Source organism: Microbacterium sp. 22179 (assembly GCF_052045715.1).
GTDB lineage: Bacteria > Actinomycetota > Actinomycetes > Actinomycetales > Microbacteriaceae > Microbacterium > Microbacterium galbinum.
This window is the reverse complement of the sequence record NZ_JBQEPJ010000004.1, coordinates 276,062-331,274: the sequence shown is the minus strand read 5'-3', so window position 1 is coordinate 331,274 and position 55,213 is coordinate 276,062. Positions and strand designations below refer to the sequence as shown.

At 67.5% G+C, this 55,213-nt stretch carries 55 protein-coding genes (2 of these 55 cut by a window edge); 22 read left to right on the top strand and 33 right to left on the bottom strand.

Annotation, left to right across the window (positions count from 1 at the left end; genetic code table 11):
• Positions 1–281 carry the end of a zinc metallochaperone AztD gene (gene aztD / locus ACTJKK_RS11520; protein WP_440748088.1) on the top strand. It extends 922 nt beyond the left edge of the window, so the window shows 281 of its 1,203 coding nt (coding positions 923–1,203); the start codon falls outside the window, past its left edge; it ends in the stop codon at positions 279–281.
• Between the two features lie 117 nt (positions 282–398).
• On the opposite strand, the gene ACTJKK_RS11515 is transcribed toward aztD, so the two are convergent.
• Positions 399–1,160, bottom strand: coding sequence for an HAD-IIB family hydrolase (locus ACTJKK_RS11515; RefSeq protein ID WP_336641213.1), 762 nt, complete (start codon positions 1,158–1,160; stop codon positions 399–401).
• Positions 1,157–2,257 (bottom strand): LacI family DNA-binding transcriptional regulator, encoded by a 1,101-nt coding sequence (locus ACTJKK_RS11510; protein WP_247623777.1) that lies wholly within the window; start codon positions 2,255–2,257, stop codon positions 1,157–1,159. The genes ACTJKK_RS11515 and ACTJKK_RS11510 overlap by 4 nt, the downstream gene beginning before the upstream one ends.
• Positions 2,258–2,431: 174 nt before the next feature.
• Between ACTJKK_RS11510 and ACTJKK_RS11505 the strand changes: the two genes are divergently transcribed.
• The 3 genes from ACTJKK_RS11505 to ACTJKK_RS11495 are packed head-to-tail and all read left to right on the top strand — an operon-like array spanning position 2,432 to position 5,380.
• A complete protein-coding gene (locus ACTJKK_RS11505; protein WP_247623778.1) occupies positions 2,432–3,373 on the top strand; it encodes a carbohydrate ABC transporter permease in 942 nt (313 codons plus the stop codon).
• Complete coding sequence (locus ACTJKK_RS11500; RefSeq protein ID WP_440748087.1) at positions 3,370–4,257, top strand: carbohydrate ABC transporter permease; 888 nt, start codon at positions 3,370–3,372, stop codon at positions 4,255–4,257. Before ACTJKK_RS11505 ends, ACTJKK_RS11500 begins: the two co-directional genes overlap by 4 nt.
• A 34-nt stretch (positions 4,258–4,291) precedes the next feature.
• Positions 4,292–5,380: a glycoside hydrolase family 130 protein gene (locus ACTJKK_RS11495; protein ID WP_440748086.1), complete on the top strand. Its 1,089-nt coding sequence runs from the start codon at positions 4,292–4,294 to the stop codon at positions 5,378–5,380.
• A 227-nt stretch (positions 5,381–5,607) separates the two neighbouring features.
• Here the strand turns inward: ACTJKK_RS11495 and ACTJKK_RS11490 are convergent, their stop codons facing one another.
• From ACTJKK_RS11490 to ACTJKK_RS11445, 10 genes are all read right to left on the bottom strand, one after another.
• Entirely contained in the window at positions 5,608–10,179 is a 4,572-nt protein-coding gene (locus ACTJKK_RS11490; protein WP_440748085.1) for a galactose-binding domain-containing protein, read from the bottom strand.
• Between the two features lie 155 nt (positions 10,180–10,334).
• A complete protein-coding gene (locus ACTJKK_RS11485; protein ID WP_440748084.1) occupies positions 10,335–11,639 on the bottom strand; it encodes an ABC transporter substrate-binding protein in 1,305 nt (434 codons plus the stop codon).
• 226 nt (positions 11,640–11,865) lie between these two features.
• Positions 11,866–12,450 carry a 2'-5' RNA ligase family protein gene (locus tag ACTJKK_RS11480; protein ID WP_440748083.1) on the bottom strand — a complete coding sequence of 195 codons (585 nt, stop codon included), beginning with the start codon at positions 12,448–12,450 and terminating at the stop codon, positions 11,866–11,868.
• 109 nt (positions 12,451–12,559) lie between these two features.
• On the bottom strand, positions 12,560–14,176 hold the full coding sequence (locus tag ACTJKK_RS11475; protein WP_440748082.1) for a DHA2 family efflux MFS transporter permease subunit: 1,617 nt from the start codon (positions 14,174–14,176) through the stop codon (positions 12,560–12,562).
• A 146-nt stretch (positions 14,177–14,322) separates the two neighbouring features.
• Positions 14,323–14,496 (bottom strand): CsbD family protein, encoded by a 174-nt coding sequence (locus ACTJKK_RS11470; RefSeq protein ID WP_247623784.1) that lies wholly within the window; start codon positions 14,494–14,496, stop codon positions 14,323–14,325.
• Between the two features lie 116 nt (positions 14,497–14,612).
• On the bottom strand, positions 14,613–15,227 hold the full coding sequence (locus ACTJKK_RS11465; RefSeq protein ID WP_247623785.1) for a hypothetical protein: 615 nt from the start codon (positions 15,225–15,227) through the stop codon (positions 14,613–14,615).
• Positions 15,224–15,805 (bottom strand): DUF6286 domain-containing protein, encoded by a 582-nt coding sequence (locus ACTJKK_RS11460; protein ID WP_440748081.1) that lies wholly within the window; start codon positions 15,803–15,805, stop codon positions 15,224–15,226. Before ACTJKK_RS11460 ends, ACTJKK_RS11465 begins: the two co-directional genes overlap by 4 nt.
• Positions 15,802–16,197 carry a hypothetical protein gene (locus ACTJKK_RS11455; protein WP_247623787.1) on the bottom strand — a complete coding sequence of 132 codons (396 nt, stop codon included), beginning with the start codon at positions 16,195–16,197 and terminating at the stop codon, positions 15,802–15,804. The genes ACTJKK_RS11460 and ACTJKK_RS11455 overlap by 4 nt, the downstream gene beginning before the upstream one ends.
• Positions 16,197–16,385, bottom strand: coding sequence for a DUF2273 domain-containing protein (locus tag ACTJKK_RS11450; RefSeq protein ID WP_247633199.1), 189 nt, complete (start codon positions 16,383–16,385; stop codon positions 16,197–16,199). Before ACTJKK_RS11450 ends, ACTJKK_RS11455 begins: the two co-directional genes overlap by 1 nt.
• A complete protein-coding gene (locus tag ACTJKK_RS11445; RefSeq protein ID WP_440748080.1) occupies positions 16,382–16,909 on the bottom strand; it encodes an Asp23/Gls24 family envelope stress response protein in 528 nt (175 codons plus the stop codon). Before ACTJKK_RS11445 ends, ACTJKK_RS11450 begins: the two co-directional genes overlap by 4 nt.
• A 139-nt stretch (positions 16,910–17,048) precedes the next feature.
• Between ACTJKK_RS11445 and ACTJKK_RS11440 the strand changes: the two genes are divergently transcribed.
• The 5 genes from ACTJKK_RS11440 to ACTJKK_RS11420 all read left to right on the top strand — a co-directional run bounded on the left by ACTJKK_RS11440 (position 17,049) and on the right by ACTJKK_RS11420 (position 25,321).
• The gene (locus ACTJKK_RS11440) at positions 17,049–17,621 is read left to right on the top strand and encodes an RNA polymerase sigma factor (RefSeq protein ID WP_440748079.1); all 573 of its coding nucleotides are present in this window, start codon (positions 17,049–17,051) and stop codon (positions 17,619–17,621) included.
• Positions 17,618–18,205: an Asp23/Gls24 family envelope stress response protein gene (locus ACTJKK_RS11435; RefSeq protein WP_247623791.1), complete on the top strand. Its 588-nt coding sequence runs from the start codon at positions 17,618–17,620 to the stop codon at positions 18,203–18,205. Before ACTJKK_RS11440 ends, ACTJKK_RS11435 begins: the two co-directional genes overlap by 4 nt.
• Positions 18,202–18,525, top strand: coding sequence for a hypothetical protein (locus ACTJKK_RS11430; protein WP_440748078.1), 324 nt, complete (start codon positions 18,202–18,204; stop codon positions 18,523–18,525). Before ACTJKK_RS11435 ends, ACTJKK_RS11430 begins: the two co-directional genes overlap by 4 nt.
• 340 nt (positions 18,526–18,865) lie before the next feature.
• On the top strand, positions 18,866–19,618 hold the full coding sequence (locus ACTJKK_RS11425; protein ID WP_440748077.1) for an SDR family NAD(P)-dependent oxidoreductase: 753 nt from the start codon (positions 18,866–18,868) through the stop codon (positions 19,616–19,618).
• A gap of 222 nt (positions 19,619–19,840) precedes the next feature.
• Positions 19,841–25,321 (top strand): GH92 family glycosyl hydrolase, encoded by a 5,481-nt coding sequence (locus tag ACTJKK_RS11420; RefSeq protein ID WP_440748076.1) that lies wholly within the window; start codon positions 19,841–19,843, stop codon positions 25,319–25,321.
• Positions 25,322–25,395: 74 nt separating this feature from the next.
• Here ACTJKK_RS11420 and ACTJKK_RS11415 read toward each other — a convergent pair whose 3' ends face one another.
• The 3 genes from ACTJKK_RS11415 to ACTJKK_RS11405 form a co-directional block, all read right to left on the bottom strand.
• Positions 25,396–25,677 carry a hypothetical protein gene (locus ACTJKK_RS11415; RefSeq protein ID WP_440748075.1) on the bottom strand — a complete coding sequence of 94 codons (282 nt, stop codon included), beginning with the start codon at positions 25,675–25,677 and terminating at the stop codon, positions 25,396–25,398.
• A 1-nt stretch (position 25,678) separates the two neighbouring features.
• A complete protein-coding gene (locus ACTJKK_RS11410; protein WP_247623797.1) occupies positions 25,679–26,008 on the bottom strand; it encodes a DUF7882 family protein in 330 nt (109 codons plus the stop codon).
• 105 nt (positions 26,009–26,113) lie between these two features.
• Positions 26,114–26,554, bottom strand: coding sequence for a MarR family winged helix-turn-helix transcriptional regulator (locus ACTJKK_RS11405; protein WP_247634008.1), 441 nt, complete (start codon positions 26,552–26,554; stop codon positions 26,114–26,116).
• Between the two features lie 128 nt (positions 26,555–26,682).
• Between ACTJKK_RS11405 and ACTJKK_RS11400 the strand changes: the two genes are divergently transcribed.
• Together ACTJKK_RS11400 and ACTJKK_RS11395 are read left to right on the top strand one after the other, a co-directional pair.
• Positions 26,683–26,925, top strand: coding sequence for a hypothetical protein (locus ACTJKK_RS11400; protein WP_247633205.1), 243 nt, complete (start codon positions 26,683–26,685; stop codon positions 26,923–26,925).
• Entirely contained in the window at positions 26,925–27,491 is a 567-nt protein-coding gene (locus tag ACTJKK_RS11395) for a MarR family winged helix-turn-helix transcriptional regulator (RefSeq protein ID WP_247633206.1), read from the top strand. The genes ACTJKK_RS11400 and ACTJKK_RS11395 overlap by 1 nt, the downstream gene beginning before the upstream one ends.
• Positions 27,492–27,501: 10 nt before the next feature.
• Here the strand turns inward: ACTJKK_RS11395 and ACTJKK_RS11390 are convergent, their stop codons facing one another.
• From ACTJKK_RS11390 to ACTJKK_RS11380, 3 genes are all read right to left on the bottom strand, one after another.
• Positions 27,502–29,073, bottom strand: a complete 1,572-nt coding sequence (locus tag ACTJKK_RS11390; RefSeq protein ID WP_440748074.1) for an MFS transporter — start codon at positions 29,071–29,073, stop codon at positions 27,502–27,504.
• Between the two features lie 97 nt (positions 29,074–29,170).
• Positions 29,171–29,344: a CsbD family protein gene (locus tag ACTJKK_RS11385; protein WP_247623802.1), complete on the bottom strand. Its 174-nt coding sequence runs from the start codon at positions 29,342–29,344 to the stop codon at positions 29,171–29,173.
• A 61-nt stretch (positions 29,345–29,405) separates the two neighbouring features.
• Entirely contained in the window at positions 29,406–29,657 is a 252-nt protein-coding gene (locus ACTJKK_RS11380; protein ID WP_440748073.1) for a hypothetical protein, read from the bottom strand.
• Positions 29,658–29,748: 91 nt separating this feature from the next.
• Here ACTJKK_RS11380 and ACTJKK_RS11375 point away from each other — a divergent pair, with 91 nt between their 5' ends.
• Together ACTJKK_RS11375 and ACTJKK_RS11370 are read left to right on the top strand one after the other, a co-directional pair.
• The gene (locus ACTJKK_RS11375) at positions 29,749–31,311 is read left to right on the top strand and encodes an SDR family oxidoreductase (protein ID WP_440748072.1); all 1,563 of its coding nucleotides are present in this window, start codon (positions 29,749–29,751) and stop codon (positions 31,309–31,311) included.
• A gap of 154 nt (positions 31,312–31,465) precedes the next feature.
• Complete coding sequence (locus ACTJKK_RS11370; protein WP_440748071.1) at positions 31,466–31,738, top strand: hypothetical protein; 273 nt, start codon at positions 31,466–31,468, stop codon at positions 31,736–31,738.
• A 19-nt stretch (positions 31,739–31,757) separates the two neighbouring features.
• On the opposite strand, the gene ACTJKK_RS11365 is transcribed toward ACTJKK_RS11370, so the two are convergent.
• From ACTJKK_RS11365 to ACTJKK_RS11355, 3 genes are all read right to left on the bottom strand, one after another.
• Positions 31,758–33,695, bottom strand: coding sequence for a BCCT family transporter (locus ACTJKK_RS11365; protein ID WP_440748070.1), 1,938 nt, complete (start codon positions 33,693–33,695; stop codon positions 31,758–31,760).
• Positions 33,696–34,186: 491 nt separating this feature from the next.
• Entirely contained in the window at positions 34,187–35,881 is a 1,695-nt protein-coding gene (locus ACTJKK_RS11360; RefSeq protein ID WP_440748069.1) for an ABC1 kinase family protein, read from the bottom strand.
• 72 nt (positions 35,882–35,953) lie between these two features.
• Positions 35,954–36,583, bottom strand: a complete 630-nt coding sequence (locus ACTJKK_RS11355; protein WP_440748068.1) for a PadR family transcriptional regulator — start codon at positions 36,581–36,583, stop codon at positions 35,954–35,956.
• Positions 36,584–36,708: 125 nt separating this feature from the next.
• On the opposite strand from ACTJKK_RS11355, the gene ACTJKK_RS11350 reads away from it, so the two are divergent.
• Together ACTJKK_RS11350 and ACTJKK_RS11345 are read left to right on the top strand one after the other, a co-directional pair.
• Positions 36,709–36,960, top strand: a complete 252-nt coding sequence (locus ACTJKK_RS11350; protein WP_440748067.1) for a hypothetical protein — start codon at positions 36,709–36,711, stop codon at positions 36,958–36,960.
• Between the two features lie 234 nt (positions 36,961–37,194).
• Entirely contained in the window at positions 37,195–38,766 is a 1,572-nt protein-coding gene (locus ACTJKK_RS11345; RefSeq protein WP_440748066.1) for a glycosyltransferase family 2 protein, read from the top strand.
• 107 nt (positions 38,767–38,873) lie between these two features.
• Here ACTJKK_RS11345 and map read toward each other — a convergent pair whose 3' ends face one another.
• Positions 38,874–39,647, bottom strand: coding sequence for a type I methionyl aminopeptidase (map, locus tag ACTJKK_RS11340; RefSeq protein WP_440748065.1), 774 nt, complete (start codon positions 39,645–39,647; stop codon positions 38,874–38,876).
• A gap of 69 nt (positions 39,648–39,716) precedes the next feature.
• Here map and ACTJKK_RS11335 point away from each other — a divergent pair, with 69 nt between their 5' ends.
• Positions 39,717–39,989 carry a helix-turn-helix domain-containing protein gene (locus ACTJKK_RS11335; protein WP_440748138.1) on the top strand — a complete coding sequence of 91 codons (273 nt, stop codon included), beginning with the start codon at positions 39,717–39,719 and terminating at the stop codon, positions 39,987–39,989.
• A gap of 126 nt (positions 39,990–40,115) precedes the next feature.
• Here the strand turns inward: ACTJKK_RS11335 and ACTJKK_RS11330 are convergent, their stop codons facing one another.
• Together ACTJKK_RS11330 and ACTJKK_RS11325 are read right to left on the bottom strand one after the other, a co-directional pair.
• On the bottom strand, positions 40,116–40,553 hold the full coding sequence (locus ACTJKK_RS11330; RefSeq protein ID WP_440748064.1) for a hypothetical protein: 438 nt from the start codon (positions 40,551–40,553) through the stop codon (positions 40,116–40,118).
• A 43-nt stretch (positions 40,554–40,596) separates the two neighbouring features.
• The gene (locus ACTJKK_RS11325; protein ID WP_440748063.1) at positions 40,597–40,902 is read right to left on the bottom strand and encodes an ArsR/SmtB family transcription factor; all 306 of its coding nucleotides are present in this window, start codon (positions 40,900–40,902) and stop codon (positions 40,597–40,599) included.
• Positions 40,903–40,984: 82 nt separating this feature from the next.
• Here ACTJKK_RS11325 and ACTJKK_RS11320 point away from each other — a divergent pair, with 82 nt between their 5' ends.
• The gene (locus tag ACTJKK_RS11320; protein ID WP_440748062.1) at positions 40,985–42,283 is read left to right on the top strand and encodes an MFS transporter; all 1,299 of its coding nucleotides are present in this window, start codon (positions 40,985–40,987) and stop codon (positions 42,281–42,283) included.
• Between the two features lie 135 nt (positions 42,284–42,418).
• Here the strand turns inward: ACTJKK_RS11320 and ACTJKK_RS11315 are convergent, their stop codons facing one another.
• The 4 genes from ACTJKK_RS11315 to ACTJKK_RS11300 form a co-directional block, all read right to left on the bottom strand.
• The gene (locus tag ACTJKK_RS11315; protein ID WP_440748061.1) at positions 42,419–42,655 is read right to left on the bottom strand and encodes a hypothetical protein; all 237 of its coding nucleotides are present in this window, start codon (positions 42,653–42,655) and stop codon (positions 42,419–42,421) included.
• Positions 42,648–43,211 carry a hypothetical protein gene (locus tag ACTJKK_RS11310; protein WP_440748060.1) on the bottom strand — a complete coding sequence of 188 codons (564 nt, stop codon included), beginning with the start codon at positions 43,209–43,211 and terminating at the stop codon, positions 42,648–42,650. The genes ACTJKK_RS11315 and ACTJKK_RS11310 overlap by 8 nt, the downstream gene beginning before the upstream one ends.
• Positions 43,212–43,222: 11 nt before the next feature.
• Positions 43,223–43,546 carry a hypothetical protein gene (locus ACTJKK_RS11305; RefSeq protein ID WP_440748059.1) on the bottom strand — a complete coding sequence of 108 codons (324 nt, stop codon included), beginning with the start codon at positions 43,544–43,546 and terminating at the stop codon, positions 43,223–43,225.
• A 265-nt stretch (positions 43,547–43,811) separates the two neighbouring features.
• A complete protein-coding gene (locus ACTJKK_RS11300; protein WP_440748058.1) occupies positions 43,812–44,321 on the bottom strand; it encodes a hypothetical protein in 510 nt (169 codons plus the stop codon).
• Between the two features lie 216 nt (positions 44,322–44,537).
• On the opposite strand from ACTJKK_RS11300, the gene ACTJKK_RS11295 reads away from it, so the two are divergent.
• Genes ACTJKK_RS11295 through ACTJKK_RS11285 form a run of 3 tightly spaced genes read left to right on the top strand, consistent with a single transcriptional unit; the run spans position 44,538 to position 46,912 of the window.
• Complete coding sequence (locus ACTJKK_RS11295; protein WP_440748057.1) at positions 44,538–45,191, top strand: DUF7255 family protein; 654 nt, start codon at positions 44,538–44,540, stop codon at positions 45,189–45,191.
• A gap of 12 nt (positions 45,192–45,203) precedes the next feature.
• Entirely contained in the window at positions 45,204–45,875 is a 672-nt protein-coding gene (locus ACTJKK_RS11290) for an HNH endonuclease (protein WP_440748056.1), read from the top strand.
• A 20-nt stretch (positions 45,876–45,895) separates the two neighbouring features.
• Positions 45,896–46,912, top strand: a complete 1,017-nt coding sequence (locus ACTJKK_RS11285) for an ADP-ribosylglycohydrolase family protein (RefSeq protein WP_440748055.1) — start codon at positions 45,896–45,898, stop codon at positions 46,910–46,912.
• 223 nt (positions 46,913–47,135) lie between these two features.
• Here ACTJKK_RS11285 and ACTJKK_RS11280 read toward each other — a convergent pair whose 3' ends face one another.
• The 4 genes from ACTJKK_RS11280 to ACTJKK_RS11265 form a co-directional block, all read right to left on the bottom strand.
• The gene (locus ACTJKK_RS11280) at positions 47,136–48,413 is read right to left on the bottom strand and encodes a PP_RS20740 family protein (protein ID WP_440748054.1); all 1,278 of its coding nucleotides are present in this window, start codon (positions 48,411–48,413) and stop codon (positions 47,136–47,138) included.
• Positions 48,325–50,274, bottom strand: a complete 1,950-nt coding sequence (locus ACTJKK_RS11275) for an ATP-binding protein (RefSeq protein ID WP_440748053.1) — start codon at positions 50,272–50,274, stop codon at positions 48,325–48,327. The genes ACTJKK_RS11280 and ACTJKK_RS11275 overlap by 89 nt, the downstream gene beginning before the upstream one ends.
• Positions 50,252–51,289 carry a DNA cytosine methyltransferase gene (locus tag ACTJKK_RS11270; RefSeq protein ID WP_440748052.1) on the bottom strand — a complete coding sequence of 346 codons (1,038 nt, stop codon included), beginning with the start codon at positions 51,287–51,289 and terminating at the stop codon, positions 50,252–50,254. Before ACTJKK_RS11270 ends, ACTJKK_RS11275 begins: the two co-directional genes overlap by 23 nt.
• 377 nt (positions 51,290–51,666) lie before the next feature.
• Entirely contained in the window at positions 51,667–52,848 is a 1,182-nt protein-coding gene (locus ACTJKK_RS11265; protein WP_440748051.1) for a hypothetical protein, read from the bottom strand.
• A gap of 144 nt (positions 52,849–52,992) precedes the next feature.
• On the opposite strand from ACTJKK_RS11265, the gene ACTJKK_RS11260 reads away from it, so the two are divergent.
• Positions 52,993–54,150 (top strand): DNA cytosine methyltransferase, encoded by a 1,158-nt coding sequence (locus ACTJKK_RS11260; RefSeq protein ID WP_440748050.1) that lies wholly within the window; start codon positions 52,993–52,995, stop codon positions 54,148–54,150.
• A complete protein-coding gene (locus ACTJKK_RS11255; RefSeq protein ID WP_440748049.1) occupies positions 54,147–54,602 on the top strand; it encodes a phosphatase domain-containing protein in 456 nt (151 codons plus the stop codon). Before ACTJKK_RS11260 ends, ACTJKK_RS11255 begins: the two co-directional genes overlap by 4 nt.
• A 128-nt stretch (positions 54,603–54,730) precedes the next feature.
• On the opposite strand, the gene ACTJKK_RS11250 is transcribed toward ACTJKK_RS11255, so the two are convergent.
• On the bottom strand, positions 54,731–55,213 hold the end of the coding sequence (locus ACTJKK_RS11250) for a LamG-like jellyroll fold domain-containing protein (RefSeq protein WP_440748137.1). Its footprint extends 711 nt past the window's final position; the window shows 483 of its 1,194 coding nt (coding positions 712–1,194); its start codon lies beyond the right edge, outside the window; it ends in the stop codon at positions 54,731–54,733.

The following is a 55,213-nucleotide window of genomic DNA, read 5'->3' as shown; positions in this document are numbered from 1 at the left end:
GCCCGGGTGAGCTCGCGTACATCCTCGGATCCGACGGGTCGATCCACGTGCTCGACCCCGAGTCCGGCGAGATCACCGACACCTACCCCGTGATCGACGCGTGGGAGGGCCCCGCCGAGTGGCAGGACGCTCACCCCGCGATCGTCGTGGCCGGTGACATCGCCTACGTGACCGAGCCCGCCGCGAACAGCGTGCACGCCGTCGACCTCACCACCGGCGAGGTGCTCGCGAGCACCGAGCTCGAGGTCACGCCCAACGAGATCGCGCCGGCCGCCGGCTGATCCCGGGCGCTCTTCCCGCCCTCGGTTCGGGAGGAGAACACCGCGATGGGAGGGCGAATTCTCAGAATCCGTCCTCCCATCCGTGTGATCTCCTCCCGAACGGGTGTCGGCCCCGCCTCACAACCGCGGGAGGAGACCCTCCAGGAACTCCGCCGTCGATTCCCAGCCGGTGACCGCATGGCATTCGACTCCCATCGCGAGCACGGGGTAGTCGTTCCCGGCGGGATCGAGCCGGTCGCCGACGAACAGCATGTCGTCGAGGGGGATGCCGGTCTGCTCGACCAGCCGTCGCATGCCGTACGCCTTGTCGATGCCCCGCTCGGTGACGTCGATCGACGTCGACCCTCCCGAGCGCACCTCGAGATCCGGCAACCGAGCGGCGACGGCGGCGCTGAGCGCGTTGCGCTTCTCGCCCGTCGGATCCCAAGCCGCCTTGGCGTCGAGCGGAGCCTGCTGCCCCAACGCCGAGAAGGTGATCTGCGAGCCGCGGTCCTCGATGACGTCGCCCCAGGTCGTCTCCTCCCACAGGCCGAGCCGGCGCGCCTCTTCTTCGAACACGGCCGTCGCTGCGGCGCGACGCCCCGCAGCGAGGTCGAGCGCGTAGACGGTCTCGATCCCGTGCGGACGGATGCGGTAGTACTGGGTGCCGCAGGCCGGGAGCAGGTGGAAGTTCGCCAGCGTCTCCGGGCCGGCGGCGGGCAGCCTGTCGACGACCTGCGCCGTGAACTGCTCGAGTCGCCCGCCGGAGATGATGGCGACGGTCACGCGCTCGGCGAGCGCCACCAGGAGCGCACCCATCCGGGGGTCGATCGCGCTCTTGGACGGCGCCAGGGTGTCGTCGAGATCGAAGGCCACGAGGCGCGGAGCGGGCGCGGTCATCCCGCCGCCTCGATGATCGCCTCGCCCTGCCCCCGCACGGGCCCCGTGCTGCCCCGCACGATGAACTCCACCGGAGGCAGCTCGATCGCTCCCGGCTCGTTCCCCTCGACGATCGAGACGAGGGCGCGCGCGCAGGCGTTGCCCCACTGGAAGACGTCCTGTCGCACGGTCGTCAGCGGCGGGATGATGTACGGCGCGAGCGGGATGTCGTCGAAGCCGATGATCGAGAGATCGTGCGGCACGCGGACGCCCCGATCGATCGCGGCGGAGATGCCGGCGATCGCCATGATGTCGTTCGCGTAGATGATCGCCGTCGGCGGTTCGGGGTCGTCGAGCAGTTCGTGGGTCGCGCGCGCGCCGGCCGCACCGGTGAAGTCGGCCTCGACGACGGTGCCGGGGCGCAGCCCCAGCTGGGCGAGCTCGGAGGCCCAGGCCTCGCGACGCACGCGCGAGTGCACGTAGCGATCGGAACCCGAGACGTGCGCGATGCGCTCATGACCCAGGGCGTGCAGATGGCGGACGGCACGACGGATGCCGGCGGCGTCGTCGAGCCCGATGGGGGCCGTGCCCTCGCCGGTCCCCGAACCGAGCAGCACGCAGGGCATCCCGAGTCCGGCGAGCTCGGCCGGACGCTCGTCCTCGACGCGGAGGTCGGTGAGGAAGACGCCGTCGACCCGTGCTTCGTGGGCGAAGCGCGAGTAGGCCTCGCGTTCGGCCTCCTCGCCGTCGACGACCTGCAGCACGAGGGCGTAGCCGACGGTCGAGAGGAAGCTCTCGACCCCCGCGACGAACTGCGGGAAGAACGGGTCGGTGCTCAGAAGCTCGGGGGCGCGACGGATCACGAGACCCAGCGCCTGGGCCCGGCTGCGCGAGAGAGCGCGCGCCCGGGCATCCGGACGCCATTCGAGAGCGCGAGCGGCTTCGAGGATGCGCTCGCGCGCCTCTTCACCCACGCCGGAGCGGCCGTTGAAGACGAAGGACACGGCGCTCTTCGAGACGCCGGCCCTGGCCGCGACGTCGCCGATGGTGATCTTGCGCTGCAGCACGGGCGAGGCGGGCCGATCGGCGCCGACGCCGTCGGGGGGAGTCGCGTTCATGGTTGTAGTGTAACCGACCGTTTAGCGAGATTTAGCGCCGTCTTCCACCGGAAGTCCGGCAGGTTGACCTCGCACAGCAAAACCGGTTTACTAAAGGAGTTGTCACCGTCGCGCATCGCCGGACCACGGCCGGATGCGACGACGGAACGGTCGTATCAGTGAGGAACAATCGCCATGGGCAGTGCCGCACCAGCGCAGAGATCGAAGGCCGACCCGCCGCGTCGTCGCGGCGGCGCGCTGCACCGATGGCTCGGCGACAATCCCCTCGGACTCCTGCTGAGCTCTCCGTACATCCTCTTCGTCATCGTCGTCTTCCTCATCCCGTTCGGATTCGGGATCTGGATGTCGGTGCACGACTTCTACTTCACCGCGCCGGGCGTCGCGGTCGAGCATCCGTTCGTCGGGTTCGAGAACTTCGCGACCGTGCTGGCCGACCCGATCGTGCGGCAGGCGTTCGGCAACCTGCTGATCTTCCTCGTCATCAACGTGCCCCTCACCGTCGTGCTCGGCCTGCTGCTCTCGTCCGGGCTCGACGCCGTCGTGCACTGGAAGGGCTTCTTCCGCATCTCGTACTACGTGCCCTACGTGACGGCATCCGTCGCGACGCTGGCCGTCTGGATCTTCCTGTTCAACGGCAACGGCGTCGTGAACTCCCTGCTCGGCTCGCTCGCCCCCGACCCGTCGTGGCTCGCCAACCCGGCGCTGATCATGCCGCTCATCGCCGTGTACGTCACCTGGAAGAACCTCGGGTTCTACATCCTGCTGTACCTCGCTGCACTCCAGAACGTGCCCAAGGAACTGCACGAGGCGGCCCAGCTCGACGGCGCCGGACGCTGGCAACGGTTCCGCTCGGTGACGCTTCCCGCCGTGCGCCCGGTCACCTCGCTCGTCGTGCTGCTGTCGATCATCACCACCGGGCAGATCTTCACCGAGCCGTACCTGCTCACCGGCGGAGGGCCCAACAACGCCTCGATGACCCCCGCGCTGCTCATGTACCAGCAGGGCATCCAACAGGGGAAGCCCGACATCGCCGCCGCGATCGGCATGATCCTCGTCATCGCCGTGATGATCGTCTCGCTCGTCTCGCGCCGCATCACGGAAGGCAAGAACCGATGACCACGTCGACGACCCGCATCGCTCCCGACAAGGCCGCCCGCCCCGCGCGCAGCGGACGGGTGCTCGGTGTGCTGCGCTTCGTGCTGCTGCTCATCGGGGCGCTCGCGGCGCTCGTGCCCTTCTATTACATGGTCATCGGCGCCCTCCAGCGCACACGCGACACCAGCCTGTTCGGCCTCCTGCCGCTTCCGCAGAACCTCACCTTCGACAACTTCGTCGCGATCAACCAGTCGGTGAACCTGCTCGGCTCACTGCTGAACTCCCTGATCTTCACGGCCGGCGTGGTCGGCTGCACCCTCGTGTTCGGCCTGCTCGTCGGCTATGCGCTCGCGGTTCTCTCGTTCCGCGGTCGAGGGATGGTCTTCGCGCTCGTGCTGCTCGTGCAGGCGATCCCGTTCCAGCTGCTCATGATCCCGCTGTACGTCATGGTCGTGCGCTACTTCGGTCTCGCCGACAACTTCATCGGCATGATCCTGCCCTTCGCGATCAACTCGGTCGCCGTGCTCATCTTCCGCCAGTACTTCCTGCAGATCCCCCGCGACGTGTTCGACGCCGCGCGCATCGACGGCGCGAGCGAGGTGCGCATCCTGCTCTTCATCGCCGTCCCGCTCGTGCGCCCCGCCGTGCTCACCGCGATGCTCGTGACCTTCATCGGACCCTGGAACGAGTTCCTGTGGCCGTTCCTCGTCACGAAGGACGCGACGAAGCAGACCCTGGCGGTGAGCCTGGCGAACTTCTCGCAGACGAACGGCTCGTTCCTCGAGAACCCGATGGGCGCCGTGCTCGCCGGCGCCTGCGTGCTCGCCGTGCCGGTGGTCGTGCTCTTCCTCCTGTTCCAGCGGCACTTCACGTCCGCGAACCTCGGCTCGGCCATCAAGGGCTGAGCACTCGACACCGAAAGACCCCGAAGGCATCGCCATGACTCCATCCTCCCCACCCGCCGCCGACCTCACGACGCGGATCCCCTACGCACTGACCCGTCTCGGCACGATCATGACGGCGAGCGATCACGACCCGCTCGAGGCTGAGGGGGTGCTCAACCCCGGCACGGCCTGGGGCCCCGACGGCGAGCTCTACCTCTTCCCGCGCGTCGTGGCCGCGGGCAACGTCTCGCGCATCGCGCGCGCGAGGGTGATCGTCGAGGACGGCGTGCCGGTCGGTGTCGAGCGCCTCGGCGTCGTGCTCGCCCCCGACGAGCAGTGGGAGCACGGCCGCCAGAACGGCGGGGTCGAGGACCCCCGCATCACCTTCCTCGAGCCCCTCGGCCTGCACGTGATGACCTACATCGCCTACGGCCCGCTCGGCCCGCGACCCGCTCTCGCGGTCTCACGCGACACCGTCTCGTGGGAACGGCTCGGACCGATCCAGTTCGCGTACCAGCCCGAGCTCGCGAGCGATCTCAACCTGTTCGCCAACAAGGACATCGTGTTCTTCCCCGAGCTCGTCCCCGGGCCCGACGACCGCCCGAGCATCGCCCTGCTGCATCGCCCGATGTGGGACCTCGACTGGCTGCGCCCCGGTGAGGGTGCGCGCCCGCCGGCCGGGATCGACGACGACCGTCCGTCGATCTGGATCGGTTACGTCGACGTCGAGGCGGCACGAGCGGATGCCTCCGCCCTCACCCGCGTGCACGGCTCGGCCATGATCGCCGCGCCCGAGATGGCGTACGAGAGTGCGAAGATCGGCGCCGGCCCCTCGCCGCTGCGCGTGCCGGAGGGGTGGCTGCTGCTGCACCACGGCGTCTCCGGCGCAACCCCGAAGGGCTTCGAGCTGGCGCACGGGTCGGTGTACTCCGCCGGTGCGATCCTGCTCGACGCCGACGACCCGCGGCGGATCCTCGCGCGCTCGCCCGAGCCGCTGCTCGCTCCCGAGACCGCCGAGGAGACGCAGGGCACGCTCGCGAACGTCGTCTTCCCGACCGCGGTCGAGAAGATCGGCGAGCGCACGTTCGTGTTCTACGGCATGGCCGACTCGTCGATCGGCGTGGCCGAACTCACGCATCTCTGAGCCCCGGACCTGGAAGGCCGCCTCCCTCGGGAGGCGGCCTTCGTCGTGTCCCCCGCCCGGGCTCCTCGTCCGGGACCCTTCGACAGGCTCAGGGACCCAGTACCCTCACCGAAACCCTTCGACAGGCTCCCTCAGTGGGTTGCTGAGCCTGTCGAAGCACCCGCCACGCGCGCTAGAGCACGACGAAGGGGCCGCCCCGGGTGGGACGGCCCCCTTCGCACTCGCACTCAATCGGTCGTGGCGCCTCTCCGCAACCGCACAGCGACGGCGCCCGATCCGAGCAACAGCAACGCGATGGCGAGCGTCCACGGCAACCACGTCAGGTCGCCGCCCGTCGCCGGCAGGCCACCGGGGCCGTCGGCTCCTCCGCCGGGAGTTCCCCCTCCGGGAGTGCCACCGCCGGGGGTGCCGGGGGTGCCCGGTCCACCGGGGACGCCCGGCTCGTCAGCGGCGAGGATGAGCACCGGGGTCGAGGCGATGTCGGCATCCGCCTGCATCACGACGATCGTGTGCTCGCCGGGATCGGTGTCCTCGGGCACGACGCCGCGGAACGCGATCGCCCCGTCGTCGTCCGCGATGACGACACCGAGGTCGGCGGGAGTCGATCGCAGCTGGATGACGTACTCGACGCCCGGCTCGAAGCCGGTGCCCGTCACGTCGATGCGGCCGCCGACCTTCGGTGAGCCCTCGACCGTCACCACGGGCGCCACGGCGTCGGGATCGACCGTGACGGTCACCGGCGCCGAGGGCTCCGACCATCCGCCGGCGTTCTGCGCACGTACGGTGACGCTGTAGTCGCCGGGGGCGAGGTCGGCGACGGATGCCGTCAGCGCACCGTCATCCACCTGCACCACGTGATCGCCCACCGTGACCTCGTAGGCGGTGACGGGCGATCCGCCGAGACGCTCGGGAGCCGACCACTGCACGGTCACGACATCCCGTGAGGCCGTCGCCACGACATCGCGCGGAGCGCTCGACACGGCGTCGAGCCGCACGAGGCCGGCGAGCGCCGCCTCGAGAGCAGCGGCCGCGGCATCCGCGTCTTCCTGGGGAGCGCCGGGCGTGCCGCGCACCTGCTTCGCCGCCTCGAGCGCCGGGAGCAGCGGCGCCCAGCTCTCGGGGGTGTAGGCGGTGCTGTCGAGGGCGTTCGCCGCATCGATCTGCGCCTGCAGCCACGAGATGTCGGCGTCGACCGTCACCCCGCACCACGCGATCTCCGTGCCGCCCTGATGACGGATGCCGACCGTCGTGCGTCCGGGTTCGCGGGCCTGGAGGTCGACCTCGACCCGCCCGTCGGGCGACACCCGCGCGTCTCCCGCGACGGTGACGACGGACTCGTCCATCGAGATCGCGGTGAAGACGTCGTCGGGGGTCACGGGCGACACGGTGGCGGCGACGACCGCCGTCGAGTCGCGTGGCGCCGTCACCGGTCCCGTGCACTCGAAGGTGTATCCGCCGTAGAGCTCGAACTCCCAGATGTTGAGTCCGTACTGCGTCGAGGGGAGACCCGCGAGGCGCACGTACCGCACCTCGGCGGGCGCGAAGTCGTGCGTGTGGGTGAGCGTGGGCTGCGCCGTCTGGACACGGGCCAACGGCATCCACGTCGCACCGTCGATCGAACCCTCGATCCGGTAGTCGTTCGACGTACCGGCCTCCCACGCCACCACGGCGCGCGAGACCGAGCGCACACTCCCGAGATCGACCTGGAGCCAGTGCTCGGCGACCGCCCGCGCCGACGACCATTTGGTCGACTTCGAGCCGTCGGTGGCCTTGGGCCCGGTGATCGTGGCGTTGTTCTGGTGCACGCTGTCGACGGTGGTCGGTCGGCCTAGGGCGAGGTTCGCGTTGGCGGCGGGCACGACCGGCGCCTCGACGACCAGGCGGTCCGAGAAGACCTCGAACTCCCAGAGCGAGGGTCCGTAGTTGAGCGCACGGGTGAGCGTCTGCATGCGCACGTAGCGCGCGGTCTGCCCGTCGAGCGTGACGACGTCGATCCCCCCGTCGCTGCCGCCCGACGGAGTCGTGTAGGCGTCGCGCCACGACCTTCCGTCGTCGGAGAGCTGGATCTTGTAGGTCTTGGCGAACGCCGCCTCCCACGACAAACGCACCGTGGAGACCGGCTTCGAGGATCCGAGGTCGATCTGCGCCCAGGCGCTGTCGGCGTTGTTGCCCCGCCAGCGCGTGTCGGGGTCACCGTCCGCGAGGGAGAACACGAGGTTGTATCCGGCATAGCCGGACGCCCGCGTGGCACTGTCGATCGCGAGATTCACGCTCGACGCCACGGTCAGCTCACGGATGCCGTAGCCCGCACCCTCTCCGCCGAGGAGGAGCACACGGACGTGCTCGGCAGCGGTGGGGGTTATCGGCACCTCGTCGACGCCGCCGTCGCCGCCCGAGATGTTCGCGCGGTCGGTCCAGTCGACGCCGTTCGGCGAGGTCTGCACCACGTAGTCGGTGGCGTGAGCATCCGCCCAGTCGATCGTGACCTTCGTCACCCACGATCCACGGGGCAGCGCGGCCGAGGCCCACTGCGTCCCCCCGGCGGCCGAGCGCCACACCGACGCGGCGTCCCGGTCGCCCAGGGCGTCGACGGACGAGCCGTCGGCGGTGCTGCTGGCGGCGAACGGCGACGATGCCGGGAGGGCACCGTCGACGAGCGGCGCGGTCACCGTCTTGCCGAGGTTCTCGCCCGATCCGAGTCGGAACACCGCATGCTTCTCGGCCCCGCCCCCGGCCAGGGTGACACCGACCGACAGGCCGGCACGGTCGGGGTTCGAGAGGCTCACGACCGGGGTCTCACCCCGCTCGTCGAGCAGCACGATCGACGGCTGGTCGACCGTCAGGGTGCGGCCGTCGCCGAGGTCGAGGGATCCCGGTGCGAAGAAGGTGGCCATCGTGATTCCCGCGTCACTGCTGCGCACGGCCTGCACCGCGGTGTCGTTGCGCAGGGTGCGGATCGTGGGCTTCGCCGCGTACGCCTCGACCTCCGCGGGGGTGGCGGCGGGCAGGACCGTGTAGTCGTAGGTGCCGGCCGTGGGCTTCGCCCCGTGGTCGACGTACAGCGAGAACGCATCGCGACTGATCGCCTCCTCGCCCTCCCAGCTGCCGGACTGCGTCTTGTTCGAGACCTTCACGTCCTGGCCCGCGGCGAACACGTACCCGACCTCGTCGTTGTACGCCCACGTGGCCGACCCGACGCCCTGCTGATCGGTGCCGGCGGCCACGGGCCGGCCGCCCACGCTCGCGTTCGGCTTCGCGGCTGCCTGGTTGATGGTCGTGTGCACGGCCGCGTCGCTGGTCGACGCGATGCCGGCGCCGAGCGCCACCATGCCCTCGTCGAACGAGAAGTAGCTCTTCTGCGCCGCGGTCCCCGCGGTGTCGAGGGTGAGCACGCTCGCTCCGAACTCGCCGTTCGAGGTGCCGCCGGTGAAGCTTCCGCCGTCTCCGTTGCGGCCGCGGTTCTCGAAGCCGCGCTCGGTGCGCTTGACGTTCGGAGCGGTCACCCCGGGGTAGTGCCACCAGTCGAAGGCGGGTCCGAGATCGAGGTACTCGCGGTTGTTCACCTGGATCGCCGTCGAACCCATCGCGTTCCAGTACACGGGGTTGCCGAGTTCGTCGCGGTACGAGGTGCGCAGCTCGGCGCCGAAGGTGCGCGACGAGTTGAGGCGCGTGAAGATGCCGTATCCGTCGCGCAGGTGCGAGGAGAACTCGGAGCGCCAGAAGTACTTGTTGCCGGTGACGCCGTTCGTCTCGGTCTTGCCGAGCACGCCATCGAGCACGGCCTGGTACGCGGTGGCGTACAGGGCGTCGGTCCGCGCCATCCGCTGCAGCGGTTCGATGAACTCGGAGGCGTGGCTGGTGATGTCGTTCACCGTCTTCGGCGGACGGTAGTTGAGGTAGAGCATCCCGATCTCGCCGCGGATCAGCCAGCGCGTACCGCTGATGAAGTAGAACGCGATCGAGTCGAGCTGGTCGCGCGTGAAGGCGAGACCGGTGCCCCGGGCGACATCCGACCACAGGGCGGCGTAGGTGAAGAGCACCATGCCGTAGCCCTCGCTGTAGAGCTGCGCGCCGTGCGCCCAGAAGCTGCCGTCGGGTTGCACGGCCTCCTGCACGGTGCCGGAGTGATCGACCGCGATCGTGGCGACGATGGTCGCGAACCCCTCCTTGACCTTCGCGATGTCGCGGGTCGACAGCGCCTCGAAGATGTAGTTCGAGGTGCGCCATGCGCCGTTCGCACCGACCGGGTCGAGCTTGCCGGTGTTGTGCTTCAACGCGACGTCGAATGCTTCGGGGCTCAGCGCCGAGCCGAGGAACATCGAGATGCGCCCCATCGCGATCGACTCGCCGATCTCGGTCTCCCACCAGTTGGTGTTGCCCGGGTTCACACGATCCCAGTGCAGCAGCGCCCGACCGACCGCGTCGACGAGGCGGGGGTCCCCGAAGCCCTCGGCGTTCGGGTCCTTGTACGCCTGGGTCATCGCGAGCATCCGGTAGAGCGCGGTGTACGCCGACCACACGCTGCCGTTCGCCGAGCTGGTGCGATCGGCGTAGTTCACGTCGGACCACGAGCCGTCGGTGTTCTGCGACGCGACGTAGTCGAGCGCCTCCGACGTGCGGGCGAGGTAGATGCCGTTGGCGATGATGATCTCGTCGCCCTGCCCGAGGTAGTACTCCTCGAGGCGATCGATGACGGTCGCGACGTCGTCCTCCGGGGCGGCGGATGCCGGAGCCGCGAGCGCGGACGATCCGAGGACGAGAGCGAGGGTGAAGGCGATGAACGCGGCGATGCGCTTCATGGCGGGGCTCCTTTGCCGGGTTTCTGCGTTGCCGGGCACCGTTGCGGGTGCGGCGGCGGGGCTCCGGCACGACGGCGGAGCGAAGAGTCCCGGGGTGCGCGCCATGACACGCGCACTCCGGGGTGGTGACCGGCTGGGGAGCCGGTCGAGATCGATCAGCCCTGGGCGATCAGGGCGTCGATCTTGTCCGCGGCGGTCGAGAAGGTCTCTTCGAGGTCACCCTCTCCCGCCTGCACGGCCTGGCCCCAGGCGTCGCGGAACGTCTGCCACATCTCGGTGGCGTCCGCGACGTTCGGCACGTCGACCGTGAGGGGCACCGAGGCGGCGAAGGTCGCCAGCACGGGGTTCGTCGCGAGGTAGTCGGCGGCGATCGCATCGACATCGGTGCGGGTCGGGAACTGCCCCGTGGTCTCGAGGAGGGCCAGGTCGTTCTCGGCGTCCATCGAGAACTTCACGAAGTCCCACGCGGTCTGCTTGTTCTCGCAGGACGTGTAGAGGCCGACGTTCTTCGAGTCGCCGAAGGTGTAGGTGTCTTCGGCGGCCGTGCCCGCGGCGGTCGGCAGCGGCACGACGCCGTACTCGACCTTGCCGTCGAACGCTCCGGCGCCCCAGGGGCCGGCGATGCCCATCGCCGACACTCCGTCGGCGAAGGGACCGGCCCAGGCGTCACCGCTGTAGGCCTCGGCCGAGGAGTACCCCTCGGCGTACATGGTCTTCCAGAACTCGAGCGTCTCGAGGCCCTCCTCGCTCGTGAAGGCGGCGGCGCCGTCGCTCACGAGCTGGGTGCCTCCCGAGTTCGCGAGGAAGAACGGGTAGAAGTCGAAGAGCGAGTTCGTGTAGTCGCCGGATGCCGGCGGGTACAGCGAGTAGTCGGCGGCGCCGCTCTCCTTCACGGCTGCGGCGGCGGCGAGCACGTCGTCGTAGGTCGCGAGCTCGGGGTTCTCGGGGTCGAGTCCGGCCGCGGCGAAGACGTCCTTGTTGTAGTAGAGCATGAAGGGGTTGGCCTTCCACGGCACCTGGTACAGGTCGCCGTCAGGTGAGCGGAAACCGTCGGCCGCATCGCCCGAGCGCTCGGTGATGAAGGACTCGCCGTCGTCGAACGTCTTCGAGATGTTGACCAGACCGCCCTGCTTCTGGAAGGCGGGAACCGCGGCCGGCGCCGTGTTGTAGACGAGGCACGGGGTGTTGCCGGCGGTGATGGCGGCACCGATCGCGTCTTCCGACGACTTGCCCGACGGGATGGCCGCGGCGGTGACCTGCTCGTCGGGGTGGTCGGCGTTCCACGCCTCGACCACGGCTTCGGCCCACTCGATCTCCTGCTCGTTCGTCGAGTACCAGATCGAGATCGGGCCGGAGGTCAGCTCCCCGCCGTCGGGGGCTGCGTCGCCGCCGGACGAGCCGCATGCCGCGAGGGGCAGCGCGAGGGCGGCGAGGGCGAGAACACCTGCATAACGCTTCATTGCGAGAAACTCCTTCGTTCGGTCGCCTCGGGTCGGCTACCTGCTGTGGTGGGGCGATCGCGGAGGATCGCTCGACCCAAGTAAACCGGTTTTGTAAGCGTGCGTCAAGAGTGTGCTCTGCGCACACAGAAGGAGCGAATAATCGCGCGAAAAAGACATTGCCGATGTCGGCCAGGCACTAAACATAACTAAACCGAGGGGTAGGCTCCCACCCCCGGACCCGTCCTCAGCGCCCGAGCGGGATCACCTCGGCGTGTTCCACGCCGTTCGAGTACGAGACCAGCTCGACCTGGGTGGCCGTCTCGCGCACGGGGCGCGCGAACTCCGAGACTCGCGCAGACTCGAGCGCCTTCCACTCCGGGCCCGACAGCGTCGCGCCGTAGACGACGGACATGTGGAACGTCCACTCGTCGAGGGGCAGTTCGCCGAGCCGCCGGAAGTCCGTCGCATCGAGCCTCTCGGTCAGGGTCGCATAGGCGGAGAGGAGGGAGTCGGTGCGAGCCAGGCGGAGGATGAGGATCTGCCAGGGTTCCGGAAAGGCGTCGATGGCTTCGCCGGTGATCTCGATGGGGTCCTGCTCGATCGCCCACGCGTGTACGAGTGCGCTCAGCTCTGCACGACGCTCCGGTTCGTAGAAGCCCCGCAGCGTCACGTGGCCGGTGTGCGGATGCGGGAGTCGACTCAGCGCCAGAGCGTCGGTCTGTTCCGCGCTGTAGCGATCCGCCAACTCCCCCGTCGGACGCAGCACGAGATACTGCTGCCCTTCCAGGGACTCGAGCTGCTCGGGCGTCTTCATGAACGGTCGATGCATACGACGACGCTAATCAGCATCGAGACTCGAGGTCGCTCCCGGTGCGGCGCGCCGTCGCACCGGGGGGGACGCCGCGCCGGGGGACCGGAGCCTATCGGGGGACCGGAACCTATCGGGGGTCCTCGGCCTCGCGTCCGCTCTCCTCGCGCTCCGACGGGCGCGCCGCCGCACCCCCGAGCGACACCGTCGCGAGGAGACCGAGGGCGAGGAAGCCTGCGGCGGTCCACGCCGCATAGCGCGTGCCGTCCGAGAAGGCCTCGCGCGCGGCATCCGCGGCATCCGCCGTTTCGGGGTTCGCCGCCAGTCCGCTGATCGCCGCGCCCGCGCTGTCGACCACCGACGAGACCACCTGATCGCGCTGCACCGACGGCACTCCCTGGTCGTCGAGGGAAGCGGCGAGGATGCCGGCCGTGCTGGTGAAGAGCACGGTTCCGAGGATCGCCACTCCGAGCGCCGCCCCGAGCTGTCGCGAGGTCGACTGCGTGCCGGAGGCGGCGCCGCTGTCAGCCACCGGCACATCGGCCAGCACGACGCCGGTGAGCTGGGCGGTCGCGAGCCCGACACCGACCCCGTAGACGAACAGGAGAGGGATGAGCGGAACCCACGAGGCATCCGGACCGATCGCGAGGCCGACGCCGGCGACACCGACGATCTCGGCGAGGAGTCCGATGCGAACGATCCATACCGGCGCGATCCGACCGCTCGTCGCCCCCGCGATGCCGCTCGCGAGGAACGAACCGCCGGCGAGCGAGAGCAGCAGAAGACCCGTCTGCAGCGCGTCGAAGCCGAGCACGAACTGCAGCCACAGCGGCAGGGCGAGGATGATCCCGAACTCGCCGAGCGAGACGACCGCGGCGGCGATGTTGCCGTTGCGGAACGAAGTGATCGAGAAGAGCCGCAGGGCGAGGAGGGTCGAGCGACCCGCGCGCTCACGATGAACGCCCCAGGCGATGAAGGCGACGAGCCCGACCAGCGCCAGCGCGAACGCGAACGGGATGGGCGAGATGTCGAAGGGCCAGGTCCAGTCGCCGATCTCGGGCCGCTGCTCGACGCCCCACCAACCGTAGGTGCGCCCCTCGATCAGACCGAAGACGAGGCTGCCCATCGTGACGACCGAGAGCAGGGCCCCCACCCCGTCGATGCGCTCGGTGCGGTCGCTGCGCGTCTCGGCGACGGTGAGTGCGACGCCGATGATGATCAGCACGCCGAGCGGGATGTTGATGCCGAAGGCCCACCGCCACGAGAACGCGGTCGTCAGCCATCCGCCGAGCAGCGGCCCGACGGCGGCCATACCTCCGATGGTCGACCCCCACACCGCGAAGGCGATCCCGCGTTCACGGCCGCGGAAGGTGGCGTTGATGATCGACAGCGTGGTCGGCAGGATCATCGCCCCACCGACCCCCTGGGCGAGTCGGGCGAGGATCAGCGCACCGCCGTCCGAGGCGAGCGACGCCAGCACCGACGACCCCGCGAAGACCACGACGCCGATGAGCAGCATCCGCCGTCGCCCGAACCGGTCGGCGAGACTGCCGAACACCAGCAGCAGGGCGGCGAAGACGAGGGTGTAGGACTCCTGCACCCACTGCACCTCGGTGGAGGTGATGCCGAGGTCGTCGACGATGGCCGGGATCGCGACGTTCACGATCGTCGAGTCGACGATGATCAACGACACCGCGATGCTGATGAAGACCAGGCCGACCCACCGCAGCCTCTCGTGCTTTTCCATGATCTCTAGCTTAGCTAGCATTCTCGATCTGCAACAGTCTCGGTGCGCTCATCGCGCACACGAAAACAGGGGCGGGGCCGTCGAATGGCCCCGCCCCCTCCCACTGTCCCCAGCAGGTCTCACCCAGCGCGCGGCTGGGAATCATGTCAGCCCTTGAACGCGTCCTTGACGTTCTCGCCGGCCTTCTTCACATCGGCCTTGGCCTGGTCGGCCTTGCCCTCGGCCTCGAGCTTCTCGTTGCCGGTCACCTTGCCCGCAGCCTCCTTCGCCTTACCGGCGATGTCCTCTGCGGCGTTCTTGATCTTGTCGTCGAGTCCCATGATGTTTCCCTTCGTGATGGTGGTTCTGGCGGCGGGGTCCTGCCCCCGCCGCCCTCCCGTCGGCCGGTGCGCGACCGACGGCGAGTCTGTGCAGCCCGGTCAGCGGGCGGATGCCGTCACGACAACCGCCTCTGATCGTGGGCGAGACGGGCGCGCAGGCTGGTGTGGATCGACACGTAGGCGGCGGTCTCGCGGCCGGTGAGCGTGGCGAGGTTGGTCAGCAGCCGATCGAGGTGATCGACCAGCTCGCGCGGATCCGTGTTCTGTCGCGGGGTGACGGCCACGTGCAGCACCGGCTCATGGCGCACGTCGTTGGCGGTCACGCTCGCCGAGAGGATCTCGTCGCGGCCCGCGAGCGACTTCTTGACGGCATCCGACACGAACGACTCCGTCACGGTGACGCGTCCGAGCGGGTTCTGCGCGCCGGAGGAGCGCAGCGCCGTCTTCGACCGACGGCCCGAGACGCTCGTGAGGGCGAGGATCAGCAGCGCGATCACGACGACGATCGCGACGACGGCTCCGACACCGATCCACGAGGCGGCCCCGCCGGCGATCGCGGTCGCGGCGCCCGCCTGATCGAGCCAGGTCTCGGCGTTCTTGCCGGCATCCGTCCAGACGTCGGCCGCGGTCGGCCAGCTCAGGAGGGCGATGCCGACGGCACCGAGGGCCAGGAAGATCAGGCCGATGAGGAGCAGCAGGGTGCGGTTCAGCGCACGGTTGGTGGCGTTCACAGGTCGGCGTCCTTCTCGATCGCGCGCTCGATGCGAACGCGGGTGCGGATGCTGCGGGTCAGCCGATACGTCTGCAGCTCGGACTCGGCGAGGGCGAGCACCTCGCTCTGCTCGAGGGGCACCCCGGCGCCGGGGCGCACGGTCACGTCGATGCTGCGGTGGCCGACGCCGACGGTGATGGCGTCGCGCGCGATCCCGGTCTCCTCGGAGAGATGCTGGGCGAGGGCGCTCGCGATCACGCCGTTGTCGACGACGACCGCGCGGTCGCCCGCATCGAGGGTGTGCTTCGACAGTCGCCCCGGGGTGATCGCCAGGATGACGAACACCAGTCCGATGAGCGCGAGCACGATGCTGCCGGCGATGACGAGACCGGCGGGCTGCGTGGGCAGGCCGACCAGCCACCCCGCGGCCGCCGCCGGGCCGACGAGGAGCGCGGGCTGAGCGGCGAGGCTCAACACGATCTCGAGGGCGACGTAGGCGAGGGCGAGGATGAGGAGGACGACCGCGACGAACATCGCGACGGTGCGCGGCGAGTGGGTCTCGCGTCGGACGACGCGGCGGAGTGCGGGAGTGCTCATCGCACTCGTCTCCTTTCGGGGATGATGGCGCCGGTGATGGTGAGGGCGACGCGGGTGACCTCGTGGCCGAAGAGGCCGGTCAGCTCCCGCTGCAGGTGCTCCTGCAGCTCGCGGGCCCGGTCGAGCACCGGGGTGGTCTGGGCGATCGCGGCGGTGTCGTCGAGATCGGGCACGGGAAGCGGTGACGAGATGCGCAGGGCGAACCCTGCACCTCGCGCGACGACGTCGGCCTTCACGTCACTGCGGGAGACGCCGATCACCGATGCGGATGCCTGTTCCGCGACCGTGCGATAGACGCGTTCCTTCACCTCGACGCGGCCCGGGACGGACTCCCCGCCGGTGGCCTGCCCCGCGGGGCGGCCACCGGCGATGACGTTCTGGTCGACGCGCATCAGGAGGTTCGCCGCCCCGTGATGACGTCGGCGAGACCGCGGACGTCGAGCTTGCCGGAAGCGATGCGTCCGACGATCGCTCCGATCCCTGCGAAGACGGCCATGAGGAGGAATCCCCAGAAGCCGAAGAGCAGGGCGGCGAGGGCGAGAAGTGCGCCGATCAGGGCGCCGGTGGTGGTGGGGCTCATGAGACGCGCGACTCCTCGTTCTCGTGGTTGTCGTCACCGGGCACGTGCACGTCGTTGACCTCGACGTTGACCTCGACGACCTCGAGGCCGACGAGACGGGTGATCGCTCCGGCGACCGCGGCGCGGACGTTGTTCGCGACGGTCTGGATCGGTGCGGGGTACTCGACGACGATGGTCAGGTCGGCCGCGGCCTGGGTCTCCCCGACCTCGACCTTCACGCCCTGTGCGAGGTCGGTGGCGTTGATCACGTCGCGGATCGCGCCGAACGCGCGTGCTCCGCCGCCACCCAGTGCGTACACACCGGGAACCTCACGAGCGGCGATACCGGCGACCTTGGCCACCACGCCCTCGGCGATCGTGGTCGTACCGGCGGCGTCGACATCCGCGGGGATGCGAGAGGTCGAGAACCCGGCGGAACGGTCCACGCGGGGAGCGACGGCGGCCGGCGTCGGGGTGCCGGTGGTGTGGGGCAGCTCCTTCTCGGCGGGGCTGGTCGACGTGTTCTTCTGATCCTGCGTTGCCATGACGTGTCCTATCTCTTTCGACGGCCGATCACAACCCCTGGGGGATCCGGATCGGGAGCGATAACGTCGCTCACAAGTAAGAGGCGCGGATCACGCGATCCGTCACAAAAAAGTTTCAGAAAGTTCTGGTGGAGGTCCGATGGCCCGCTCGACGGATCCGCGCAGCGGCGATCTGACGGTCGTCTCGGATCGCGTCCTGGTGCATCGCTCCGTCGACGGCGACGCCTCCGCCTTCCGCGAGATCGTGCGGCGGTATGCGGGCTCGATGCGGGCGTACGTGTCGCGCATCGTCGGCTCTCTGAGCGAGGCCGACGACGTCGTGCAGAACGCCCTCGTCACGGCCTGGCGCCAGCTCGACTCGCTGCGGGATCCGGATGCCGTGAAGTCCTGGCTCATGCGCATCGCCAGCCGCGAGGCCTTCGCCTTCATCCGCAGACGCCCCACGGATGCCACGCTCACCGGCTACGATGCCCCTCATACCGAGAGCACCCAACCCGAGCAGATCGCGATCCGCAACGCCCAGCTCGCGGCCCTGTCGAAAGCTCTCGATACGCTGCCCGAAGATCAACGACGGTGCTGGCTGCTGCGCCAGGTCGCAGAGCTCAGCTACACCGAGATTGCAGAGGAAATGGAAACCTCACCCAGCACGGTCAGAGGACTCCTCTCCCGTGCCCGTTCGAGCATCACGATCCAGATGGGAGGCTGGCGATGACCGCGCACGATCACGATGACGCGCTCGACTGCGGCACGACCATCGATCAGCTCTCGGACTACCTCGACCGCGACCGCACGCCGCGCGACCCGCACATCGAGAGCTGCCCGGACTGCCTCAACGCGCTCGAGGCGCTCGAACGCGTGGGTCGCCTGTCGCGCGACCTCATCGATGCGGATGCCGCCGAGCTGCCCGCGCCTCCGGAGTCCTGGTTCGAGCGCATCTTCACCTCCATCCAGGAGGAGCTGCGCGCCGGCCGCAGCCTGCCCATCAGCCACCCCGATCCGCGTGTGCAGATCACGGTCACCGAGGGGGCAGTGCGCGCGCTCCTGCGTGACAGCGGAGACGCGATCGACGGCGTCTTCATCAGCCGCACCGAGATCGTCGGCGACGCCGAGACGCTCGGCGCTCCCGTCGAGATCAACCTGACGGCATCCGTCCGCTTCGGCACGTCGATCCAGCACCTGACCGACGAGCTCCGCGAGGTCGCGTACGCCGCCCTCGCGAAGCACACCGATCTGAACGTCGTCGCCGTCAACATCTCCGTCGAAGACATCCACACCGACATCAAGGATGTGTCATGAGCACCACCACGCCCGACGAACCCGTCGACCTCGCCCGCCACGTGCGCACCGTTCCCGGCGTCACGAACATCTTCACGGCGCGCCCGTTGCTCGCCCGCCTGCCGGAGGTCGTCGCGGCGGCATCCGCGAAGGACGCCGACGGCCCGGTGGCCGACATCCTGGTCTCGACCGAACCCGATGGCACCTCGGTCGTCTCGACGCGCATCGCCACCTCGACCGACGACAGCAGCGTCGCCACCGCGCGCCGCGTCGCCGACACGCTCCTCGCGCACACCCCCGACACCGCCCGCATCCAGCTGCAGATCGCCCGCATCCGCTGACGGGGTCTCTCGTCGCGGGGCCCTTCGACAACCTCAGGGACCCAGTACCGAGGCCGGTTCGCTGAGCCGAAGCCGGGTCGCTGAGCCGAAGCCGGGTCGCTGAGCCTGTCGAAGCGCCCCGCCCCGCACCCGTTCGGGAGGAGATCTCCGCGTCGGGAGGACGGATGCGGGAGATTCCTCCTCCCATCCGTGAGAACTCCTCCCGAACGGATGCCGAACACCACCCGAAAACTCCATTCACGCGAATCCACCCACTCGGAACGGGCGTAGGCTGGAGAGAAGGACGGACCGTCCGAGAAGATCTCCCGGAAGCAGTGCCCGCCCGGGAAGAAGCCCACCCATGGCTCAGTACGACGTTTCGGACCGCTCGGCGATCGTCACGGGAGCAGGCAGCGGAATCGGCAAGGCCACCGCCCTCCTCCTCGCGAAGAACGGCGCCGCGGTCGTCGTCAACGACCTGAACGCCGAGCACGCGAACGCGGTCGTCGAAGAGATCCGTGCCGCGGGCGGCGTCGCCGAGGCATCCGTCGGCGATGCGACCGACCCGGCCTGGATCGCCTCCTCGGTCGAGCTCGCGAACTCCCTCGCCCCGCTGCGTATCGGCGTGAACAACGCGGGTATCGGCGGAGCATCCGCCCCCACCGCCGAGTACTCCGACGAGGCCTGGGACAAGGTCATCTCGATCAACCTCAACGCCGTCTTCCGCAACATGAAGGCGCAGCTGCCCGCGATCCTCGCCAACGGCGGCGGTTCGGTCGTCAACGTCGCGTCGATCCTCGGCAGCGTCGGCTTCGCCAACTCCCCCGCCTACGTCGCCGCGAAGCACGCGGTCGTCGGCATGACGAAGTCGGCCGCTCTCGAGTACTCGGCGCAGGGCGTGCGCGTGAACTCGGTCGGCCCCGGCTTCATCGACACCCCGCTGCTGGCGACCATGGGCGAAGAGGCGAAGGCGCACCTCGTGAGCAAGCACCCGATCGGCCGCCTCGGCCAGGCCGACGAGGTCGCGAACCTCATCGCCTTCCTCGCCAGCGACGCGGCGAGCTTCGTCACCGGCAGCTACCACCTCGTCGACGGCGGTTACACCGCCCAGTAAGCGGATGCCGCGGGGCGGGCCCTTCGTCTCGCTTCGCTCGCTCAGGAACCGGAAGACACCCGGTTCCTGAGCGAGGAGCGCAGCGACGAGACGAAGGGCCGACATCTTTCGTTCACCTGTTGTTGGACATCGCGTCCACAAACCTCCATAGTGTTCCTGACAGCGTTGTCAGAATGCGGGCAGCGCATCCACCCACCACATGGAGGTAATCGCATGCCCCCCATGCGTTCGGCATCCCCCGGCCGACACATGAGAAGACGCCGCGCGGCCCTCGCCGCCGGAGTCATCACCGCCCTCACAGCGTCGTCCGTCCTCGTGACGCCCGCCGCCTATGCCGAAGAGGTCTCGACGCTCACCCCGTTCGAGGCCGTCGACCCGTTCATCGGCACCCAGATGAACGACGCCAACAACACTCGCGGCAACGACCACTACGGCAACACCTTCCCCGGCGCGACCGTGCCGTTCGGCATGGTGCAGTACAGCCCCACCACGTTCGAGACCGGCAACGGCCAGCAGTTCGGCGGCTACGAGTACGACGCCGACCAGATCCGTGGCTTCGGCATGACCCGCCTCTCGGGCACGGGATGCCGGTCGAACTTCGGTGGCTTCGACTTCCCCGTCATCCCCTTCACGGGAGCCCTGACCGACGGCGCTCTGCCGACCAACCCGGCGAGCGCGATCGGCGAGTACTTCCTCGACTTCTCGCACGACGACGAGACCGCCGAGCCCGGTTACTACTCGGTCGGCCTCGAGAACGTGCAGGCCGAGCTCACCAGCACCACCCGCACCGCGGTCAGCCGCTACTCGTTCGACGAGACGGCCGCGACCTCGACGCTGCTCTTCGAGGCGGGCGGATCGAACAACCAGGTGCACGCCTCCGACATCGCCTTCGACCCCGCGACCGGTGAGCTCACCGGCTCGGTCAAGGCCAACATCGTCTGCAACGGCGGCTCGCAGTACACCGCCTACTTCTCGGCGACCTTCGACCAGCCGGTCGAGTCGTTCGGCACGTGGACAACGGCGGGCGTGCAGGCCGGCGGCACCGAAGCATCCGCCGCCACCAAGCACGGCGCCGGCGCCTACCTGACCTTCGCGGACGGCGCGGACGTCACGGCGAAGATCGGCCTGAGCTACGTCTCGGTCGACGGCGCCCGCGCGAACGCGCAGGCCGAGACCGACGCCCTCGACTTCGACCAGACCCGCGCTCAGGCGCGCGCGACCTGGGAAGAGGGACTCGGATCGATCGATGCGACCGGCGGGACCGACCGCGACCGCATCACCTTCTACACCTCGCTGTACCACTCGCTGCTGCACCCGAACACGTTCCAGGACGTCGACGGTCGCTACACCGGATACGACGGAACGATCCACAGCGTCGAGGAGGGCCGCGACTTCTACGTGAACTTCTCGGGCTGGGACACCTACCGCGGCCAGTCGCAGCTGGTGGCCCTGCTCTACCCGGAGCGCGCGAGCGACATCAACCAGTCGATCGTCGACATGGTCTCGCAGTCGGGCAAGTGGACGAGCTGGCCGACCTACAACCAGATCCAGACGAAGATGAGCGGCGACTCGTTGCAGAACATCGTCGCGGCGACGGATGACTTCGGCTCGACCGACTACGACCGCGCGAAGGCTCTCGAGAGCATGCTCGCGACGCAGACGCTGCCGATGACGAACACCGGACGATCGGATGCCGTGATGTACGGCATCCACGGATGGATCGACGGAGACAAGCAGGGCGCCGCGACCTCGCGCACGATCGAGTACACGACCAACGACTTCGCGATCGCGCAGATGGCGAAGCGCCTCGGCAACGGGGCCGCGTACGAGCAGTTCTCGACCCGCTCGCAGAACTGGAAGAACATCTTCAACACGGCCACCGGGCACATCGACGCCCGCAACCGCAACGGCTTCCTGAACACCTCGCTCACCACGCAGGGCGCGCAGTTCGAGCAGTCGACCGGGTACCAGTACGGCTTCAACGTGTCGCACAACATGGCCGACCTCATCGACCTGCGCGGCGGCAAGGACGAGGCCACCGAGCAGCTCGACCGCATCCTGCGCGATCTCGACGCGGGCGCCTTCAGCGACGCCGCGTACATCGCCAACCAGCCCAGCTTCGGCCTTCCGTGGGTCTACAACTGGCTGCAGGCTCCGCACAAGACGACCGAGACGCTGTACCGCGCGGCCGACGAGCTGTTCACCACGGCTCCCGACGGCCTGGCCGGCAACGACGACCTCGGCTCGTTCAGCGCCTGGTACGTGTGGGCCAACATCGGGCTGATGCCCGCGATCTGGGGCACCGCCGACCTGCTGGTCTCGGCTCCGATGTTCGAGCACATCGAGATCACCTCGATCGGCTCCGACCGCACCATCTCGATCGACGCTCCCGGCGCCGGCGACGACCGTCGCTACACGACGGGCCTGTCGGTGAACGGCCAGGCTCAGACCGCGTCGTGGCTGCCCGCCGACTTCGCCCGCTCGGGCGGAACCCTCGACTTCACGATGGGCGCGACGGCCTCGACGTGGGGCACCGGCGAGGGCGACGTGCCCCCGTCGTTCCGCGACGGCAGCGACAACCGCAACTCGATCGGCATCACCTCCGACGGTGCGGTCAACATGGGAGGACTGGATGCCGGTGGCATCGGCCTCTCGCGTGAAGACCTCGCGGCGGCGGGCGTCACCGGTGGGGCGAAGCTCCCCCTCGGTGACACCGGTGTCGAGTTCACGTGGCCCGACACGGTGGCCGGCGAGGTCGACCACTGGATCCCGAACGGCCAGGTCCTCGACTTCGGCGACGTCGCGGCATCCGGGATCTCCTTCCTCGGTCTCGCGACCAACGGACCCTCGCGCGGCACCGCCCTGGTGACCTACACCGACGGCTCGACGAAGAAGGTCGACGTGCGCCTCACCGACTGGACGAACACAGGCGCCGAGCCCGGGAACATCCGCCTGGTGCCGCTCACGAAGCGCAACACGCTCGCCGGTGGCTCCGACACCGCCAAGCCGACCCTCTTCGCGACGGCGGTCGTTCCGCTCGACACGAAGAAGACGGTCAAGAGCGTCACCCTGCCGAACGACGTGTCGAAGGGCATCATGCACGTCTTCGACGTCGCACTGCGCCCGCTCGATGCGACCGAACCGGGTGAGCCGACGCTGCCGACGCGCCCCGATGCGCAGGAGCCGACCGAGCCGACCGTGCAGGCGCCGATCGACATCGACGGCACCGCGGTCACGAACGCCGACACCGTCTGGCGCTTCCACGACACGGCCGACGACCCCGCCGCTGGCCTGGCGACCCACACCGGCTGGACCGCCGCCGACTACGACGACACGTCGTGGAAGACCGGCACCGGCAGCTTCGGCGCGAAGAACGGCGTGATCGGCGACCTGGGCGGCGGCTACACGCCGAGCACCCTCGTCACCCAGTACAAGACGGGCACCACCAATACGGAGGCGTTCTTCTTCCGCACGACGTTCGAGATCGACGAGGCCGACCTCGCGCAGATCACTCAGCTGAACGGTGAACTGGCCTACGACGACGCGGCACGCGTGTACGTCAACGGGCAGCTCGTCGGCGGCTTCGCGGATGCGCGCATCGGCAACGGCCCGAGCAACATGGTCTACGCCGGTGACAACGGGTCGGCGCCGCTGACGGGTGCATTCACGGTTCCGGCATCCGCTCTGCAGGCGGGCACGAACACGATCGCGGTGCAGGTGCACAACACCAACGCGACGAGCTCCGACGTGTTCATGCAGCTGACCTCGCTCACCATCGCCGCCCAGGGCGCTCCCGCCGCGATCTCCGACGTGCTCCTGCACGTGGGATCCGACGAGACGCAGCGCAACCTGACGTTCTACACCGACCGTCGGATCGCGGCGCAGGTGCAGGTGGCACCGGCATCCGCACGCACCGGCGCCGGGTTCCCGGTCGCCGAGGCGCGCACGCTCGACGCCACCACTGCGCAGGCCCGCGACGGGCGCTACTCGAACCAGGTCGTCATCGACGGACTGGCCGAGGAGACCTCGTACCTGTACCGGGTCGGCAACGACGAGATGGGATGGTCGCGCTCGTACGAGCTGTGGACCGGCACGTTCGACGAGACGTACAGCTTCGTCTACCTGACGGACGCGCAGATCGGTGCGTCGGGCAGCTGGCAGAACGACCGCGACCGCTGGGCCGCATCGCTCGGTCAGATCGACCAGTTCGAGAAGGATGCCTCGATGATCGTGAGCGGTGGTGACCAGATCGAGACGCACCGTTCCGAAGACGAGTACGCCTCGCTGATCGCCCCCGAGCTGCTCAAGCAGGTGCCCTTCCAGGCGACGATCGGAAACCACGACAACCAGTCCGACCAGTTCAACTCGCACTTCTTCACCCCGAACCGCTCCGAGACCCACGGGTACGAGGGCATCGACGGGCGAGCCGGAGGCGACTACTGGTACACCTACAACGGCGTGCTCTACCTCAACATCAACACCAACGCCCGCAGCACCAACGAGGAGGACCACGCGGCCTTCCTGCGCGAGGTCGTCGAGGAGCAGGGCGCCGACGCCAACTGGATCGTCGTCGTCATGCACCATTCGCTGTACTCGGCCGCGTTCCACTCCGTGGAGCAGGACGTGAAGGAGCGCCGTGCGGCCCTCGCACCGGTGTTCAGCGAATTGGGCATCGACCTGGTGCTCGCGGGTCACGACCACATCTACACGCGCAGCTACCTCATGGACGGCACGACGCCGGCCGGAGACCTGGAGGCGCAGGAGAAGTCGGGTGTGACGCTCGCGGCCGAGGAGGGGCAGGTGCTGTACGTGACCGGCAACTCCTCGAGCGGCAGCAAGTTCTACGGTCTCGACGCGTCGTCTCCCGAGGCGGCCATCAAGGACCAGTCGAACCAGCCGCAGTACACCGACGTCGACGTGACGCCCGAGGCGATCACCCTCACGACCTACCAGACGATGGATCGCAAGGTGATCGACGAGGTGACGCTCACCCGCACGGCGAACGACGAGAAGGGTCCGGAGTTCGCGGGCCTTCCCGCCGAGTCCGAGGTGGCGCAGGGACAGCCGTTCGAGCCGCTCGCCGGAGTCTCGGCGACCGACGAGATCGACGGCGACGTCACCTCGGCGATCACGGTCGAGGGCACGGTCGACACCACCACGCCCGGTGTCTACACGCTCACCTACCGGGTGACCGACCTGGCCGGCAACGAGACGGTCGTCGAGCGGACGGTGACCGTGACCGCGGTCGAGCCGACGTTCGGCGGTGTCCCGCCGACCCGCACCGTCGTCGAGGGCGAGGAGTTCGACGAGCTCGCCGGGGTCTCGGCGAAGGACGCGAACGGTGTCGATCTGACCGACCGGATCGAGGTCGAGCTGGTGCAGGCGGCCGGCGCGGCGCGCATGGTCGGGCCATCGGCGGGCGCGTATGCGCTCGTCTACACGGTGACCGACGACTACGGCACGACAGCGGTCGCGCAGAGCGCGGTCACGGTGATGCCGCCTGCCGATCCGACCGACCCCGGCACGGGTGCCCCCGGCACGCCGGGTGACGGCGGGGTCGTCGCCCCCGGAGACGGGACGGATGCCGGTGACGGCACGCTGCCCGCGACGGGCGGCGAAGCTTCGCTGCTGTGGATGCTCGGCGTCCTGGCCCTGCTCGCCGGCGCGGGTCTGATGATCCGCCGCCGCAACGCGCAGGTCTGAGTGAACGAAGAGGGGGCCGCGGATTCACCCGCGGCCCCCTCTTCCGTGTCCGGACCCTTCGTCTCGCCCAGCCGTCAGCGGGCCAGCGATCCCACTCCGGTGGCCGCGATCACGGCGACCTTCGCCGCTTCGAGCTGGTCGAACCACCCGATGTGCTCGGAGGTCGGCCCGAAAGCGTGATAACCGGGTTCGGGGTCGGCGGCCTTCACCGAGCCGAGGAACACCCCGCGCTCGTTGCCGACGTGGAATCCCCGCTCGACCTCGACCCAGAGGCCTCGAGCAGGCAGAGCAACAGTGAACCGGCGACGTGGTTTCGCGAGTGACGCGCGCGACGCCTTGCGATCTCGATGGGGCATGTCAGGCGCTCACAGTCTGGAGTTCGCGGGCCTGCTCGAGCGACGAGGCGTACTCCTCACGCGAAAGGTCGAGACCGTTCGCGGAGTTCGCGGCCTCCATCATCTTCGCGAGCAGCGGACGATGCAGCTGCGGGTCTCCGTCGAACGAGAACCGGAGGGGGATGGAGGCGTGGATCCAGAGTGTCTGAACCGTGCCGTCGAAGGTCGGAACGGTGAGGGCGAACGACTCGTTGCGCCGGAGCTTCGTGACGGTGACGGCGCGGAGGTGAACGAGCAGGGCGTCATCCACGTCGATCGGGGCGTTGGTGTTTCCGTACGTCAGGTGTCCCATGCTGCTCTCCTCGTAGTCGAGACTGCGTGAGATTTACATTACTAGGTTACCTAGTTACTTTCAAAGCGTAACGAGACATCGACCGATATAACGGTCGACGTGAACCTACGGAAGGTCGTCGATCTCCTCGGTGAGCCGACGGAGGAAACGGGTGATCACGGCGGTCTGCTCGGGGGTGAACTCCTCGCCGATCGTCTCGACGCGGCGCGTGAGGTCGTCGACGGGCGAGTTGATGTCGCGCAGCGAGGGGCGCAGCACCTTCGACCGGGCATCGGCCGGGTGCGGGGCGACCACGATCTGACCGCGCTCCTGCAGGCGGCGGATCACGCTCGTGATGGCCGCGGTGCTCACGCTCAGGTGCGCCGCGAGATCACCGGGCGTCGCCGGCGCGTCGGCCGGGGCATCCGCGATGAAGCGCATGGCGACCCGGTCGGTGTCGTTCGGAGCGCGCACCGCAGCGAGTCGCCGCGCGAACTGCGCGTCGACGCGACGGAGCTCGTCGACGCAGTGCACGAGATCGGATGTGATCGTCGTCGTTTCATTCACCAAGTGTCACCCCCTGACCCCTCCATGCTACAAGACGCTCACGTAACAAGGTGGCCTAGCGGTTTTCAATGGCGATCAGGGCGTCTTTCTGGTGAGAAGATGGAATACCGCCTGCCGGAAAGGATGCCATGGCTGAGCGATTCACTCTCGACGAAGCGGGATACATCCTGTATTCCGACATGGTCGAGCGCCTGCGCGAGCGCTTTCCCGCCGTGCCGGTGTGGCGGCTGGAGCAGGTCGCGGCCGCCGAGCACGACGCGATCACCGGTGGCGTGCTGCAGATCGTTCCCGCCGAAGTCGAGGACGGCACGATCGAGATGCTCGAGCGCGAGTCGCAGAGCGTGAGCGCCGAGAACGAAGGGGTGGCGTGATGGAGAGTTCCGAGGAATTCACGCGCTCGGGCTACTGGTACCCGGATGCCGAGTCCGCCAGCACGGTCGATGTACTCAACCTGCTGCGCCGCTACCGCTCGGCCGAGACCGCTATGCGTGCCCGCACGCGCTCGTCCATGCGCATGAACGAGACCGATCTCGTCGCGCTGCGCTTCCTGCTGCGCGAGCAGCGCGCCGGACGCATCGTGCGCTCGATCGACATCGCCCGCATGCTCGACATCTCGACGGCATCCACCACGACCCTCATCGACCGCCTCGAGAAGGGCGGGCACGTCCGCCGCGAGGCGCACCCGACCGACCGGCGTGCGGGCATCGTCGTCCCCACCGTCAGCAGTGACGAGGAGGTGCGCCACACCCTCGGTGCGATGCACCGGCGGATGCTGTCGCTCGTCGACGAGATGTCCGACAAGGAGCGCGCGGTGGTCACCCGCTTCCTCGCCGGGATGACCTCGGCGATCGAAGAGGCATCCGATCTCGATCAGGAACTGCGCGACGTGATCCGCGACCACGAGGAAGCGCAGGGCGAGGGAGGGGCGGGCGACTAGCCCGCCCGCCTCAGACCTTCTCGGGCTCGGCTTGCTCGGCGCCGTCGGCGTCACCCGCGGCATCCGCCGCCTGCTCGACGCGCTCGGGGAACAGCTCGTCGAGGTCGAGGTCGGGGTTGTCGTCCTGCCCCTCGACGAGCTCGATGGCCTCCTGCTCGGTCTGCACGCTCGGCATCGCGCCGGGCAGCGGTCGGCGCGCCGACTCCTTGAGCACGACCACCGCGATGAACCCGGCGATCGACGTGCCGATCACGTAGAACGCGGGCGCGAGCGACGAACCCGTCATCTGCACGAGCGCCTCCATCACGACCGGCGCGGTACCGGCGAACAGCGCCACCGCCAGGTTGTACGAGATGCCCATGCCGCCGTAGCGCGACGACGTGGGAAAGAGCGCCGGCAGCGACGAAGCGAGATTGGCGACGTAGAAGGTCACCGGGAACGCGAGCAGCACGAGGCCCAGCACGGTCGACCAGATCTCGCCGTGCATCATGAACAGGAATGCGGGCACCGCGAGCACGATCGCCGAGGTCGAGCCGATGAACAGCACCTTCTTGCGGCCGATGCGGTCGGAGAGCCGACCGGTGAGCGGGATGCAGAGGGCCATCGCCACCAGCACCGGAAGCGTCAGCAGCGTGCCGTGCACCTCGTCGTAGCCGAGGGTTCCGGTGAGGTACGTGGGCATGTACGAGGTGAGCGCGTAGCCGACGGTGTTCGCCGCGGCGACGAGAACGAAGGCCGTGAGCAGCTCGCGCCAGTACGCGCGGATGAGGGCGATGACGCCCTTGGGCGCATCGGCCGCGGCCTGCGCTTCGTCGGCGGCGTGGGCCGCGGCATCCTGCGCTTCCTGGAAAGCGGGGGTGTCTTCGATCTTGAGTCGGAAGTAGATGGCGATGAGTCCGAGCGGCAGCGCGACCAGGAACGGGATGCGCCAGGCGAAGCCCTGCATGACGTCGGCCGACAGCGTGAGCTGGAGGATCGAGACGAACGCCGCGCCGATCGCGAACCCCATGTAGGAGCCGAGGTCGAGCAGCGAGGCGTAGAACCCGCGGCGCTTGTCGGGCGCGTACTCGGTGATGAAGGTCGTCGCGCCGGCGTACTCGCCGCCGGTCGAGAAGCCCTGCGCCAGTTTGAGCACGATCAGCAGGATCGGCGCCCAGACCCCGATGATCGAGAAGTCGGGCAGCACACCGATGAGGAACGTCGCGGCCGCCATCATGATCAGCGTGAAGGCGAGCACGCGCTGGCGCCCCATCCGGTCGCCGAGCTGGCCGAGCACGATGCCGCCGAGCGGGCGCGCGACGAAGGTCACGGCGAACACGCCGAGCGAGAACAGCGACTGCGCCCCGGCCGAGGCATCCGGCAGGAACGCCCGTCCGATGATGACCGCCAGGTAGCCGTAGACACCGATGTCGTACCACTCCATCAGGTTGCCGACTACGGTTCCGGCGACCGCCCGTCGGAGCATGGGGCGGTCGACCACCGTCACGTCGTCGACCGTGAGCCGACGCGGTTCGGTGGGCGCCGGTCGGAAGCGGCGGAGCAGCCGCTGCCAGAGGGATTCGCTCTTCACGGGATCGGACATGTCGTTCTCACTTTCTTCCCGTCGCGAGGCGAATGCCCCGGGACAGAGTTCGGGGAGACGGTACACCCACCGTCTCCCCGAAGTTCCTGCGGCTCGCTCAGTTGTTGAAGGCGTCCTTGACGTTCTCGCCGGCCTTCTTCACGTCGGCCTTGGCCTGATCTGCCTTGCCCTCGGCCTCGAGCTTCTCGTTGCCGGTCACCTTGCCCGCAGCCTCCTTCGCCTTACCGGCGATGTCCTCTGCGGCGTTCTTGATCTTGTCGTCGAGTCCCATGGGGGGCTCCTTTCTTCTCGGTGGTTCGCGATGGTCTGGTGGGGCATCCGGGGATGCCGGGTCATCCGGAGAGCAGCAGTCCGGCCATGAGCGGAGCGGACGCCGCGGCGACGAGCGAGACGCCGCCGACGATCCCGGCGGCGCGCCAGAAGGATCGGCGCTCGACGGGAGCGGTGATGCCGGACATGCGGCCGACGGCCTGCCGGGCCGACAGCGGGGCGAGGTCGACGCCGTCTGCGGGGATCATCCCGGGCGTCCGGCGGAGGGCGCGTCGGGTGCCGATCGTACGGGTCTTCTCCACTGCCGGGGACATCGAATCACCTTCCTCGGAGGAAAGATTACTAGGTTGACTAGTGAAACGCCAGCCTAGTGAAATCTCCGCTGATCCGACCTACGCTCGGGACATGACCGAGCTCACCCAACCCACCGGACGCGAAGACGACCTGCGCGCGATCCCCCGAGACGACGGCAGCGCCCCCGTCGCCCTGGTGCTCGGGGCGACCGGGTACATCGGCGGACGCCTCACCCCGCGCCTGCTCAACGCCGGGTACCGGGTGCGGGTCCTGGCGCGCGACGCGGCGCGTGCGGCATCCTTCCCCTGGGGTCCGGACTGCGAGATCATCGAGGGCTCGGCCGACGATGCGGATGCCGTGGCCGAGGCCATGCGCGACGTCGATGTCGTCTACTACCTGATCCACTCGATGGGCGCCGGCAAGGACTTCGAAGAGGCCGACGAGCGCGCGGCGCAGACGGTGGCGGATGCCGCGGCAACGGCCGGAGCCCGCCGCATCGTGTACCTCGGCGGACTGCATCCCGACGACGTGAAGCTGTCGCCGCACCTGCGTTCGCGCGTGCGGGTGGGCGAGGTGTTCCTCGAATCGGGGGTGCCGACGCTCGTGCTGCAGGCCGGGGTCGTGATCGGGTCGGGCTCGGCGTCGTTCGAGATGATCCGTCACCTCACCGAGGTGCTGCCGTACATGCCCGCCCCGAAGTGGGTGCGCAATCACATCCAGCCGATCGCGATCCGCGATGTGCTGCACTATCTGCTCGGCGCCGCCCGGGTCGACGAGAGCGTGAACCGGGCGGTCGACATCGGCGGACCCGACGTGCTGCGCTACGGGCAGATGATGAACGGCTACGCGGTCGAGGCCGGACTCCCCCAGCGCGCGATCGCGGCCCTCCCCGTGCTCACCCCGGGCCTCGCCTCGCACTGGGTGAACCTCGTGACGCCGGTGCCGCGCTCGATCGCGCGCCCGCTCGTCGCCTCGCTGCAGAACGAATGCGTCGTGAAGAACCGCGATGTCGACGACCTCATTCCGCGTCCGACGGGTGATCTCATGCCCTACCGCCAGGCCGTCGCGCTCGCGATCGGCCGATCGAACAACGACACGATCGAGACCAGCTGGCAGGATGCCGAGGTCTCGGGCGCACCGAGCGACCCGCTGCCGAGCGACCCCGACTGGGCCGGGCGCACGGTGTTCACGGATGCACGGTCGCTCGAGACGACGGCATCCGTCGATCAGCTGTGGCGCGTGATCCTGGGCATCGGCGGATCGAACGGCTGGTACTCGTCGCCGTTCCTGTGGGCGGTGCGCGGTCTCATGGACCGCCTCGTCGGCGGGGTCGGCCTGCGCCGCGGGCGCCGCAGCCGCACCGACGCCCGGGTCGGTGACGCGATCGATTTCTGGCGCGTCGAAGCGGTCGAGTCGCCGGGCACGACGACGGATGCCTCACCCGCCAGCGGAGGGCTGCTGCGGCTGCGCGCCGAGATGAAGGTGCCGGGCTCGGCCTGGCTCGAACTGCGCGCACTGCCGGAGGGGACGGGTGCCCGCTACGAGCAGCGGGCGGTGTTCTTCCCACGCGGGCTGAGCGGACGCCTGTACTGGCTCGCGGTGCTGCCGTTCCACGGCGCGATCTTCGCCGGCATGGCCGCCCGCATCACCGCCACGGCGGAGGGCGCGGAGTAACTCGCGGCGGGACCCTTCGACAGGCTCAGGGACCCAGATCCGACCGTGCCCCTGGGTTGCCGAGCCGAGAAACCGGGTTGCTGAGCCAAGAAGCTGGGTTGCTGAGCCTGTCGAAGCACCCACCACGCGGAGCGCGCCTGGATAGGCTCGGGGCATGACCGACGCCGAACCGAACCCGCACCGCCACCTCATCGCGCTGGCCGCGGGGGTCGTGGCGCTGATCGTGTTCCTCACGTTCGCGAGCGGGGTCGTCGGGTATCTCGTGTCGATCGTCGTCGCGGGCGCGGCGGTGTTCGTCGGGCACCGCGCCGTCGGCCATCGAGGGCGAATGCTCCTCGCCGCCATCCTCGGGCTCGTGCTCAGCTACTTCGTGCTGATCACCTCGGTCGGCCTGCTCGTCGTGCGCCTGACCCGCCTGGGTGGCTGAGCCACCCCGCGCACACCGATCAGTCGACGCGCGGCCGCTCCGGAGCATCCGTCTGCTCGGGGTCGACGGCGGCATCCACCGCGGCGTCGACGTCTCCCTGCGGGATGATGTCGATCGCCTCGGTCGCCGCCTCGTAGACCTCGGAGAGCGTCTCGTCGACGGTCTCCTCGTCGATCCAGGCGAGGTCGTCACCCGAGTGGTCGTACTCGACGGGCACGAGGGCGAAGTCGTCGCCGTACTCCTCGAGCCCGGCCATGACGCTGTGGCGCACCGCCGCACGGGCATACCGCTCGCGCAGGATCATGGGGTCGCGGCGCAGGTCGATCATGAACGCGACCATCATGAACGCCATGATCACCGCGAACGGCAGCGCGGCGATGATGGTCACGTTCTGCAGCGACTGCAGTCCGCTCCCCTCGTCACCCGACACGAGCACGACCGCGGCGATCGCGCCGACCAGGGCGCCCCAGGTGACCGTGACCCAGCGCGCGGGCTCCGGACGACCCTGCTGCGACAGCGTGCCCATCACGAGCGAGGCCGAGTCGGCGCCGGTGATGAAGAAGATCGAGATCAACAGGATCAGCAGGATGCTCGTGATCAGCGGGAACGGCAGGTTCTCGAGCACGCCGAACAGCACCTCTTCGGGGGGATCGACCACGAGCCCGGCGCCGTCCATCTGCTGGCTGATCGCCGTGGTGCCGAAGATCGCGAACCAGATGAGCGAGATGGCCGAGGGCACGACGATCACGACCGCCACGAACTGGCGCAGCGTGCGGCCGCGCGAGATCTTCGCGATGAACATGCCGACGAACGGCGACCACGAGATCCACCAAGCCCAGTAGAAGATCGTCCAGCCCGAGAGGAAGGTCTCGACCTCTGCACCCTGCGACGCCGAGCGGGCGATCATGGTGGGCAGGTCTCCGAGGAACTGCACGGCCACCGAGGGGATGACGTTGAGGATGAGCATCGACGGCCCGACGAAGAACACGAAGAACGCGAGCACCAGTGCCATCACGGCGTTGGTGTTGGAGAGCGCGCGGATGCCCTTCGAGACGCCCGAGACGGCCGAGGCGATGAAGCACGCGGTGAGCACGGCGATGACCGCGATCAGGATGCCGTTGCCGACCTCTCCGATGCCGGTGACGAGCTCCACGCCGTGGCCGATCTGCAGGGCGCCGAGTCCGAGCGAGGCGGCCGTGCCGAAGAGCGTGACGATGATCGAGAAGATGTCGATCGTGCGGCCGAGGGGACCGGTCGTGCGGCCCTCACCGAGCAGCGGCGCGAAGATCGAGGAGATCAGCGGGGTGCGGCCGCGGCGGAATGCACCATAGGCGATCGCGCCGCCGACGAGCGCGTAGAACGCCCAGGCCTGCGGACCCCAGTGGTAGAGCACCTGGGCCTGCGCGGTGTGCATCGCCTCGAGGGTGTTGGCCTCGACGGTGCCGGGCGGCGGCGTCTCGAAGAACGTGAGCGGCTCGGCGGCACCCCAGAACACCAGACCGATGCCCATGCCGGCGGCGAACAGCATCGAGATCCACGAGAACATCGAGAACTCGGGCTCTTCGTCATCGCGGCCGAGCGGGATGCGCCCGTACCGGCTGAAGCCGACGAACAGCATGAACACGAGGATCACGGTGGCGATCGTCGTGAAGAAGAAGCCGAAGTACTCGACCACCCACGCGAGCACACTGCTCGCCGTGCCCGACAGGTTGTCGCCCGCGAACACGCCCCAGGCGATGAACGCGACGGTCGCGACGAGCGCGACGCCGAACACGAGGTGGTCGGTGCGATAGGTGCGCCCGGTCTCTTCGACCGAGACGCCGGGGATCAGCGCCGGGTGCAGTCCGCGGGGCGGAACGGCCGACATGTCGCGGACGATCTTGCGGCCCGTCTCGGTGGCCTTGGGGACGATATTGGTGGCGGTGGTGCGGGGAGGCTTCTCTTCGGGGGTCTCCATGGGAAACCATTCTCCCACGGCGCGTTCACCGGGACGGGGGCTTGCGCGGGGCGGGGCCCTTCGACAAGCTCAGGGACCCAGTTCCGTCGACCCCACCCGGCCTGGTTCCGTCGACCCACCCGGCCTGGTTCCGTCGACCCACCCGGCCTGGTTCCGTCGACCCCACCCGTCCTGGTTCCGTCAGCCTTACCCGGCCTGGTTCCGTCGACCCCACCCGCCCTGGGTCCGTCGGCCCACCCGGCCTGGGTCGCTGAGCCTGTCGAAGCGTCGCAGGGCGGCAGCATCCACTCGCTCGGGAGGAGAACTCGCGCTGCGCAGGATCAAAAGCGGCGGATGCTCCTGCCGAACGCGAGTTCTCCTCCGCTCGCGGGCGCGGCGGGGCCCTTCGACAAGCTCAGGGACCCAGTTCCGTCGGCCCCACCCGGCCCAGTTTCGAGGCACCCCGACCTGGGTCGCTGAGCCTGTCGAAGCGTCGCGGGGCGGCCCCGCGGCTACCGGCGGAAGAAGCCCGAGAACACCGAGTGCAACAGGGGCAGAGCGGATGCCCAGAGCAGGGTGTAGCCGAGACCGGGCACCGGCTCGACGAGCAGTGCGCCGCCCACAAGCATCGCGGCGAAGAGCACGCCCGACCCGATGCGGCGGGCGATGCCCTCGAGCCGGTCGAGACGGCGTTCGAGCCGGGAGGTGTCGAAGGTGACGTTGCCGTCGTCGACGCGGGTGATGATCGCGTCGATGCGGTCGGGAAGGCGCATCGTGATGCCGGCGGTCTTCATCGCGCGCTGCGCCATGTCCTGCACGAGGTTGCCGCTCTCGTCGCGCAGCAGCCGGTTGGCGTAGGGCTCGGCCGCATCCCACACGTTAAACGTCGGGTCGAGCGCACTGCACATGCCCGAGGTGAGCGACACCGCGCGGATCAGCAGCAGCAGGTGCTCGGGCAGTTGCAGCGGAAGACGGCGCACCATGTCGCCGAACTCGTCGGCGAAGTCGGCGAACTCGCGCGGGTCGACCTTCGACAGCTCCGCGAAGCCCATGCCGCCGAACCGTGCGAAGAGGGCGGTGAGCGCCCGTTCGAGCTCGCCGGTGTCGGCCGAGGGCAGCAGCACCCCGATCTCCTTCGCGGCGGCGACGAGTCCGCGGCTGTCCCGCGCGGTCACCGCGATCAGGAGGGTGCGCAGGCCGGCGCGCAGATTCGCCGGAACCTCGGCCATCATGCCGAAGTCGATGAAGGTGAGGTGCCACGGCGGTTCACCGGCATCCGCTCCCGCCGCCCGCGGCGTCACGAACATGTTGCCGGGATGCGGGTCGGCGTGCACGAAGCCGTGCGTGAACACCTGGTCGAACATGACCTCGGCGAACACCTCGGCGACCTGCGCGGGGTCGATGCCGGCGGCGCGCAGCGCATCGGTGTCGTTGATCTTGATGGCCGTGACGTCCGACAGGGTCAGCACGCGGCGGGTCGATCGCTCCCACACGATCGCCGGCGCGTCGACGCGCGGGTCGTCGGCGAAGGCCTCCCGGAAACGCTCGGCGGATGCCGCTTCGTGCAGGTAGTCGATCTCCTCGAGGCTCGTGGCCGCGAACTCCTCGACGAGGGCGGGGGCATCCACCCGGTCCGACACGATGCGCACCCGCGTGAGCCACTTCCCGACCCGGCGCAGCGCGGCGAGGTCGGTCGCGACGATGCCGTCGATCCCCGGACGCTGCACCTTCACCACGACCGTGTCGAGCCCGGTGTCGGCGGCATCCTGCTCCGACAGCTTCGCCCGGTGGGCCTGACCGAGGGATGCCGCGGCGAGCGGAGTCTCGTCGACCCACGCGAACGCACGCCCGAGCGGGATCCCGAGCTCGGCCTCGGCGAGCACCCGGATCTCGGCGAACGGCACGGCCGGCACCTCGTCCTGCAGGCCGGCGAGCTCGGCGGTGATCTCGGGCGGCAGCACGTCGAGACGCGACGACATGAACTGGCCGACCTTGATCATGAGCCCGCCGAGCTCGACCGCGAGGCCGTGGAACCGGCGGGCGAACTTCTGCATGCGCGGAGCGCGCGTGCGCTCAGAGATGCCCCTCATGCCGAAGCGCGGCAGCACGAGCTCGAACCACCAGATCTTCACGAATTCCCGAGCGGCGAAGGAGATGATGCGACGGTAGCGAGCGCGGTGGGCGCTCTGCGCCGGGGCATCCGTCATCGTGTTCTTCCTCCGCCGTCGGGAACGCCCGCCCGGAGGCCGGGCGGGCAGAAGCGCGTCATCCCGGCCGGATCAGTCCTGCGCGAGGATGCTGTACAGCTTACGGCGGGCGTCGTCGAGCACGTCGATCGCGGCCTGCACCTGCTCGGGCGATCCGCTGCGGCCGACCTGAGCGGCGGCGGCGGCGAGGTCGACACCGGCCTTGGGCAGCGCGTGGAAACGCGGGTCGTTGCGGTGGCCGTCCTTCGAGGTCGACTCCCACGGAGCCTTCGTCTCGGTCGTCTCGGTGGCGACGGCGCGACCGGCCTCGGTGAGCGAGTAGGTCTTGCGACCGTTCTGCTCCTCGGCCTCGATCAGGCCCTCGTCGGCGAGCAGCTGGAGCGTCGGGTAGACGGAGCCGGCGCTCGGCTTCCACGACCCGCCGCTGCGCTCGGAGATCTCGTTGATGATCTGGTAGCCGTGCATCGGGCGCTCGGCGAGCAGCGAGAGCACCGCCGCGCGGACATCGCCGCGGGCCATGCGGCTGCCGGCGGACGGACGCTGCTGGTCGAACGACTTGCGCAGCTGGTCGAAGGCGTCGAAGAGCGCGCCGGCCGGCCCGTTGGGGCCGCCGAGGCCGCCGGTGCCGAAGATGTTGCCGAGCGGGTTGTCGGCGTTGCTGCTGTTGCTGCCGGTTCCGCCGAAGGGGAATGCGTTGTTCATGATGACCTCCAGATGGGGTGGTGAACGATACTCAACGATATATCGTTCACCTGGGTGCGGGGTGGGAATCCGGGTCCCCCACAAGGGGGATGCACCGCCCCTCCGGCCTCCGTACCGTCGTATGCATGACAGATCCCGGAGAGAAGTCAGAGAAGTCCGCGAAGGAGACCCAGACCGGCCTCGTCATGGGCATCGCCCTCGGCATCCCGTTCGGCGTCGTGGCCGGCCTGCTGTTCTTCGACAACCTCGGCCTCGGTATGGGCCTCGGGCTGTCGCTCGGCATCGCGATCGGGCTGGCGTTCGATGCGCAGAACAAGAAGAAGACGGATGCTTCGCCCGACGCGCCGCCCGAGCCGGACGGGCCATCGACCCCCTGAGACCGCCCCTGCGACGCTTCGACAAGCTCAGCGACCCAGGGGTGGGTACCTGCACGAAACCGGGTCCCTGAGCCTGTCGAAGGGTCCCACGACACCGGGTCTCTGAGCCTGTCGAAGGGCCCCTGCGCCGAGAGGCCGTCTCCGCGATCCGACCGCCTCGATCGTGCCCACCACACGCCCGGGGGAAATGCAATCCCGGTGCGCGTCATAGCGACGACTGTTCTACTGGCGTCAATGTCGTCGTATATCGGAATCCAGAAGCCGTCCATCCGGGTCAGTGTGATCGTGCCCGTCTTCAACCCGGGCGACGGGTTCCGCGACCTCATCGCCTCGCTCGACCGGCAGAGCCTGCGTCCGGATCAGTTCGAGATCCTGCTCTGCGACGACGGCTCCGATGAGGCGACGAAGCGGCGCCTCGACCGCGTTGCTCAGGATCGTCCGCACGTTCGCGTGCTGAATCTGCCGCATTCCGGCTGGCCGGGCACGCCGCGCAACGAGGGCGTCGCGGCCGCGCAGGGCACCTACGTGCAGTTCGTCGACCAGGACGACTACCTCTTCGACACCGCCCTCCAGGCCCTCTGCGACTACGCCGATGCGAACGGCTCCGACGTCGTCGTCGGCAAGGAGGTGGGCATCGGACGCGCCCTGCCGAGCCGCATCTTCCGTCGCGATATTCCGGATGCCGTGCTCGGCGAGCACCCGCTGCTCGAGATGCTCACACCGCACAAACTGTTCCGCACGGAGTTCCTGCGCGCCCACGGCATCCGCTTCCCCAACGGCCGCGTGCGCCTCGAGGACCACCTCTACGTGATGCAGGCGTACTTCGCGGCGTCGAAGATCTCGATCCTCGCGAGCGTGCCCTGCTACGCGTGGGTCAAGCATCCGGGCAGCGCGAGCGCTTCGCGCCTCGATCCCGAGACCTACTTTCCGCACCTCGAGAACGTGCTCGACGTCGTCGAGGCGAACACCGAGCCGGGCACCCTGCGCGACCGCCTGCTGCGGCACTGGTTCCGCGGCAAGATCCTCAAGCGCCTGAGCGGCAGACAGATGCTGCGCTACCCCGCCGAGTACCGGAACCGGCTGATCGACGTCGTGACCCCCATCGTCGAGAGGCGCTTCGGCCCCGGCGTGGACGCCGGACTGTCGTTCCCCCACCGCATCCGCGCGGCGCTGTTGCGTGCCGGGCTGCGCGGCGACCTCGTGCGCTTCGCGGAGTTCGAGACGGAGCTGTCGTGCGTGGCCGCGGTCACCTCGGCGAACTGGTCGCGCGGCGGCGGGCTGCACCTGTCGATCGACGTCAGCATCCTGCGCGACGGGCGCGAGGCGCTCGTCTTCGACACAGAGACCGACCGCCTGTCGTCGCTACCGCTCGAATCGCTCACCGACCTGCCGCCCGAGGCGCTCGTCGCCGGGCGGGAGCGCACCAACGACCGGATCGAACTGTTCCTCCTCGGCGATGAGCCCGGCGACGAACGTCGCATCGCGAGCGAGCGACCCCGTGCGCGCTCCGGCATCTCGGTCGCGATTGATCCCCTGAGGGTGTTCGCCGACCACGGCCCCTCCTCGACCCTGCGCCTGATGGCGAAGGTGCGGCGGGCCGGGTGGACGTTCGACGTGCCCGTGACGTCGGATGCCGGTGCGCTGATGCGCGCGGGATCGTCACCGCTGCTGGCCGGCAGCGCCGTGCTTCTCACGACCGGCTCGAGCGGCGGCGTCGAGCTGCAGCGCGAGGGGTCGGGCACGGGACTGCGCGACCTGGCCGGGCGGTCGGCGCGACGCGCACGTCGCGTCTTGCATCGCAGCTAGGTCATGCCGCCCTGCGACGCTTCGACAGGCTCAGCGACCCAGGGCTGAGTTCCTCGTCCGAACGGGGTCCCTGAGCCTGTCGAAGGGCCCCGCCCGGGGGACCCCACCTATCGCGTCGGCAGCGTCAGGATCTCCGCGCCGTTCTCCGTGATCGCGACCGTGTGCTCGGTGTGCGCGGTGCGGGCACCCGTCGCGCTGCGGAGGGTCCAGCCGTCGGCATCCGTCACGAGCTCGTCGGTGTCGGCCATGATCCAGGGCTCGAGCGCGAGCAGCAGGCCGGGGCGCAGCACGTAGCCGCGGCCGGGGCGTCCGTTGTTGGCGACGTGCGGGTCCTGGTGCATGGTCGAGCCGATGCCGTGGCCGCCGAACTCCATGTTGATCGGGTACCCCTCGGCCTTCAGCACCGTGCCGATCGCGCGGGAGATGTCGCCGATGCGGGCGCCGGGGCGGGCAGCGGCGATGCCGGCGGCGAGCGCGCGCTCGGTCGTCTCGATCAGGCGCTCGTCCTCGGGATCGCGCGTGGTGCCGACGATGAAGCTGATCGCCGCGTCGGCCGCGATCCCGCGCAGCGAGACGGCGAGGTCGAGGGTGAGCAGGTCGCCGTCGGCGAGCGTGTAGTCGTGCGGCATGCCGTGCAGCACGGCGTCGTTCACGGCGGTGCAGATGTAGTGGCCGAAGGGTCCGTCGCCGAACGAGGGGGCGTAGTCGACGTAGCAGGACTCGGCGCCGGCATCCTCGATCATCTGCTTCGCCCAGCGGTCGATGTCGAGCAGGTTGGTGCCGACGGATGCCCGAGCCTTCAGCGCGTGCAGGATGTCGCCGACGAGGGCGCCGGTCGCGCGGGCGCGGTCGAGTTCGTCGGGCGTGAGGATTTCGATCATGGGGTGCTTTCCGGTGGCGACCAATAACTATCCCGGCAATCCTATCCCGGGATTAGTATTGGCATCATGATGGTCCGGCTGCCCCTCACCCCCGCCGAAGTCGAACGCGGCGAGCGCCTCGGCGCCCTGCTGCGCGCTGCGCGGGGCGAGCGGTCGATGCTGAGCGTGGCGCTCGACGCCGGAGTCTCGCCCGAGACGCTGCGCAAGATCGAGTCGGGCCGCGTCGCCACACCGGCGTTCTCGACGATCGCCGCGATCGCGGGGGTTCTGGGGCTGTCGCTCGACGCCGTATGGGCCGAGATCGACGCGGATGCCGCGGCCCCGGGTCGCGTGGCTTCGTAGGCGCGGGGGGCGGGGCGGGGCGCTCCGCCGCGTCTGAGTGCCGCCGACCGGTGCGAAATGTCGGTAATGGCGCGCCATAACCAACACTTCGCACCGATCGGGCGCGAGGTCTCGCGTGCCCGCAGCTCACCCCGGCAGTTCGACCCCTCGGGCGGTGGCGAGTTCGCGCGTCTTCTCGGCGGCATCCGTCTCGATGCACACCGCCGTCTGCAGCCCGAAGCCGTTGTCGCGCAGCAGGTAGTAGCTGGTGATCTCGCTGAGGCGAGCACCCTCGACGTCGCGGAACACGAAGCGAACGTGCACCAGTGCGAGCTTCTCCGTCACGAGGGTGATGTCGAGCACCTCGTGCCCCGCCGCGGCGAAACCGAGCCGCTTGTGCAGGGGGAACGACATCGAGAGCCCCTGCACGAGCGCCTCACGGGACTCGGCCACCATCGACGCCGCGTCGTCGACCACCACCCCCGGCTCGGCCCACAGCTTGGCCCACGCGCCGGCGTCGAAGTTCGTCAGCGTTGCGGCGTAGCGGGTGAAGTAGTCGTCGATCCGAGTCGCAGTGATGGCCATGCTTCGAGCCTCGCCGAGGGGCGGATGCTTCGCAAGGGTGCCCTCAGCTGGAGAGCACCGAGTCCAGCAACCCGGGGAACAGGGCGTCGAGGTCGTCGCGGCGCAGGGTGAGGCGTCGACGCCGGCCGTCGGGCTCGTTGCGGATGACACCCGCCTCGCGCAGCACCTTCATGAAGTGCGACTTGGTCGACTTCGGCAGGTTCGGGTCGGTGGCGTGGCAGGCGGCCATGTCGAGCGGACCGTCGGCGAGCTGGCGGGTGATGGCGAGGCGCTCGGGGTCGCTGAGCGCGAAGAGCACGTCGGTCAGCTGGATCTCGGAGCGCTCCGGGTGAGGAAGATCGCCAGGCATGGTTCGAGAATAGTTGAACAATCATCGGATGGCGAGTACGGTCGGATGGTTCGAGAAAACTCGAACGATTGAGGAGCGCCGCATGACCAGTACCGAGTCGATCACCGTGCCGCCGCAGCGCGATGGGGCCCTTCGACAGGCTCAGGGACCCCGTGCGGCTCAGGGACCCCGTGCGGCTCAGGGACCCAGTGCGGCTCAGGGACCCGGTCGCGCCGGCATCCGCTCCGGCCTCGGCTTCCCGCTCGCGGTCGTCGCGCAGATCGTGATGATGATGGGCGCGAGCGCGCCGTCACCTTTCTACCCGGTGCTCGCGCAGCAGATCGGGTTCGACGCGATCGTCATCAGCGCGGTGTTCGCCGTGTACGCGGTGGCACTGCTGCTCACGCTCCTCACGGCCGGTTCGCTCTCCGACCACATCGGCCGGCGGCCGGTGGCGGTCGGCGGATTCCTGCTGCTCGCCGCCAGCATGGTGCTGTTCTGGCATGCGGATGCCGTCGCCACCCTGTTCCTCGCCCGCATCCTGCAGGGCGCGGCGAGCGGTCTGCTCATCTCGGCGCTGTCGGCGACCGTGCTCGACTTCGCCCCGACCGGGCGCCCGAAGGCCGCGGCCCTCTGGAACTCGTTGAGCCCCGGCATCGGTCTCGCGTCCGGTGCGCTCGTGTCGGCGGCGCTGCTCGACGTGACCGGCGAAGCACTCCTCGACGTCTTCGCGCCGCTCACCACCGCGTACGTGCTGCTCGCCGCGCTGTTCTTCGCGATCCCCGAGACCGCGCCGCGTCGGCCCGGAGTCTGGGCGTCGCTGAGTTTCCGGTTATCGGTGCCCACCGGCATCCGTTCGGATTTCTGGCGCGGTGCACCCGCGATCATCGCGGGCTGGGCGACGGGCGGGCTGTTCCTCTCGCTCGGCGCGAACATCGTGCGCGGCGAGCTCGGCGGCGAGGCGCACGTGTGGCAGGGGCTGGGCGTCGTGCTGCTCGCGGGTGTCGGTGCGGTGACGGCGTTCGCGATGCGTCGGATGCCGGCGCGCACCACCGTTCTGTTCGGCACGGCGGCCCTGGCCGTCGGAACCGCGCTGTCGCTCGCGGCGCTCTCGGTGCAGTCGCTCCCCTTCTATCTCGTCGCCGCGGGAGTCACGGGCATGGGCTTCGGAACCGCGTTCTCGGGAGTGGTCGCGTCGCTCGCGCCGAAGATCCCCGCGACCGAGCGCGCCGACACGTTCGCCGTGATCTACGTGCTGGCGTATCTCGCGTTCGGGGTGCCGGCCGTGGCGGCGGGGCTGCTCGTGGGCGTCGTCGGGCTCGAGGCGGTGTGCTTCGGATACGGGGTCGTCGTGATCGCGCTGGCGGCGGTGGCGTTCGTGCTGCGGGTGCGGCGGGGGTAGGCGCGGGGGCTGCGGCCTCTTGTGCACGGCTCTCTTATGCACGGATCGGTGCGCGTGCACGGATCGGTGCGAAATGCCGGTTCTGAGCGCCCATGACCGACATATGGCACCGATCGGTGCACGCTTGCGCACCGATCAGTGCGCGCGTCGGCGCTTCTCGCCCTGCGGCACCCACGTCCAGCGCAGCGCCGGGCCGTCGATCTGCTTCACGGTGAAGCGGCGCGCGCAGGTCGTGCACTCGACGAGGTAGGTCATCGACCAGCCGGGCTCGGAGGTCTCGACGATCCGCACGCGGCCCGCGCGCTGCTCGTCGTTCGGGTCGGTGCGGTCGCCGTCGCGGTACGGATCGCAGCACGGATGCCGGTCACTCACCGGCATCCTCCGGCCAGGTCCAACTCGCGTTCGCGTCGCGCACCTGCTTCTCGATGCGGCGGCGATGCGAGGCCGCGCGTTTGGTGTCGGCGTTGCCGAGCACGGGCCAGCGCCACTCGGCGGGGAAGATGTGGAGTGCGAGCGTCGTCGCGTCGGAAGCGTGCAAGTCGGCGGCATGAACGAGCGTGAACGCGTAGTCCTGCACCCGCCACACCGCTCGCGGGAACGACACGAGTTCCTCCCGGCTCAGCACGCGGCCGTATCCCTCGTCGGGGTCGAGCGGCGATTCCGCATGGAACCCGTCTCCTCCGTAGAAGTGGACGAACGCCATCTCGAGCTCGCGTCGGAGCGCCGGCATCCGTTCGTCGGGGTCGTCGCCCTCGGACCGCGCCAGCGGGAAGATCCTCACCCGATCGTTCTCGACGATCCACGGGCTGAGCGCGCGCCAGTCGACCTCGACGTCGGGGCGCCCGTCGGGTCCGCGACGCTCACCCCGGCGGATGCGCAGGATCTCGTCGACGATCGCGAGACCGTCGGCGACCCGCACGAACGACACAGCGGATGCCGTCAGCCGAGGTTCGCCTGGATCTGACCGGCGAGCTTCTCGACGGCCTTCTTGTTCTTGACGCCGTCCATGAGCGCCGGCGGGCGGTTGTGGTGCACGTTCAGCCACAGGTGCACGTCGGATCCGGATGCCGCGGGCACGACCGTCGCGCGCCCGATGAGCTCCCAGTTGAGCATCGTCTTACGGGTCTGGAAGTCGATCTGCGTGCCGTCGGGACTCTGCCCGAGCACCTTCGCCTTGGTGTCGGCGAGGGTCTTCTGCACGGCTGCAGCGGTGGCGGTGGCATCGGCGTTCGAGTGGAACGTGGCGGTGGCTTCGGATGACATGCGGGTCCCCTCCGGTTGGGATCGTGTGTGTCGGTGGGGCCAGGTTAGCGGGTGGGACGGACGGGGTCGCGGAGGGTTGACAGCGACGTCCGGTTCCTGAGCGCCCTTCGTCTCGCTTCGCTCGCTCAGGAACCGGAGCGAAGCGGCGAGCGCCGTACTGAGCGAGCGCAGCGAGACGAAGTGACGAAGGGCCACACACAGAGACTGGGCCCCTGAGAGCAACTGGGTCCCTGAGCTTGTCGAAGGGTCCCACCCCGAGATCCCGTCAGCTAGCCGACAGCAGCCCGATCTCATCGCGCGCCCAGGTCAGGTTCGAGCTGTCGCGGAACGTCATCCCCCGGATGCCGCGCTTCTTCGACTTCGTCACCGGACGAATCTCGTCCTCGAACGACCGCAACCGCGAGGCGAACTCCCAGCCGTAGGCCGCATCGCTCTCGCCGAGGTAGTAGGCGCCGGGCGGCAGGATCGTGAGCGCGACCGGTCGCCGCTCCAACCCGTCGGCGCCGGTGACCCGCACCTCGACGTCGTAGATCGCCTGCTCCGAGGAGTTCACCACCACCACGCCGTACGTCGTCTCGTCTTCGCCGATGCGCGACGCCACCCACGCGAAGACCTGACGCGCCTGCGCCTGTCGTTCACGGGCGGCGCTGTCGTCGTCGCGTTTGGCTTCGACGGCGAAGAGCCTGCCGGCATGCTTCGCGCCCAGAATCGCGGCGAAGAGCGCGCCGATGGCGGTGAGAGCGGTGACGATGTCTGCGAGTGATCCGAGTTGCACCCCGTCACCGTAGCGACGGGTTGCGGATGCCGGTGCGCGACAGGCGGAGGGGTGGAGTTGGAATACCGATCTACTTCGTGGGCCTTCGGGGGATGTGATCGACGTGTAAAAAATCGGCCCGATTCTTTACACGTTGTTTGCACTGTGCGAGTTTCTTTACGTATGAATTGCCCTACGAATCGGCGACGCCTTGGCTAAGAGAGGATCCACACATGAATGCTCGATCCGCGCCCTTCGACGAGGGCTGATCCCGTGGTACGAACTGGCGCACGCGCCGCGGCGCTCAGCAACCTCTTGCTCAGCGCGGGGTTGCGCGCCTCTCCCAAACCTGCGGCCCCACGGCTGGCGGCAATGCGCGCCGAGGCATCCGCCGATGTCCTCGACCTTTACAAGCGCCTCGGGGGAACCCAACCGCAACCGCGCCTCGCACCCGGGGCCTGGGACCTCGCCTTCGACGGGGTCTTGCTCGAGCTGGACGAGGGGTTTCATTTCAACCGCTACCGCGTGGCGACTCTCGCCCCGCCCTGGGCGTCCGACCTGCCGTGGCGTGACGCCTACCTTGAGTACTGCGCCACCCACGAACAGAAGTCAGGCACCGGGGGCAGACGCTGGTCATCGCCTTCTGCAACGCGAATGTTCGGCGGAACCGACCCCGATGGCGTGTTCGACAACCATGGTGCATCGCGGTGGAAGCAGCGCGCACTCTATGACTCAATGAAAGACGCGAGTGCGGCCTCTGGCCAGGTTCGACTTTCTCGGATCTCGATCTACGACACGATCGACGGCGTGCGGCTCGACCACGTGCTCTATGGCCGCGCCCGACTATCCGCTGAGCGAGTCGTGGAGCACGTGCTGAGTCGTCGCATCTAGGTGTCGGGGTCGATGGTCGAGAATCAGAAGATGGAGAGTCCACACCTCGCCGAACAATCGGAAGCAATCGCGCCCGCAATTGAGGCGACGTATCGACAGCTTTTCGCCATGCCCTCCCCGGTGAGCATCACCGGACGCTCCTCAAGCATCACGAACTCTTTCGTCAACGGAGTGATCCCCGTCGTCACGCCAACCGAGGACGAGGTTCGCGAGGCCTTGGAGATTCTCGGGATGCTTGAGCGGGTCGCCTGCGCGTATTGCGGTGACACGAGCACGGAGTGGGATCACCTCCGCCCCCTCGTCGACAAGCAACGCCCGACCGGATACATCTCGGAGATTCGCAATCTCGTGCCGGCGTGCGGGAAGTGCAATCAGAGCAAGGGAAATAAGGCATGGCGTACATGGATGTTCAGCGACGCTCGCCTCTCTCCCAAACGACGCGCGGTCGCCGACATCGACGATCGCGCTGCGAACCTCGAACGCTTCGAGCAATGGGGAACCCCCGCTCGTATCGACTTCGCCAGCGTGGTTGGAGAGCCGCTCTGGCTCGAGCATTGGGAGCACCATGCTCGCCTCCTGCGGTTGATGCGAGAGGCCGAGGCAACGGCCCGAGAGATCCGCGCACGCGTCAAAGAGTTCCACGACGAGCAACTGTCGATCTCTACGACCCCCGACCCTGCGTGACCGACCGGAAGGCCTCACCCATGCCCCTCACCGCCCCTCAGCTCGACCGCGCGGTCGGTGCCGTGCTCGCCTCGGCCGCCGGCGATGCGCTCGGGTCGCAGTACGAGTTCGGTCCGGCGCTCGACGATGCGGTGATGCCCGTGTTCGGCGTCGGGCAGTTCGGGCACGGCGTCGGCGAGTGGACCGATGACACGAGCATGGCCGTGCCGATCCTCGACGTGCTCGCGCGCGGTGATCGACTGGAGGATGCCGCGTCGCGCGAGGAGATCGTCGGACGCTGGATCGGATGGGCGCAAACCGCGAAAGACGTCGGCGCGCAGACCCGCGCGGTGCTCGCGCGCATTCCGCAGCCGTTCACCGAGGCCGATGTGCTCGCGGCATCCCGCGCCGAGCACGACCACGCCGGACGCAGCGGCGGCAACGGGGCGCTCATGCGCACGGGTCCGCTCGCGCTCGGCTATCTCGACCGGCCCGCCTCGGAACTCGCGGCCGCCGCCGAAACGATCTCGAAGCTCACGCACTGGGAGCAGGACAGCGCCTCTGCCTGCATCCTCTGGTCGGCGGCGATCCGGCACGCGATCCTCACCGGCGAGCTCGACGTGCGGGGTCAACTGTCATTGCTGCCGGCGGTGGATGCTGCACGCTGGGACGGCTTGATCGATGAGGCGCTGGCGCCCGGGGCCCATCCGCGGGACTTCATGGCACAAAACGGGTGGGTCGTGCGGGCGTTCCAGGGGGCGCTGGCGGCTGTTGCTGGGGCGTCGTCGCTGGTGGATGCGTTGGAGCGGGCCGTGCGGGGTGGGGCGGATACGGACACCGTCGCCGCGATCGCCGGGTCGCTGGGTGGGGCGGTGTGGGGCGCGTCGGGGCTGCCTGGGGAGTGGGGCGGGGTGTTGCACGGGTGGCCGGGGTACTCGGTGGGGGATTTGCGGGGGCGGGTGAGCATGGCGACCAGCGGGACAGGGCCAACTCGCGCTAGGCCACCCGCAAGCGGCATCTCTAGACCTACCGAGTGGGCGCGATCAGACGACACGTAGCGGCTAGACCACGATTCCTGGGCCGGGAAAGATCTCACCCTAGGGACATGTAAGCCCAGGAACGCCTGCGAATCGTCCAGTGTGCACCCGATCACCGATAGCACGGCGGCACGCCGCGATGGACCGCGCTAATGCGACACCGAGCCAGTGCACGAACAAGTATCACGCACGAGAGGGCGCGTCAATTTAGGACACCAACGGCTCGGACAGGCATAGCAAACGCTCAAGCCGTCGCGTACCGGTCCGCCTCTTGCATCACCCAGTCTCTGTAGGCCTCGGCCTCGTATCCAGCATCCTGAAGCAATTCCGAAGACTCCAGAAAACACTGCTGAAAAACATCAGCCTGCGTACTCAAGATGTCATCCACCAGAACTCGCTGCCTCACACGTTTGGGAATCCTAGAAGATTGCTCGCAAAGCTTGTCGTCTCTTTCAGCAGGGGTGGATAGCGAACCCACCAGACCTTGAGCGTCTACATGGATAAATGGATCAGGCTTGAACCTGATTGCCAAAGAGACGATATCGTCCTCGCCGTTCATATCTGCGCCCGTACGATAAGTAAAAAAGCTTCGAACTGCCGCCCTCATGCCGTGGCCAACCGCCTGAGAGACTATCCATTGCGTTAGCCCAAGCATAAAACCGTCCGCGACACTAACCTCATCGGACAGGGCGACAGAGTCTGCTGCATCATGGATGCCCCATGCGGAGGCGAACTCCGAAGCGTAACTCTGGCAGGCATCGTGCATTGCCTGCGAAAGCTCCTGGAGCGACTGTCGAACGTTGGCCTCAATGCTCTCTTCGTCAATCCGAGTAGTAATAAACAACAAGAAATCTTCGTCGGAACTACTCTGATTCTGCAGAACTGCCTGCAGCGCGGCGAAGTAGTTTGGAATACCTCCGGCCCGCTCTTTGCCCGCAAAACCACCACATAGATCGAGATTTATCACGTGGAAGGGTCCAGCTTTTCGAACTTTACGCCATTGTATCGATCTGGTGTTTCCGACCCTCCGAAAATCTCCATCGACAACTTCTGATTCGGAGTCAACCACATCCAGTCGATTAATCGAAAACTGCGTTGCATTTAGCTCTGGTTGACCTGCATCCAACGGGGAGGCAGCGGTGTTAAATCCAAGATACTTCAGTCGCACATTTCGCGGTCCGCATACCGACTTCGCGAAATGTCGTATATCCAGGAAGTCATTCCCAGGCAAAGTGAGATAGCGCACTTCCTCCGTTATCTGAAGGTCCCGAATCAGTATTCCCAACTCGCGGGACCATTGCGCCGAGCGTACGTGCTGCTTTCGCGGCCTGTGCCACGGCTGAAAACTGCGCTCCGTTCGAGCCGGAAATGGGGGAGAACCATCACCGATAAGTGACCGAAGATCCTCGCCCGACCCCTCGTGCTCTTGATGATCAGACAATGTTCTCGGCTTCCAAAATTCCAAGAATTGAACCGAGAAGGTTCTCCTGCTCCTTCTGGGAAAGCTGTTCGAGAACACCATAGACGGCAAGCAGCTTGGTTATAGATTCAAGGCGCCGAAGACTCTCGGAACGCGGAACGATCTGAGCGGATGACGGGATCTCGCCAACAATGCGGGCGAGCTCATAGGTCTGAGTTATCCCTTCCGGATCGATGGACAGTTCTTCCGAGCCCGTAAATCGTATGTGGGGCACGACGCCTTCGCCATCGGATCTGATCGCGTTGGCGGCCTCGATGATTTCCGCGACTCGGTCCTCGGCGTCTCGTCGCGTAGTGTCCCTCGCCTGAAGCCGCACCTCTTGTGCCTGACGCTTTTGAGCGGTGGCCAACTGACGCAGCGCACTGTGCACCCAACGTGTCAGCAGGACGGTGTGCGGGTGCGCCGTATTGAAACTTTCGCGGTCAATGTTTAGCGCGGCTTCGAGTCCCTGCTTCACAAATACTTCGCAGGTGATTTGACGCAGCCGCGTGAGCTCCGCGATCTGATAGTTGAGGAAAGTTGAATCGAAGAGGGTCCCACTTGCTCCATGTATGCGGACAAGCACGCCCTGATGCTCCGTCGGCGCGACCTTCGGTGTCCAGAATAAATACGCCTCGAACTCCAACGGACCTGCACTGACGTCCCGATCGAATCCGTTGAAATCTTCGCGCAAAGAGCCAACAAAAACCATCGGCTTTTTCAGCGCGTGCTGGGTCGTGGGTAAACCGCGATACTTCAAGGGTCTACTCAGCTGCAAACCATCAATGACGACACGAAACTCATCCGACTCATCCAAACTCGTGGACGAAAGCCCTGAGATCTCCCGAAGGGTGACACCATCCTCGCTCGAAATCAGCTGCGTCGCCGATCCTTTCGGGCTGTTCGAAAGTTTGAAGAAGTATGCCCAGTCATCTGAAACTTGCTCATCTAGAACGCTTCCGTTGACATAAGGTAGCGGAAGCGACAGGGCCAGATTCCAAACCATCTGCAAGTAGTTGTCGAAAATCTCTGCCAACTTGACCGTAGCTCGATTCTGAACGGACGACCAAACGCAATCAACCATCTTGCTAAACGCAACATCAGGATCATCTCGATCCTCCCAAGGCAATTTTCGTGCGCCGCCTCGTTTGTCCTCAATATGAAAGTCCGCGCCATCGAGACGACCGATGTGAAAAAGAGGGATTGCGGAGAGCGATTTGGCCCCGGATTCTTCACTGATCGGGTTATCGATCGAACTCCATAGCTGTTCGCTTCGCAGGCTGTCACGCGTTTGCGGGCGAATGGATGTAAGCACGATAGTCGTTCCGTGCGCGTCAACATCGCTCGTACGCTCACGCCAAACCTGGTACTCACCCGCCTTGAAGTCCGTCTCGTCACCGTTGGACGGTTCGTCTGCGAATTGCTTTAACCTCACGAGAACAACGGTTCGATACGCGTCCCCCGCGGTTTTGGTTATGATCTGAAAACTATGCGTGAGTTGCGACACTGAGAAGATGCCGATGCCCAATTTGCCGATCAGTTTTCGACCACCAGGAGTCAGGGTAGGGTCACCCTCTGAAGCTATTCCTAACGCTTGCCCTTGCTCTGTCCGCTTAGCACTGCCGCCGATATTGTGCAGAAGGTGAATGACAGCGTCAGGGGTCATCCCCGTCCCATCATCTTCAATCGTGATCCGGCTAAACTTAGGTGCATCAGTCTTGACGGACACCCACGTCGCGTCAGCGTCGTAGGCATTAGCAATGAGTTCTCGGATTGCCGATCCGGGCTGTCGGTAGATTCCGTCGGTGACTCTTGCAATAACGCGATCATTCGTGCGTAGCACCGACTCGATCGATCCCGCCTGCGTCGTTACCTGCCGCAGCTCTTCCGCAAGTTCTCGATCACTCTTCGTCGGAGAGTTCACGTGCTTCTCCTGTTCCTGCACTCTTACTTTCCAAAGCCCTGATGGTTGCCCTCGCCAATGCCTGAGCGAGTGGCGGGGGCACTGCGTTAGAGACCTGTTCGACCTGCGCCGAGAGAGGCCCTTCGAGCACGAAGCTGGTCGGAAAGCCCTGCAACCTCATAGCTTCGTAGATGCTCAGGCGACGATGGCCTTGAGGGTGAACATGTATCTCCCGGTGACCGTACGCAACAGTCGGGCTTGGCCTATCCCAGGCGAGTCTTCGAAAGCTACGGGCCCCCTTCGGGGCTCGCTCGGGGTTTCGGAAGCGAGCTGACACCGGTCGCATCGTCCAGTGATTCGGGTGAAAAGAGATGTCAGTAGGCGAAAGTCCCCGGGCAAAAAACGTTGGCTCAGGCAGGCCGCCGATCGCTGCTCTGACATCTAAGCCGTCCCGCGGCAGCTTGGTGGGAGCGAATGCTGCCTCTGCTTCGGCCGTTTTGAATGCCGAGATTATTACCCTGTTTCGGTTTTGTGGTACTCCGAAGTCCAGTGCACAATACTCGTCTACCCGTTCATTGAACCCGAGATCTTTGAATTTGCTCAGGATTGCGCTGAATGCAATCTCATGCTTCACATCTTTGATCCCGAGAACGTTCTCAAATAGCACAAATTGTACGTCATACTTCGCTTGTAGCGCCTCAACAATCTCCAAGTACAAGATTGGAAGCTGGTTGCGTGGGTCGGATGCAAGGGCGGCGGGATTTGCTCGCGAGAATCCTTGGCAAGGCGGCCCGCCGATCACACCGATCGCTTCACCATCTGTTAACACGTCGGCGAGGGCATCGATCACGCCCTCTGGCTGCAGTTCCATCAAGTCCGCGGCGATCGACGTGATACCGACGAAGTTTCGCCTGTGGGTTTTGATCGCCCATTCCGAACGGTCGACCGCAAGGACCAAAGAGAACCCTGCCTCCTGGTAGCCGAGATCGAGCCCGCCTGCGCCCGAAAACAGACTTACGACCCTTGGCAAAGACATCCAGTCCCCATCTCCACAACCTCGACTCCCCCACTCAAGTAAGCGCACCGACGATCGGGCTGCGGCACCACCCACCCGTAGATCCTGTCCACCTTATCGGGTGCCTCGGACACGTTGGACTCACCGCCACGACGAGACCGCCGTCAGCAATCGTCACTCGCCGGGTTGCCGCCCACGCACCAACCGCGATACCAGGCTGGTAGCACTTCTTCATCGCCCGATTCTGCGGCCAGTCGCGCTATCCAGTTGCTCGCTGGAGTCTCAGTCGCCCGCTTTGCTCGGTGGTTCGCTCCGCCTCTTCGTGGACGAGCGCGGCTTTGTCCAGGCTTACTTTTCGGAAGACGTCATCCCCCCGCGGTCGCGGTGACGAGCAGCGCCTATTCCGAGGGGAGGTCACCAATCTCCGTGACCCACCGATCGGTGATCCTCTGGATCGGCGCGAGCCTGTCCGCGAAGACGTCGTGGCGCTTGAGATCGATGGTACGTGCGAAGCGAAACTGCCAGGCGCCGGTTGCGGAGAATAGACATGCTGCCACGACATCGAACCCGTTGACCGGGTAGAAGCGCGATGCCGGATCGCCCTTCGACGCACGGGTTTTCTGTACCTCAACTCGATACGCTCCGTCAGCGAACGTTCTGGGGCTCGCGTTCTTGCACTCGACTCGAAGAGCCCGCCCATCTGTGAGATCGACGTCGAAGTCGTGAAGGGCGTCAACGTCCAGCCGTTCCGAGCGAAGGACATCTGCTGAGACTTCTAGCTGGTGCTCAAGATGATGCTCAGCAACGCCGCCGCGCACAGCCACGGCAAGTCGATTTCGACCGCCAATGATGTCGAGGATCTGCTCGCTCGATAGGGCGAACTGCTCCTCAAGGACGTGCTTACCCTGCGTCACCGGTTGATCCTGCTCGCGCACGATTGCTTCCGCAGCCGCAAACCGTAAAGGCGGATCTAGACGCAGCGATGTCGCTCGCCGTTCCAGACGCGCGTAATCGATGAGGTGCTTCGGCGTGAACGCGACGACCGTCTCTAGATTGAGCGGAGATCGTGCGTCTTCGCGCTTCCTCCCGGGCTTGTTCGTCTTCTCCCATACATGCCAACCCGCCTTGCGCGCAGCATCAACGTCGGCTTGCTTGAGGTAGAAGGAGATTCCCATGGGGAGGGGATCCCACAGAGTTGCGTCGAGACCAACCGCTACTTCCGCGAGCGGGTCGATCCCGAGAATCATCGTTACGTCAACGCCGCCGATGTCCCGGCCAACGGGATGTTCACGCTTCCAGCTCGCCTCCGACCCGTAACGAAGCTGACCCCGCACCTCGTCGGGCGGCCGATTCACGATCTGATTATTCGTGATCCGAAACGGGTACACCAGCAGGCCGATGCGCTCATCCGACGGGAGCTGCACCCCGAGGTATACGGGTGCCCGATTGGGTTCGCTGGCATAGATGACCCGACCTCCCGACGCTTCAACGGCGTTGAGGAGAAAGTCGTGAAGGTCAAAGCGGTTCTGAACGCGATACACCTCGCCGAACGAACGCCCTGCGATCAAGTCATTCCCCACTATCGCTCCCACCGCTCGTCTGATCGACCGTCGCCTGGATTCCAAGCATGTCGGTGGTCCAGGACAGACTGCTCTCGACGATACTTGTTGATGAGTGTGACCGCCCGGTTGGTCGCACGAACGAAGACGAAACTGAGGTGTCAGATGGGCGAACAGCTCCCCGTCGTGAGCTTGTTCTCTGGTGCTGGCGGACTCGACCTCGCTGTCGAGCGTGCCGACGCCGATCCGCTCATCTCAGCTGACCACGGCAGCGGCCTCTTGAAGGTGTCGGTCGCGACTGATTACAACGAGCCGGCACTCGAGACCCTTCGAGCCAACTTTGACGGTGCGGCGACGGTCTCTGGAGACATCCGGGAGGTGCCCACTGAACAGATCCTCGCAACAGCCGGCCTTCGCTCGTCCGAGCCCGTTCTGGTGGTTGGCGGTCCGCCATGTACACCGTTCAGCAAGTCCGGTTTTTGGCTTGAGCAGAAGCGCGAGAGCCGTGACCCGAACGCTTCCCTCCTCGACGAGTACGTCCGCGTCGTAAGAGACTCCCGCCCCGAAGCGTTCGTGCTGGAGAACGTTCAAGGTCTGACCTACAGCACGCACAAGGCCCAGTTTGAGCGCCTCCTCAAGGCTCTGGCCGAACTCGGGTACAACCCGCAGTGGAAGGTGCTGCTGGCTGCCGACTACGGAGTGCCACAGCTCCGACGCCGCGTCTTCGTTGTCGGGCGACGCGATGGCAAGAAGTTCGAGTTCCCGGAACCCACTCACTCCGGGTGGAGCGAGCGCGACCGAAAAGTCGATTCGACGAAGATTCCTCACGTGACCGCGGGGCAAGCGTTCGCCGATCTTCCGCCTGTCTTGCGGGTCGCGAGCGACGAAATCGTCGCCGGTCAGTATGGAGAACTGGCCGCCGAGGTTCCTCCTGGGCAGAACTATCTGTGGCACACCGATCGGTACGAGGGGCGTAATCACTTCGAGTGGCGCAGCCGCTACTGGACCTTCCTTCTGAGACTCGACCCGAATCGCCCGTCGACCACGCTGCAGGCGCAGCCCGGCCCGTGGGTTGGGCCGTTCCATTGGGAGAACATTCAAACCCCTGATGGCCTTGAGCGTGCGCGACGACTGCGCGTTGCTGAGATGCTGCGGCTGATGTCTTTCCCTGACGACTTCAAGATTGCCGGCAACCGGGCCGACGTCCAGCGTCAGCTTGGCAATGCCGTGCCACTTGAGCTGGGGAAGGCAGTTGTGCGGGCCCTGATGACTCAGCTGGGGTACATCGAGGAGAGTTCGACGCGCCGGCTAGCGGTCAGTTGACAGTTAGCGAAGGCGCGGAGCAGACGAACTATGCCCTCCCCCGCACCTGGATCTTCGACGTCGACGGCACCCTCGCCCTCATCGGCGACCGCTCGCCCTACGACATGCGGAATGTCTCTATCGACACCCCGCACCGTCCGGTCGTGATGGCGGCGCAGGCGCTCGCGGCGCACCCGGATGTCGATGCGCTGCTCGTCGTGTCCGGCCGCGATGAGACTGCGCGCCGGGCCACCGAGGCGTGGCTGACGTTTAACGGCATCCCGTTCGATCGGCTGCTGCTCCGCCGCACCGGCGACCAGCGCGCCGACAACATCGTGAAGGGCGAGATCTACGACTCGTACATCGCGCCGCACTACGACGTCATCGGCGTGGTTGATGACCGCCGCAGCGTCGTCGAGATGTGGCGATCACGCGGGTTGGTTTGTTTTCAGGTCGCCGACGGCGACTTCTGACGGCGTCTTTGTGGCGGGACCTTCGACGGGCCCAGGGGACGGGTTCTCGCGGGGCGGGACCCTTCGACAGGCTCAGGGACCCAGTGAGTGAGGGAGGGGCGCCGTAAGCCCCTCCCTCACTCAGTGGGCTAGGACCGCCGTAGGCGGAGGGCCAGCGTGATGCCCGCGGCGAGCACGCCCGCGCCGAGCGCGACGCACAGCAGCATCCACGATCCATCGAGACCGGTGGTCGCCAGCGAGTCACCGGACGCACCGGCCCCGGCATCCGCTCCACCACCGGCGTTCTCACCACCAGAACCAGACCCACCATCCGAACCACCGGCCGGATCCACAACCGTCACCGTGTCCCACCCGATGACCTCACCATCCGCGGCATACAGCGCGAACCGGTGCTCACCGAACGGCACCGACTCCGGCACGGTCAGCGAGACCGCACCATCAGCCACAACTCCCGACCCCGCCGACACCGGCGAAGAGAACAGGTACCCGTAAACAGTCGCCCCGTCGAACCCGTCAGACAGCGAAACCGAAACCGTAGCCCCCGGCGCGAAGCGCGACGGGTCGACCGAGATCACGCCTTCCAGCGCGTCCGTCAGATCCGACTCCACCGG

What these genes read in the sequence shown, in the direction of transcription:
- ACTJKK_RS11515 (WP_336641213.1), bottom strand. Translation starts at nt 1,160, where the DNA reads ATGACCGCGCCCGCTCCGCGCCTCGTGGCCTTCGATCTCGACGACACC.
- ACTJKK_RS11510 (WP_247623777.1), bottom strand. Translation starts at nt 2,257, where the DNA reads ATGAACGCGACTCCCCCCGACGGCGTCGGCGCCGATCGGCCCGCCTCG.
- ACTJKK_RS11505 (WP_247623778.1), top strand. Translation starts at nt 2,432, where the DNA reads ATGGGCAGTGCCGCACCAGCGCAGAGATCGAAGGCCGACCCGCCGCGT.
- ACTJKK_RS11500 (WP_440748087.1), top strand. Translation starts at nt 3,370, where the DNA reads ATGACCACGTCGACGACCCGCATCGCTCCCGACAAGGCCGCCCGCCCC.
- ACTJKK_RS11495 (WP_440748086.1), top strand. Translation starts at nt 4,292, where the DNA reads ATGACTCCATCCTCCCCACCCGCCGCCGACCTCACGACGCGGATCCCC.
- ACTJKK_RS11490 (WP_440748085.1), bottom strand. Translation starts at nt 10,179, where the DNA reads ATGAAGCGCATCGCCGCGTTCATCGCCTTCACCCTCGCTCTCGTCCTC.
- ACTJKK_RS11485 (WP_440748084.1), bottom strand. Translation starts at nt 11,639, where the DNA reads ATGAAGCGTTATGCAGGTGTTCTCGCCCTCGCCGCCCTCGCGCTGCCC.
- ACTJKK_RS11480 (WP_440748083.1), bottom strand. Translation starts at nt 12,450, where the DNA reads ATGCATCGACCGTTCATGAAGACGCCCGAGCAGCTCGAGTCCCTGGAA.
- ACTJKK_RS11475 (WP_440748082.1), bottom strand. Translation starts at nt 14,176, where the DNA reads ATGGAAAAGCACGAGAGGCTGCGGTGGGTCGGCCTGGTCTTCATCAGC.
- ACTJKK_RS11470 (WP_247623784.1), bottom strand. Translation starts at nt 14,496, where the DNA reads ATGGGACTCGACGACAAGATCAAGAACGCCGCAGAGGACATCGCCGGT.
- ACTJKK_RS11460 (WP_440748081.1), bottom strand. Translation starts at nt 15,805, where the DNA reads ATGAGCACTCCCGCACTCCGCCGCGTCGTCCGACGCGAGACCCACTCG.
- ACTJKK_RS11455 (WP_247623787.1), bottom strand. Translation starts at nt 16,197, where the DNA reads ATGCGCGTCGACCAGAACGTCATCGCCGGTGGCCGCCCCGCGGGGCAG.
- ACTJKK_RS11450 (WP_247633199.1), bottom strand. Translation starts at nt 16,385, where the DNA reads ATGAGCCCCACCACCACCGGCGCCCTGATCGGCGCACTTCTCGCCCTC.
- ACTJKK_RS11445 (WP_440748080.1), bottom strand. Translation starts at nt 16,909, where the DNA reads ATGGCAACGCAGGATCAGAAGAACACGTCGACCAGCCCCGCCGAGAAG.
- ACTJKK_RS11440 (WP_440748079.1), top strand. Translation starts at nt 17,049, where the DNA reads ATGGCCCGCTCGACGGATCCGCGCAGCGGCGATCTGACGGTCGTCTCG.
- ACTJKK_RS11435 (WP_247623791.1), top strand. Translation starts at nt 17,618, where the DNA reads ATGACCGCGCACGATCACGATGACGCGCTCGACTGCGGCACGACCATC.
- ACTJKK_RS11430 (WP_440748078.1), top strand. Translation starts at nt 18,202, where the DNA reads ATGAGCACCACCACGCCCGACGAACCCGTCGACCTCGCCCGCCACGTG.
- ACTJKK_RS11425 (WP_440748077.1), top strand. Translation starts at nt 18,866, where the DNA reads ATGGCTCAGTACGACGTTTCGGACCGCTCGGCGATCGTCACGGGAGCA.
- ACTJKK_RS11420 (WP_440748076.1), top strand. Translation starts at nt 19,841, where the DNA reads ATGCGTTCGGCATCCCCCGGCCGACACATGAGAAGACGCCGCGCGGCC.
- ACTJKK_RS11415 (WP_440748075.1), bottom strand. Translation starts at nt 25,677, where the DNA reads ATGCCCCATCGAGATCGCAAGGCGTCGCGCGCGTCACTCGCGAAACCA.
- ACTJKK_RS11410 (WP_247623797.1), bottom strand. Translation starts at nt 26,008, where the DNA reads ATGGGACACCTGACGTACGGAAACACCAACGCCCCGATCGACGTGGAT.
- ACTJKK_RS11400 (WP_247633205.1), top strand. Translation starts at nt 26,683, where the DNA reads ATGGCTGAGCGATTCACTCTCGACGAAGCGGGATACATCCTGTATTCC.
- ACTJKK_RS11395 (WP_247633206.1), top strand. Translation starts at nt 26,925, where the DNA reads ATGGAGAGTTCCGAGGAATTCACGCGCTCGGGCTACTGGTACCCGGAT.
- ACTJKK_RS11390 (WP_440748074.1), bottom strand. Translation starts at nt 29,073, where the DNA reads ATGTCCGATCCCGTGAAGAGCGAATCCCTCTGGCAGCGGCTGCTCCGC.
- ACTJKK_RS11385 (WP_247623802.1), bottom strand. Translation starts at nt 29,344, where the DNA reads ATGGGACTCGACGACAAGATCAAGAACGCCGCAGAGGACATCGCCGGT.
- ACTJKK_RS11380 (WP_440748073.1), bottom strand. Translation starts at nt 29,657, where the DNA reads ATGTCCCCGGCAGTGGAGAAGACCCGTACGATCGGCACCCGACGCGCC.
- ACTJKK_RS11375 (WP_440748072.1), top strand. Translation starts at nt 29,749, where the DNA reads ATGACCGAGCTCACCCAACCCACCGGACGCGAAGACGACCTGCGCGCG.
- ACTJKK_RS11370 (WP_440748071.1), top strand. Translation starts at nt 31,466, where the DNA reads ATGACCGACGCCGAACCGAACCCGCACCGCCACCTCATCGCGCTGGCC.
- ACTJKK_RS11365 (WP_440748070.1), bottom strand. Translation starts at nt 33,695, where the DNA reads ATGGAGACCCCCGAAGAGAAGCCTCCCCGCACCACCGCCACCAATATC.
- ACTJKK_RS11360 (WP_440748069.1), bottom strand. Translation starts at nt 35,881, where the DNA reads ATGACGGATGCCCCGGCGCAGAGCGCCCACCGCGCTCGCTACCGTCGC.
- ACTJKK_RS11355 (WP_440748068.1), bottom strand. Translation starts at nt 36,583, where the DNA reads ATGAACAACGCATTCCCCTTCGGCGGAACCGGCAGCAACAGCAGCAAC.
- ACTJKK_RS11350 (WP_440748067.1), top strand. Translation starts at nt 36,709, where the DNA reads ATGACAGATCCCGGAGAGAAGTCAGAGAAGTCCGCGAAGGAGACCCAG.
- ACTJKK_RS11345 (WP_440748066.1), top strand. Translation starts at nt 37,195, where the DNA reads ATGTCGTCGTATATCGGAATCCAGAAGCCGTCCATCCGGGTCAGTGTG.
- map (WP_440748065.1), bottom strand. Translation starts at nt 39,647, where the DNA reads ATGATCGAAATCCTCACGCCCGACGAACTCGACCGCGCCCGCGCGACC.
- ACTJKK_RS11335 (WP_440748138.1), top strand. Translation starts at nt 39,717, where the DNA reads ATGGTCCGGCTGCCCCTCACCCCCGCCGAAGTCGAACGCGGCGAGCGC.
- ACTJKK_RS11330 (WP_440748064.1), bottom strand. Translation starts at nt 40,553, where the DNA reads ATGGCCATCACTGCGACTCGGATCGACGACTACTTCACCCGCTACGCC.
- ACTJKK_RS11325 (WP_440748063.1), bottom strand. Translation starts at nt 40,902, where the DNA reads ATGCCTGGCGATCTTCCTCACCCGGAGCGCTCCGAGATCCAGCTGACC.
- ACTJKK_RS11320 (WP_440748062.1), top strand. Translation starts at nt 40,985, where the DNA reads ATGACCAGTACCGAGTCGATCACCGTGCCGCCGCAGCGCGATGGGGCC.
- ACTJKK_RS11305 (WP_440748059.1), bottom strand. Translation starts at nt 43,546, where the DNA reads ATGTCATCCGAAGCCACCGCCACGTTCCACTCGAACGCCGATGCCACC.
- ACTJKK_RS11295 (WP_440748057.1), top strand. Translation starts at nt 44,538, where the DNA reads ATGCTCGATCCGCGCCCTTCGACGAGGGCTGATCCCGTGGTACGAACT.
- ACTJKK_RS11290 (WP_440748056.1), top strand. Translation starts at nt 45,204, where the DNA reads ATGGTCGAGAATCAGAAGATGGAGAGTCCACACCTCGCCGAACAATCG.
- ACTJKK_RS11285 (WP_440748055.1), top strand. Translation starts at nt 45,896, where the DNA reads ATGCCCCTCACCGCCCCTCAGCTCGACCGCGCGGTCGGTGCCGTGCTC.
- ACTJKK_RS11280 (WP_440748054.1), bottom strand. Translation starts at nt 48,413, where the DNA reads ATGGTGTTCTCGAACAGCTTTCCCAGAAGGAGCAGGAGAACCTTCTCG.
- ACTJKK_RS11270 (WP_440748052.1), bottom strand. Translation starts at nt 51,289, where the DNA reads ATGTCTTTGCCAAGGGTCGTAAGTCTGTTTTCGGGCGCAGGCGGGCTC.
- ACTJKK_RS11260 (WP_440748050.1), top strand. Translation starts at nt 52,993, where the DNA reads ATGGGCGAACAGCTCCCCGTCGTGAGCTTGTTCTCTGGTGCTGGCGGA.